Raw genomic sequence first — 54,731 nt, 5'->3', positions numbered from 1 at the left:
CATCAGTAAACCATATTTTTTCATTTTAATTTGGTAGTTACGCCGCATTCCCCACTACGCTTATAACGTTAATCAAAGGAGGATGCCATGGGATGCAAACCATCTATTTTTAGCCGATCACTTATACTTACCACACTTGTGAGCTGTTTGGCTTTTTCAGCCTATAGCCATGCTTTCAGCCTGTCAGATCTGTTTGGCGGCGGTGATGACGAACAGGCAGAGGCCAGCGCAACCAATCCCCTAACAGACATACTGGCCAACCAGCTTGGTGTGACATCAGAGCAAGCGGCCGGTGGTGCCGGCGCATTGCTGTCACTGGCATCCAGCCAACTTAGTGCCGATCAGGCTAGTGAACTTAGCAAGATGATCCCCGGCAGCGATGCCCTTACTGCTGCCATTCCTGCGGGTCTTGGCGGTATGCTGACCAACATAGATACAATCAACCAGGTGTTCTCAGCCCTCGGCATGGATGCCAGCATGGTCAGCCAGTTTATCCCCGTTGTCATGCAATTCCTCGGCAGCCAGGGAGCCAGTGCAGGCTTGCTGGATGCCCTCGGCAAAGTGTGGACACCGGCAGGCTAACCGCATCCACACTCCGGCGCGGCAACGATGATACAGAAATTGGTGTGCCCCCTGTCAAATGCAAGTAAAAAGAGTTAATTAAAACAGCAGGCTAATAATAACCTCACATAAAAAAACCTTATCTGCCTGCAGGTCGCAGTGCCAGATAAGGTTTTTATTTTGCTCCTGATCATCAGAGCGTTAATGCATCAAATACCCGAACCATCATATTCAGTACCATCTTCATGCAAGCCACACTCTCGCTTGAGACCAAAGAAACGTGTTTCCTCCTCCTTCATACCCGGCTCCCACTTACGGGTGGTATGGGTATCACCGACAGATAGGTAGCCCTGCTCCCAAAGCGGGTGATAAGGTAAGTCATGTGAAGTCAGATACTGGTGAATATCTTTGTTCGTCCAGTCAATCAGTGGCAAAAACTTAAACACACCATTCTGGATAGCCAGTACCGGCAAGGTTGCTCGGGAATCAGCCTGCTCCCGACGCAGCCCCGAGAACCAGCAGCCGACATTGAGCTCATCCAGAGCACGGCGCATAGGCTCGACCTTGTTTAACTGGTTATACCGCTTGATCCCCTCAACACCTTGTTCCCACAGCTGACCAAAGCGTGCCTCCTGCCAGGCCGAACTCATTTCCGACTTATAGACATACAGGTTCAGTGACAAACGTGCCGTCAGCTCGTCGATAAACTGGTAGGTCTCCGGAAACAGATAACCGGTATCGGTCAAAATCACCGGCACATCCGGCTTTTCCTGAGTCAACAAATGCAGCATAACAGCCGACTGAATGCCAAAACTTGATGCCAGCGCAAATTCGCCGTCCAGATTTTCCAACGCCCAGCGTACTCTGTCTTGGGCAGTCAGGGTTTCCAGCTCAGCATTAATTTCCGCTAGCTGCAGGATCTGCTCAACCTTATTTTTCCGGAGCAGCTCTGCTAACGCTAACTTAGGCATAAAAATCCCTCTTAGAGACTAACACCGGTTCAATGATCCCGGCACGGATAGTGAAATCACCAAAGCCTTCACCATCTTCGCGTTCTTGCGACCAGCGTGCCACCAGCGAGTCAATCTCTTCCATGATCTGAGCCACTGTAATATTTTCCCGGTACATTTTCGGTACCCGGGTACCGCTACGGTTACCACCAAGGTGGAGGTTATAGCGTCCCGGCGCTTTTCCAACCAAGCCAATCTCTGCCAGCATTGCCCGGCCACAGCCATTCGGACAACCGGTCACCCGCAGAATAATATTCTCACCTTCAGCCAGGCCGTGCTTGGCCAGAATACCTTCGACATCGGTGACAAAGTCAGGCAGAAAACGTTCGGCCTCGGCCATTGCCAGCGGACAGGTAGGCAAGGATACACATGCCATAGAGTTCTTGCGCTGCTCACTGACACCGTCATCGATCAGGCCGTGATCACGGGCGATCTTTTCGATCTTGTCTTTGTCCTTGGCCGCCACCCCAGCCACAATCAGGTTCTGGTTGGCAGTCATGCGGAAATCACCTTTATGGACCTTGGCAATTTCAGCCATCCCGGTTTTCAATGGTTTGCCCGGATAGTCCAGCAAGCGGCCATTTTCGATAAACAGCGCCAGGTGATGTTTACCATCGATACCCTCGACCCAGCCAATCCGATCACCACGGTCGGTAAATTCATACGGACGGCTTTCGGCAAATGCTATACCGGCACGTTTTTCCACCTCGGCCTTGAACACATCCGTACCGACACGATCTAAGGTGTACTTGGTCTTGGCATTTTTACGGTTGGAGCGATTACCCCAGTCACGCTGGGTTGTTACCACGGCCGCAGCCACATCCAGCGTCTTTGCCAAAGGAATAAAGCCTAAATCATCGGCGCGACGCGGGTAGGTCGACTTGTCGCCATGGGTCATCGCCAACCCGCCACCAACCAGGACATTAAAGCCAACCAGCTTGCCCCCTTCGGCAATCGCCACAAAGTTCAGGTCATTAGCATGAACATCAACGTCATTCTGCGGTGGGATCACCACGGTGGTCTTGAACTTACGCGGCAGATAGGTGCTGCCCAGAATCGGCTCGTCATCCGTAGCCTCGACCTTCTCACCATCCAGCCAGATCTCGGCATAGGCTCGTGTTTTCGGCAACAGGTGCTCACTGATTTTCTTTGCCCACTCATAAGCTTCCTGATGGAGCTCCGACTCAACCGGGTTGGTCGTACACAGTACGTTACGGTTCACATCCCCCGCCGTGGCAATCGAGTCTATCCCGATTTTATTGAGCGTCTGGTGCATCAGCTTGATGTTTGGTTTCAGTACACCGTGGAACTGAAAGGTCTGGCGCGTTGTCAGGCGAATACTGCCGTACAGGCTGTGTTCCTCAGCAAACTTGTCGATGGCCAGCCATTGCTTCGGTGTGATCACCCCACCCGGCATCCGGGCACGCAGCATCACATTCTGCAACGGCTCAAGCTTCTGCTTGGCACGCTCTGCGCGGATATCGCGGTCATCCTGCTGGTACATACCGTGAAAACGGATCAGCTGGAAGTTATCACCGTTAAAACCACCGGTGATGCGATCCTGCAAATCGTTCTCGATGGTGCCGCGCAAGAAGTTACTTTCCCGCTTCAGGCGTTCGTTATCTGATAGTTTTTGCTCGCTCATTAGTACACATCCCTTTGATAACGCTTGTTCTTACGCAGCTCGTTAAGATACTGCTCCGCCTGTTCGCGGTTTTGCTGACCTTGTTGCTCGGCAATAGTAACCAGAGCTTCGTGAACATCTTTGGCCATATGGTTGGCATCGCCACAGACATACACGTGTGCCCCGTCCTGCAGCCACTGCCAAACCTGGGCGGCATGCTCAAGAAGGCGGTGCTGAACATACACTTTTTCCACCTGATCGCGGCTAAAAGCGACGTCAATCTGGCTCACTACGCCGGATTTCAAATACTTCTGCCACTCCACCTGATACAGGAAGTCTTCAGTAAAGGTGCGGTCACCAAAGAACAACCAGTTTTTACCTTTCGCTTCCCGGTTATCTCGCTCCTGAACAAACGCACGGAATGGTGCGATACCAGTTCCGGGGCCAATCATGATCACCGGAGTATTGTCGTCAGCCGGCAGCTTAAAGTTGTTGTTAGTCTCGACAAAGACCTTGACGTTATCACCGTCTTCCAGGCGATATGACAGATGGCTCGATGCTCCACCCTGTCGGGTTTCGTCACCGTTTTCATATTCAACAACGCCCACCGTCAGATGCACTTCCTCACCCACCTCTTCCTGGCTGGAAGCGATGGAGTACAGGCGTGGTGTCAAACGGCGCAGCAGCCCGATAAGTTGTTCGGCAGTCAGCTTTGATTTCTTTTCAGCTAAAACATCAATCACCTGCGTCTGGCCGGCATACTGACGCAACTTGTCTTTGTCAGCTACCAGCTTTTCCAGCTTTTTGCTGCCTGAGAGCTCAGCGTACTTGGTCACCAACTGCGGGTTCGCTGCGGTAATTTCATACTTGCTGATCAGCGCCTGTTTCAGCGACAGCGCTTCTCCGTCGACCTCGACATTTTCGGTTCCGTCCAGACCAACCCGCGCCGCCAAGGCTTCAGCCAAAACCGAGTCGTTCTCGTACCAAACCCCCAGCGCATCACCCGGTTGATAGGTCAGCCCGGAATCTTCAAGATCAATTTCAATATGGCGGACATCTTTGCCCGAGCGCCGCCCGGTGATCTTCTGGCTGGTCAGCAGTGTTGCCTCATAAGGGTTCTGCTTAGAATATTGTGAAACCGCCTGCTGACTGTTGGCTACCGGTAGCTGAACCACTTCAGCCTCACCAATCGATAAGGTTTCTTTCACCTTTTCAAGAGCTTTTGCCCGCCATTCTGCGGCTGGCGCATCATAGTCAACATCACAGTCAAGACGCTCAAGTATCGATTCGCCGCCCAGGCGGCTCAGATAGCTGTCAAAGTCTTTTGCCGTCTGACAGAAGAACTCATAACTCGAGTCTCCCAGACCAATCACGGCATACTTTAGATTCGGTAGTTTCGGCGCTTTCTTCGACTGTAAGAACTCATGCAGTTCAATCGCATCATCCGGTGCCTCACCTTCACCATGTGTAGAGGCGACAATGATCACATGGGTTTCTTTGGCTAAATTTTTGCCTTTATAGTCACCGGCAGCAAATAGCTCGACAGCGATACCGGCAGCCGAAGCTTCTTCTTTGAGCGCTTCAGCCACCCCTTTTGCATTTCCCGTCTGGGAAGCATGAATAATCGTTAGCTTGCCGGTTGGCTGGGCAACAGCCGCAGCGGAAAGCTGTTGGGCAGGTTGAGGCTGGTCCGCAGACTGAGTTTGGCTCAGCCCCCAAAAATACCCACTTATCCACGCCATTTGCTGTGGCGACAATTCTGCAGCGGCCTGTTGCAGTTGACCTATTTGTTGATCATTGAGTGGGCTGGCTATGGCCGAGAGTTCCTTAAGTAACATGACACGACGATCCCTATACATTGCGTAGTGTTAGATTAGCTACTCAAAGAAATAACAAGAAAGAATAGATAAGAATGTTTTATAACTTTTAGTAAGGTTAGAAGACAGGAAAAAGCGGCTTAACCTGATATTAAGCCGGGTTGCTACACACTAAATCAAAAGGTATCGGCGATACGGACCTGGTGGAACCCGACCTCGAAAGCCCGCTCCGTGGCCGTATCAATATCCCGGTAACACTTTTCACTGCCGGCACCATCGGTCAGCGGTACAAAACCACCCCGGCGATGACGAAATTCTACAATCCATCCGTTGGCCTGAATAGATGGCTCGATAACCGCTTCCACGATATCGCTGTTGGCATACAGTTGCTGTAGTTCAGTTAATGTCATTTGCCCACTTCCTGACTGTTGTATCACTTTTAAAAATGGTACAGAAAAGCGCAAACAGGCAACAAAAAAGCCACGATAAATCGTGGCTTCGATATTCTGTGTTCTGCCAATAACGCTTAGAAGTCCAGTTCTACACCTGCAAACCAACCGTCTAGCTTCACCTTACCTTCAGTTTGCTTGATGAAGTCAAAGTCATAGTCCATCACGCGGTAGCCGGCACGTAGGTTAAGATCGGCAGCAATCAACGGTAGTGACCACTTCACGCCAGCCTGGCCATCAACCGTGCTTGTACCGTCATAGTTACCGAAGTTCAGATCGCCAAAGACTGACACCGGCGTCATTGGAATACCAGCCTCAACGTTACCATACAGGTTCGGCTGCCACTCGCTGAAGTCTTCGCCCAGGAATTTACCCGCATTAAACTTGGACAGGGTGACACCCACATCGAACGCAATCGCGTCGTTATCTAAGATCTCATAGTAAGCCGTGTAGTCAGTCTGACCAAATGATACTGCGCCTGCATCAATGTCAGCGTAACGTAGACGGAAATTAGGCACCAATGGAATAAAGTGCTCAAAGGCCAGGTGATACGATAGGTGGGTATCATCACCGCTTGTGCTGGCATCGTTCACTTTTGCATCTGCAAACCATGCATCTGCACCTGCTTTTACTCCAAGAAGCATTGCCGCCTGAGCTGGCACTGCCGCTGCTAATGCGACTGCAGCCGCCACTGCAGAAATAGCTAATCTATTCATTCGAGTCTCCGCTCTTTATTAGAATTTAAAAACGGCCAAACTATACCAGATGCCGTACAAGAAAACCGCACTTCCTTCGCAGAACCATCACTTTCAGTTCAATTGCTAGGCAAGCTTTTGTAAGCAAAAGCAATTTATCTAGTATCGTCATCAACGACGGTGATAGCGACCTCTATGCTGGCAGTCACCCTTCTTTCCGCGGTACAGCCAAACAGCAACACCGATTAAGATTAGCCAAGGCAGAAGCTTGAGCATCACGCCAATCATTCCCGCCAGCGCCATCACCACAAAGCCTGCCAGCACAGCAAAAACCATACCAACCAAACTCACGCCAGTGAAAATCAATACCATCGCAAATACCAGTAAAAACAGAAACTCAATCATCTTTTGACCCCTTTAGTTTTTATCCTATCTTGTTTTGTTGATAGCACAATTCAGGCCAACAGTTTGACTTTTAAAATAACCATTTACTTTCAACCACATACAAAAAGAGCGTTGACCATATATGATCAACGCCCTATCTAACTTGGCTTTTTTCACCATGATATATGGCGAAAACAGCCACATTAATGATTGGTTACCGCTTAGACATCCAGGTGTGCCGGTATTTTTTCCAGTGCCTGCTGGAGCACTTCAATACCCGCTCCCGGTTTATGGGCATTTTCACTGATGTGGCGGCGCCACTGGCGCGCTCCCGGCATGTTCTGAAACAGCCCCAGCATATGGCGAGAAATATGATTGAGGTAAGAGCCGTTGGCGATCTGACGCTCGATATACGGATACATAGCCTCAACAACCTCACGACGCTTCTTCACTGGCTTATTGCTGCCAAACAGGCGCTGATCCAGTTCAGCCATCATATACGGGTTCTGGTAAGCTTCACGGCCAACCATTACCCCGTCAAGATGCTCGAGGTGAGCTTCAATTTCGGCCAGTGTTTTTACTCCACCGTTAACCGCCATGGTCAGGTGGGGAAAATCACGCTTCAGCTGGTATACACGCGGATAATCCAGCGGTGGTATCTCACGATTTTCTTTCGGGCTCAGGCCACTGAGCCAGGCCTTGCGGGCATGGATTGTAAAATCGTCACATCCGCTTTTTTCACTGACTGTACCGATGAAGTCAGTCAGGAACTGGTAAGAGTCCTGATCATCGATGCCGATTCGGGTTTTTACCGTTACAGGGATATCAACCACTTCGCGCATAGCCGACACGCACTGCGCCACCAGCTCGGCTTCGCCCATCAGGCAGGCACCGAAGCGACCGTTCTGTACCCGATCTGACGGACAACCGACATTCAGGTTTACTTCATCGTAACCGCGCTCTTGAGCCAATTTGGCGCAATGAGCCAAATCGACCGGGTTAGAGCCACCTAGCTGCAGCGACAGCGGATGCTCTTCTTCGTTATAGGCCAGATAGTCTGCCTTACCATGAATAATGGCGCCGGTAGTCACCATTTCGGTATACAGCAGCGCATGCTCGCTCAACTGACGATGGAAATAGCGGCAGTGACGATCTGTCCAATCGAGCATCGGTGCCACGGAGAAACGAGAAGAGGGGTAATCACCAGCAATACCGCTAGTTTCCTGATGTTTATCAACATTTAATGTCATTTCGAATTACCTGTAATATCGTTGAAATTGCTTGAATTTCGTTCTACAGTACCCCTCATAGTACCCCCGACAGAGTAGGACAAATGGCATCTTTCACGGTAGAAAAACGACAACTCAAAAGCGGCGAACTGCGGTACAAAGCAACTGTTTTCGTAAAAAAGAACTCGCGGATTATACATCGTGAATCGAAAACTTTCAGGAAAAAGGATCTAGCTCGCACTTTTGGTCGCAACCGAGTACTGGAGTTAGAATCTCAGGGGGGACCGATTACCAATTCAGTATCCCTAGGGGTACTGCTTGACAGATATATGAATGATGCTGATTTATGGGACAAAACTGGTCGCACCAAACGCTATGTCATCCAAATGCTAAGGGATTGCGATATAGCTAATATTGACAGCAACCAATTAAAAACAAGCGACCTCATTGAACACTGTCGAAACAGAAGATCAGCCGGAGCCAAACCCGCCACGGTTTATCATGACATAGCCTATCTACGATCTGTCATGAAAAAGGCTAATCCTGTTTTTAATATCAATGCCAACTACGCAATTTTTGAAGAAGCCGTTCCCGTACTGATCGATATGGGACTCGTAGGTAAAAGCCAAAAGCGTACCCGACGCCCGACTGAAACAGAGCTAGACAAACTCAGAGAAGGCCTGAAAGCGCGTCAGGACTTTCGTCCCAACGGTAAAACACGAATACCCTTCTTAGATATTCTGGATTTCAGCATTTTGACCTGTATGCGAATTGGTGAGTTGTGCAAACTACGTTGGGATGATCTCAACGAAGAACACAAAACCATTGTTGTCCGTGACCGTAAAGATCCACGCAAGAAAGAGGGAAATCACATGATTGTCCCTTTACTGGCAGAGTCATTCGATATCGCTAAGAACCAACCAAAAACCAGTGAGCTAATTTTCCCATATAACCCACGCAGTGTTACGGCTGGCTTTCAGAGAGTTAGAAACAGCCTTGATATTGAAGATTTACGTTATCACGATTTGAGGCGAGAAGGTGCGAGCCGCCTGTTTGAAAAAGGGTATTCAATAGAAGAAGTTGCTCAAGTCACCGGACATAGAAACTTAAACATCCTCTGGCAGGTTTATACCCAACTCTTTCCACACAAGCTACATGAGAAATCATAATACTTGCGCCCACTCTCAAATCTCATTTAACGGTATAGTTATCATGCGACAACATACGCAGCATAATTCATAGTGATGATTTTATATGAGCATAAAAATACAAGTAGAAGATGCGATTTTCTTAAAAGAACATGAACGTTACTTAGGCGCACTAACAAATCTAATGCTAGCTGTTGCAGCTTCATCAAGAAAGACGTTCCCAAGAGGGACCAAATCTCTCAAAGAACCAAAAAGAAACATGAGGGACAATGAAGCTTTCAAATTATTTCTTGGTGGTCGTATACGCAACATACTGGGTGGCCACTTCAGTGGCCCAGAAACTGGTAGTAGCGGGAAGTATATAGAGTTCAAAGGAGAATATTACGAAATAGAGCATATTTTATACGAGTTTTATCGATGTAATTTAGTCCATGAAGGTGAGCTACCTGAAGGTATTGAGTTTGTCCCTCCTGAAGAAATTGAGTTTGTTCCACCTAGAGTTGCACAAGAATTTGAAAACTATGTATCAATAAAAGGTGGCCACACATTAACTCTTGATTTCAACTGGATTGACTTGCTAGTACAGTCAGTGGTTTACGCAAAATGCAATGGCGAAACATTTAATATAAAACACTATGAAATGCGCCCCAAAAATAATGATACCCCTTCCACTGAAAAGCGATTGGCTCTAAAACACAACACTTCAGAGGGAAGAATTGAAATACTAAAACATGCTGTGATGAATATTGAACCTGAGGTCGTAACAAGCTCAAGTAACAGTGTACTGACAATAGACTTTCAACAACTGCTTCACGCCAAGATAATTGACGGTGGAATGCTTGCCGCACTAAGCAGTCATGGCTTATCTGACAATTATGGGAAACTGTCCTCTAAAGGAATAGATGTATGTCGAGAGATAGCTGAATCATACTATCGTGTGGAAGTTTAATGCACCACTTTCGTTAAACTGAAGCCTACGAAATGAGTAGGCTTCGAGACTTATAATACCTTGGCTTCCAATCGAATAAGGCGATTATTGTGCTGCCAGAACATAGCGACGATAACCAGCATTGAGGGAGGCAAACCCATTGAGGTGAAGTATTGTAGTAATTCAACCATATCACTTGAACTCATTCCGTAGGGTTTCCCATAGGCCTAAAGCTACTGGTACCACAGTGCCAATTAGACCACCATATTGCACACCTGCATCAGTGACGGTTGCCGTTAATAGCTCAGGATGCCCCGAAGCCAAAGCTACGCCCGCACCAACCAAGGCAATGCCTTTTTTCGTTGATGGTTGCTCAAGGTCGATTTTCAGTTTCTCTTTCAGAAATTTCTTCATAGTAACTTACTCTTTTTCAGGTATTTGACGGTGTAGGCGGCCAGTACAGCCCCCACCACAGTAATTGCAATCTTCTTGGCATCTTGTTTTGTCATGCCATCATCACCCCATCACGCGCCATGTTCAGACCAAAGTACGAGCCGACTTCCTTACGGCTCATCGCGTGAAGTAGCTTCGCCATCTGTTCGGTGTTGGTAACATCAATCATCTGGTTACGCCTGATGCCTGACCATTTGCTGACCTGCTGGATATACAGCTCGGTATCGTTGTTATCTTCCGGCGGTGCAAAACGGTAAATAACATCCCGTAAAGTGCGGAAGCCTTGTCGGTGATAGCTGCGAAGAATCCGAGCACCAGCACGGAAGCCGTAAACGGGATGCTTGAATTCTTCGAAAGCCTTGTCGATATTAAGGACCGATTCACCTTTCCACTGTGTACGATCGCCCTCTGATTCACGGATGTTCAGCGGGTTGTTGTTGCGAACACCACGCGGCATTGATTTCCAATAAGCCATGTATGCCAGCCCTCCGATTATGCAGACGGCTGCGGCAATGGTGGTTCTTTCCATTCCACGGCCTCCGGATTGTCTTTGTAGGTTTCAGGGACATCCCGCAACCAGTCGCGATACTGACGTTGCGGTGTTGAATCTAGCCCTTTGTCTTCAGCCTTATTGACGAGGCGGTCAGCTTCAACCAGCAGGCGGTTGCGAATCTCTCGCACTTCACCCATGCGCATTTCTTTTAAGATTTCACTTGGAATATTTGTCATTGTTACCCCCGAACATAGCCAACAGCAGGAACTGATACGTGCGCACCTTGCGAGATATTCATGACATCAAGGCTTGGATAAATCCCTTGTGCGGCATCTCCCGCCTCATAAACCGTTGCGGCCACCTGACCGTTATCACACCCAAGGTGATAACTAGTCGCCCCCCGTAACCAAACAACCAACGCATTTGAACGAGCATTAGACTCAATACGGCCAACAAACGGGTTTTTCGCCCCTGCAGCTTCGCTCTGCCGTCCGGCTGTTCGATAGCGCTCGACAATGACATTGGCAATCGACTTGCCGTAGCCAGAAGAACAGGCAATAACATCCAGTGACAGCGAGCCGTTAAACTTTCCGTAGACCGCCTCGTCATCATGCACATAACGGTAAATGCTTAGGCCTGTCAGTACGCCAGCAGGCATTTCTATGGCGACGGGATACCATTTATCAGACGTACCACCAACCACGAGCGCTTGCGGCTGAGTATGTAAAACCTGATAACGCTTGTCAGGCTCAGCAAAAATGCTGTTCACATTGGCTTTCTGCTGGCTAACAAATGCGTTTAATTGCGGCGTTATCGCGTCCAGCTTGTCGGTGAACTGCTGCTTCAGCGCCTCGAATTCAGTCTGCATGGTATGGATAGCACCGCCTTTGATGCTATCTAGCAGTTTGCGGGCTTCCGTTGCATATTCACCAATCGTTGCGTAATTCATAGTTCCTGTTTCTCCAAGTCCTCTGCCACGGCCTGCAAGTTTGGCAATGCATTGCTTGCGACACTGCTTGCCAAGCCATAGACATCATCATCTGTTTCCAAAATATGGCGATGCAGGGCCAACATTGCCGCGCCAAGTGAAGCCTGATTGCTGTAAACACCGCGCATCATTTCCAGTGCGTCTACCTGCTCAGGCTGTAAGTTTTTAAGGTGTTCGGTAAGCGGGTCGATTGCCTTCGCCCGCCTTGTCATAAACCCGCTAATTGTGCACCTCCGATAACGCCAGTTTTAAAACAGTTGAACCGTTGTTAAACGCCCACAGTTCCGCGCCGCATGTTATTGTCATTCCGGCAGGGGTCTGCCTGTCACCAGTGACGGACAGCCCAGACACCGCGCTTACACTCTGGTCTCCGATTAGCGCTTCACACTCATCACTGCTGATGTTCTGCACAAAGATTTCCCGACGGCTTGCCGAAGCCATGCACAGGCGCTTTTTCTTATTCGGCTCAATCGTGATATGCGCTGGACTGGTAAAGCTTTGCGGGCTGACCTCCCGTGTGTTTACCGTCGAACGCACCTCACTGACAGCCATCGAATCGGCCATTTTCAGCGTTACGGGCGGGGTGGTTTCGATATCCCGCATCGTAAGCTGAAACACGACGTTGATTGCTACCGAGTGCGGGTTGTTGATATCAATTTCCCGAAGGTTCTCGATATCAAGCTTGTCGCCGCCATCGACGCGAATTTGCTCGCCGTTGTCGCTTTGGACATAGAAATATTCCTGTGCCTCTCGGACAATGAGCCAACGATGCTTTGCAACCCCGATACGCTTTGTTGAATTTGGCTGTAAAATCATTTACCCCCCTTAACCGCCAAGACAATTGCGACAAGCACTAATACAACTCCGGCTACATACACCGCCTTGTTGCTCTCGGTTTCAGTACCCGTCTGCTCGTAGGTCTTGGCTCGCTCAGCCATCGCCAGTGCAGCTCGGGCATTTTCATTGCTCTGGCTTGCCATGGCCTTGACCGAACTCATCGCGCTTTCCGTGGTGCTTTGCATCTTATTCAATGAGATTTCACTCAGGCCGAACGCCTTATTCATTGACTCCTCACCGAAATCAAGTGCCTTAGCAGTCGTGTTCCCATTGGCATCGAGCGCTTTCGCGAACGTGTCACTACCAACTTTCAGCGCCTTATCAACCGCATTCTCATTGGATTTCAGCGCATCACGGCCAAAGTCCAGCGAGTCATTCAGCATGTTTTCACCAGACGCAATCGACGCCTTGGCAATATCGGCATTGCTCTGAATGGCCTTTGTCGATACCTCCGCCGCTGCCTTGGTTGCGCCATGGTCGGTAGCCGTCACATTGACGGTTGAGTCGTTGACACCACTAATCAGCACACCAAGGTTGTCGCCCTGTACGGCATTCGTACCGCTGACGTTGGTGTTGTTGGTGGTATTGCTGCTGTTAGAACTTCCGCCTTTACCCATGGCTTACCTCCAACCCCAGCAGATAACGGCGCTCGGTCTGGCTGATTTGCTCGTCTAGCTCAAAGCCAAAACCGCGTAGAATGCGCCCCATGCCATTGCGATAGGTGTGATAGGAAATCGCCTGATAACCCATCGCCTGACAGCGTTCAATGATTAGCGGGGCGGCATGTTTCAGGCCGCGCCCCGTCATGGCATTGATGTGATAGACACCATCGGTCACATGCCCCACGAACCGGATTAGCACCCCCTTGGCTTTCACCAGATACAGAGCTGCTGCGCCGGAGTTGAGGCGCTCGGCCATTTCTTCGAATTCCGCCCTGGCACTGTCCGAACCATTGAAGGCGGGTTTAAGCTGATTAAGGTGGTAGCCCCAGTCGGCACGGGCAGCTGTCAGGTAGATGATGGTCATTTTTTCATTAGCCATATTGCCGCCCCCAGTGCCAGTACTACCCATGGCAACCACGAAGAAGGGCCACCGCCGAAATTAATTGAACCGTTTCTGATGCCGCCAAAGCTGTTGTTTGCCTTGGCAGTACTCGGCCCAGCCTGCCCGCCACTGGCACTGATAGGCATTGAACCGCTGTTTGTCAGGCCACCGCCGAAACTTGGTATCATTTGCCCCCCTTAACAACCTTGTAAGCCACATAACAACCGCCACCGACGGCAGCAAGTTTGATGAGCTTCGAGGTAGTGGAGCCAGTCCAGAAACCCGCTCCAAACCCAACGGCACCAGCCAGAAGAGGTATTGCTAATACTGGCATCTCACCCCTCCTTATTTCTTGACCGCAAGAATCAGCAGCCCCAGCACCAACAGCACAGCCACACCGCCGCCGATATAAAGCAGGGTTTTATCCTGCTTTGGCTCATCGGTATGTGGTGTCACTTTGTTGCCGTGGTTATCGGCCTGCTGCGTTTCCTGCTGCTGAGTGTTCGGGTTAACAGACTGGGTAGGGGTGGTAGCCGTCGTCACAAGACTGTCGAAACCTTCCCCCACAGAGTCGAGCATGCCGCTCCCGAACTTACTCAAATCATCCCAAAGTGACATAGCGCCCCCTTACTGTTGAATCAGATCAGGGCGAACCACTTTCACGGACTCGACAATGATTGGAATAGAGCCGCACGGCTCGGTTGTCTTCACCGTGAACTTGAGTTCATGGTTATGTGCTGTCGGCATCAGCTCGTCCAGATAGTAACCGCGCATAATCGGGTCAAAGTGGAAATAGCCGGATTGCCAGAAACGGCGGTTACGCTTGGCGCGCATGACTTCCACCGCACGCGTCGAATCGTATTCCTTGATGTAGTCACGCCAGAACTCGACACCTGTTACACGCTCGTCAGAGAAATGCATGCGGCGAACATGGAGCAGCGGACTGGACACCAAATCCAAAAACTCATTCTCAGTTGATGTGGCCTGCATGGTTTGCTTCTTGATTTGCGGCACCACAATACGAGCAGGCTGCTTTTCAGATACAGAAGCGTGTGCTTTCAACTGAATACCGACAGAGCCAAGCGGAGCATCTGCGATTTCTACTTCAAGCAGAATGTTGTCACCTTTCTCGGTAACCAGCGCGGTATAACGCATGCCGTTTTGGGTTTTGGCCGTGATATCGGCAAGCGGGATGTGATAGAAACCATCGGTGCTAGCCAGACCTTTATACGCTTCCAGCATGCGCATCAGCTCCCCGTCCAGTACCACAATTTCATCAGCATTTAAGGTGATAGTGACGCGCTTAATCTGCTCCGGCTTCAGGTTGGTCTCAAGGAAGATTTCCTCGTACACTGGCCCCGTCGGGATAGTCAGCGACGCTTTTTCACCATAACCAGTACCCGTAAAGGAGTTCATTTTCATTACTGAAATCATGTCGCTCTCCTTTAGCCGATTACGTCTTCAACGCTATCTACGTTGTTTGAGGCCCAAACAACACCAACAGCAATCACGACTGCAACAATGGCAATAGCTGCCAACTTTTTCGGTGTAAAACCTAACATTAAATATTCCCCTGTCTCACGACGTTGGTAAGTGGACGATTGCCCGTGTTAAACGAGCTACTATGAAAGGACGAAACGAGGAGAAAGGGAAGGAGATGCAACCTATAGGTTAACGCTTTAACCTATAGGTTGAACTGTGATTGAAGTCACGCCGTTTTTAACGGTAATTTAGCGTTAATTTTGTGCCCGAGGCACAGTTGAAAGCCCTGTGTTCAACGTTGCCGATACCGTCACGAACCAGCAAATATTCGGCTATGGGTTTGCCGATACGCTTTTTGTTCACCTTTGCCGATTTCAATCCGGCAATAACGTTGACATCCAACCCGCGTTTATCGGCTAGCCAGCTGGCATCACTCAAAGAGTTTACGGCCCCCACCCACCACACCGATGATTGCTCGGTAACAGTTTTCGGGACTTCCTGACCGCGCTGGAAAACCGTATGGACAACCAGCCCGTACTGACGGCCACCGCGCAGCAGTTCTCCTGCTCGCCCCTTAAGCTTGCCGGAGGTTTCCACACAGGAAGCCAATTCTTCTATTACCACATGTAACTTGGAAGCGCGCCCGTTGCCAACCGACCACACAACCGAGCTGTAGAACTCCAGTTCATCGGCTGTCGCTCCCTCTTTGGGAACATAAGCCAGTTTGAACGACTCTCCGCGTTTACGGGCCAGTATCAGCGCCTTGACGAACGCCAACCTTGACTCTGTGCCATGGCACATCTGCCCCTGAAACTTACTCCCCGCATAGTTGCGATAGGGGTCAAAAAACACCACCTGAGAGGCTTTGGGCACCAAGCCGATATGTTTAACGGCGGAGGTTTTCCCGCCCCCCGTTCCGGCCACATAGATAGTATGCTCGGCATCGTGGGACGGGTTGGAGTTGACCGGATTAGGCAGCGGTAGCGGCTTCGGTTTCTTCTTTGCCATTATCAGCCTCTCCCTTTAGTTGTTCCTGCTTCGCCATCATGTAAGCGCAGCGCGACGTGTAGGCCAAGCTGAGGACGGCAATAAACAGCGTTGCCTCTTCCATGTAATCGCCAAATACCCCCATTAAACCCGAGCCATGTTTGTTCAGTACAGGTTGAGCGGCCTCAATCACCTTCTCCTTACCCTTGGCGTCAAACTCAAATTCAACGCCCGTAATCAGCGAGGTAACCTGCTCAACCACGGTAAAGGTGATATCCAGAAATCCGGCTATCGCCTCGCTGTTGTCTTCGGCAGACTCGGTTCCTACTGCATCGGTTAAAGCCTCGTTAGAGTCGGTTTCCTGCTGTTCTAGCTGACCGATAACCGCGCTAAAGTCGCCCCAGTCATCCATTGCTTCTTGAGGCTCAAGTACTCCGTTTTCAGGCTGTTGCATGCTGTACCTCCGTACCCTCGATAGCTTCTTTCGGCTGCGGTTTTGGCATCAGTTGGCGCACCATCCACACGACGAACAGCAACAAGCCAAGCAGCATCGCAACACGCTTGATACTGAAAAGCGGCGTTTTTTCACCTTCGTTTTCAACGGTTTCGTTAACGCTTGAAACCGCGTCATTACTGGCTTCGGCCGTTTCGGTGTTAACCGTTTCCTTGGTTGACGGCAACGGTTCATGAGCTGTTAGCAACTCACCCTCTAACGGTGCCTGTTCGGTTTCCAACGCTGGCAACTCGGCTTCTCCGTTCACCATATTGGCGGTGATAAATTCACTCACCTTTTTGCTAATAGAACTGTTGCCGCAGTCGGGGCAGCGGTAATACAACAGCCCTAGATTCCGGCTGTTTTTGGGCGGCTCACCTGTTGCAATGAGCTGACCTTCTCCCACCTGGTGAACGGTGGATGCAGACAAACAGACAGGACAACGCACAGCCCCGCGCACTGGGTTTGGGTGTTTTGCCATCGTTTAAGCCTCCACAATCTGTGCTGGTTCGATATCTTCAAGAACGGCCTTGTCGGCCAATACGCGGGCACGGTACTTGGTACGGGCAACGCTGTTGAGCTTTTCCAGTTGCTCTATCTGCTCAAACAGGTTGGCCGGAAGTCCCAGCCCCTCAAGCGACAGGTTGCCGCTCATCAGCATGCCCATGGCCTTTTTAATCAGCCCCTGCGAATCCATGGTTTTAAAGCGCTCGATTTCCCCCTTCATCGCGGTGGTTAACTGGTCGGCTGCATCCAGCGCGGCCAAGTCACGCTGACACTCTTGTAATGATAAAATTTTCATGGTGTTTCTCCTGATCTCTCGAATTGATATTTGGTAAAAAGTAAGCGCCGAACGTCGTTAGTCCGTAAACTCATCTCTGTATTGTTCAGGTACCCAGTGAAGCGGGGCAGGGCCTGTCTTGATATCAAGCAAGTCATCCCAGTCACTGACCGAATAACCGCCGTCCAACTCCAAACAGAGCATCGCGTTATCGATGATTTTCGCCGCTCTCTGCTCCTTCGGCGTTTGCGTACAGTTATTGACACTAGTCCAAGGACGGGGATGCCCATCCCCTGAAAGAGCAAGAGCGCCCGCGTCTGGCTGCGGCGCATCCTGCTTGACCATCTTCCATTCATGCTCATGAGTGAAAACGGTAATACCCGAACCCGTTACCCCCGTGACCTTTTCGGAAGGTTCGCCGTAACGGTTTTCGGTGGGCTCTTTGTGTAACTCGATAGGGCGCTCACGCTGGCTAACGCGGTGACCGCCCATGTAGTCGAAATAGGCCGAGAAAAACCCAAAGTCAGCCGCACGACGGGCCTTTTCAAACAGGGAATATTCCTGCTCGTCTTCAATGCGGCGCAGCTCCCGCCACACCGTGACACTCGGGGTTTTCTGAAACTGGAACTGACGGAAGTTGAAGCTACGCGCCCATGCGGTCACGTTGTTCACTACCTCAAGTAATTTGGTCTTCTTTGAGTCCAAATCGGACAGACCATCAAGACCATAGCCGTCGATGTTCTTTGAAATGTACTTGGCGATATAGGCCACCGCATCGCCCTTATCGCGGTCGATAACCTCAACCTTGACACGCGCCTGCATTGCCTTGGTTTTCGGCTTGCCGTCATCAGAAAACAGCTCGTCACGGTCACGCTGGAACTGGTAGAACTGAATCATTGCGGTGAACTGTGTCACCTGCTCAAACGGCATGAAAAAGACCGCGTGCCAGTGCGGAGTCCCGTCGATATGTGGCTCAACAACACGCATTCCGTAGTAGGTCAGACGTGCTCGCTTCTTGGTTTCTCGGTCTGCCGCCCCACGGAACCGCTGCCAAGAAAGGGAAAGCCAGTGATGCGCCGACTGCGCACCTCTGCCGTTCCAGTTGGGATTTTCCACCCAGTACTTGCCGCGCTTTTTCAGGCGGTGGTACTTGCCTGCTGCCGTCATGGTCACAAATACTGCAACATGGCCTTGCTCGTCGGCGTACTCCTGACAACCAGCAATGCGGGTCATCAGTTCATTTCGACGGTTTACCGGATTTGCCACAGAGGCTTGATGGATATCTTCCATGTTGAACTGCTCGCCTAGCTCGTTTTCAATCGCCATCATTTCCAGCCACTCACGCTGTTTTATCTGACGGCCTTTAAGCCACTGGCAGGCCGAGTAGGAGGCATAAGGGCTGGTATTATCCGACACCATCCCAGCCGCACGACGGGCATTTTCAAAGGCTGCAATCACTTGCTTTTGGATGCTTCGCTTCCACACCGAATCATCAATGGCACGGGCGATAATGCTGAAATACACCTCATCATCTTCACCTTCGCTTGGCTCAAACTGCGGCATCCACAGAGCAAGCCCCGTGAACTCGTTGATTTCCTCTAGCGCCTGAAGCGGCGATAAACCTTTTTTGGTAGCAAGGTCCAAGTGCATACGTGCGCGCCCTGCCAGCTCATCGGCAAGACGTGCACATTTGTACTCGGTATTGACGCACCAGAACGGCTCGGGCAGCACAGCCAATGCGGCGTGTGCGGCCTGAGCACGGGATTCGATAAACTCGATAGCCCGCTTAAATCCATACTTGCGAAAACGGACAGCAGCGGCTTTGTCTAGATACGTTTTGATATCAGCGGGCAATTTGAATTGCGCCCGAACTCGGTTGGCAAATTCGAACACACGTTCACGTGGGGTTTGCTGAGCATAGTCAGCACGCTGATCTGTCACCATGCACAATTCAGGGCTAGTACGCTGGCTTTTAACTACATACTGCGCCAGCTCAACACGCAGAGCCGGCGGCATGGCCTTGAGAGAGTTATTTGTATTTTGGTTGTAAGCTTTCACAGCTAAAGAGCCCTTGCTTGTAGTTGGTTAGCTTTAATGCGGATTTTTTCTCGCGTGTTGATTTGATGTCTGTCCCGCTTAGCCTTGATTCGCTTCAATTCGCCGCGAATCTTATTGATATGTCTCAAACCACCTAGACGCTGTTTTTCGGTTGGAAACTCGTAATCATTGGCTGACATAGCTCCCCCTCACGCATTCACAGATTGCCATTCGGTTTTAGCTTGCTCGTATCGCTCATCGATATACGCAGCTAAATCTTCGATTTTGATAAGGGACGGGCTACGCTCAGAATCACGCAACTTGAAGGTAGGAACAGGGAAGTCACAAGCCTTAGCTTTTTGCTCTGCTGTCTTCGGAGTGATACCGAAAAACTCTTTGCAGACCTCTTTTAATTCAATAGTGGGACTTCCAAACCTTGCAAGCAGTGCAAATTGTGTATTCATTCATCCTCCGTGTAGTACACTTAGGGAAGTTCAAAGCAACTCAAATAACCTCTAAACTTCCCGAATTTCATTGAAGGGAATTATTGAGGAATAAAAGATTACTTTCAACCCCAAAAGTACACGGAGATATCATGAAGGGAAGTTTTGAGGAACAACTAAAGGAATTAAAGAAGCTAACAAATACATCTAAGAACGTAGATTTAGCAAGGGTTCTAGGTAAATCCCCTAAAACCATTTCCAACTGGAAACACCGTAATCACATACCAGATGATATTTTTATAAAAGCGAGAGATATATCACAAAAAGGCAGTATGACCGCCCCCCACGGTTACGTTGAATTGCCCTTTTTCGAGGTTGAAGTAAGTGCTGGACATGGCGCCCTTGTAGAGAGAGAAGAACTATCTTCATCGATGGTGTTTAGTGAAAGCTACCTACGCAACGAAGTCGGCGTTAACCCTAATAATATTTTGTTAATGCCGATTAAAGGGGACAGCATGCACCCAACCTTGAAGCATGGTGGCGTAATGATGGTTCATAGGGTGAATGAATTTGCCGATGATGGCGTTTATGTATTTCGCTTCGACAGCCGATTGATGGTAAAGCGCCTTCAGTATTCAAAAGCAGGCTTGAAGGTAGTCAGTGACAACGAAACCTATGAACCATGGGAGTTAAGCAAAGAAGAAGTTCAAGCAGAGGACTTTGAGGTAATAGGAAAGGTGGTTTGGACTGGGCAGAGAATGTAATAAATAAAGCACTAACATTTAAAAACAGGCTAGGAAATTTCTCCCTAGCCTGTTCCTTTTTAAATTCTACGATTTTGCAAAATCAATCAAAGCCGTTCCAATTGTAGTTAGAGATGAAATATTTCCAAGCCATTTAAAAAGCTTTGTCGTATTCAGCAGATAACTTTTAACTTCATGGGGAGCTTCTTCGTGCTCTTTCAGAAGACTGACGGCTTCTTTTACTAGTTCAGGGTCTGTATTATCAGGAAGACCTAAAGCAATAATGTCCTCTTTAGTGATGTAAATATCTACTGCTGTTGTGTTCTCTGTAAATCGTGTTTTTTGAAATGAGACATCAGCTGAACTTGGAGCTTTAACCCCAGTTTCATTCTTCGAAAAATCACAGTCATCAAACTTAATAGCCATTATATTCTCCCCCTTAAAGGTCTATACTATATACTGATTTCTTTGATAGTTTTTTACAAGGGGAAAAGATGAACATTTATCGTAACTTTGTAATTTCCAATTGCGGCACAGGTTTATCTGTCGGAGAAGGGGCTCAAGGGCACTTTGAAAACATAAAAGTTACGGACTGTAACAAAGGATATGTACTACACCAAAATTCCAACCTTAATTTTGTAAAAAGCTCAGCCGTAAATAATAAAGTAGGAGTGGAACTTATTGGTGAATTAACTTCTGATCAAATGAGCCCAGAAATACCAATGCTTCCATCAAATGTCTCACGAGAAATGCAGTATGCTTTAGAATATTTAAAGCACATAGTTCGTTATAACCCTTACGAATGAACTCAAAAGCTAGGCTAAGAGTCCCCCTATAGTCCCTCTATAGTCCCCCTATAGTCCCCCTAAGTATCGCTCAGGCCACGAATAGCGGCAAAGTCAGTCCAATCGAGCATCGGGGCAACGGAAAAACGGCCTGATGGATAATCAGCACTCCGGGTGGATTCAGTTTGTAAATCGTCGCAGTTGGCAACAGCATTATCTAGCATCGAAAAGCCTCATTTTGACCCGTGTACCCGTCTTTGAACGGCAGTTTACTTTAAAGAGAGCGGATTCTACCCCATATCGGTCGTTTGCCCAACAGGGCCGGCTATGAGAGAAAGTAATAATTCCTCCTTAGCTCTGCTGTATAGAAAGTCTAGCCGTCTCGAAAATACATAGTAAAAAGAACATGGCAGGCAAAACAAAACCAAGATTAAGCAATTGATAATAAATAGATAAATCAAACCACCAACCACGATGTACAGCAATTATAGCTTTTGGATACCAATAAACCTAAAAAAGCTGTACAAGTTGATTATACGCCTAGCTATCAGCAGGTTACAGATCATTATTAGCCAACCAGAAAAATTCGATTCCCTTTTTGCTGCTTTTCATACAAGAAGCTGTACAGCCCTAATTCCACCTAGTCGCTGGCTAACCGGCGACTAATAGCCCAGTAACTGACGGTAAGATCGAGACTCAATGTCAGAACTTTCCAACCCCAGCTTATCTCCCAGCTCGAGACAGCCCGCTTTTAACTCGTCAAGCCGGTGTTTGTCATCCGTCATGACGGCAATCTCAGCAAAGTCTCCTAACTCACTCACCCTATCCAGGGTAATGTGAAATTGCCCGAGGAAATAAATACTCCGGGTCTTTGCAATGCAAAATGCAGCCTGATAGCCCAAGGTTTTCAACATGCTATGTGTTTTATCAACCGACTCTACCTTGACCGCCTCACAACGATCATTTCCCGGCCCTTTCACGATCCACAATTTAATGCCGGAAGGCTCCATGCTACGTACACTCATACTGATATCCCGGTCCATCAGAGGACTATCCGCTCTATCGAAGTAGGTATCTGTCTCTTGATTATGCACGACAAATTCGGTGGCACCGAGGGAGCGCAAGCGCTGTAGGATCGTCTCATGCCCTTGGATTCGGAATTTGTATTCCACTTCATACTTGCCAATAAAGTGCTCTGCCATTTAGCTCTCTTCCATTTGCCAGTCGTTCCCCGTAAAGGGTTTCACACCAAATATGCTTAAAGTAATAACCATTCTACCAACACTTGAGCCCTCGCTTACAGGCCGGAAGCCATCACTCCACATTCTAGTATTCTGCCTACTATAGGCCAAAAACATCAACTAAAAATAACATGATGTTCTTTTTTGTAAGTCAGATAAATTATTGAGTTAAAAAGCATATCTTTGTTTTCATTCTTCTTCCGTACAGCTTTATGAGCTCTTGAGTTATAATGCCAAAAAAGCTGCACAAGCTGTACACAGGATACAAATCAATAACTTAAATGAATTCGTTTTTTTGAGAATATTGAGCGTACAGCTTTTCGGTGTACTTCCAAGGTAAAGCAGGACGCAACAGGTGAAGAGTCGAAGGGTTCCTGAGATGAAGACTGTTGCTTCCTCCCCCAGGCATTATTTATTCTTCACCACAATTGCTGGATAAGCTGACGTGATCAGGCACACGAATTTTCTGACCTATTTCGCCGGAATTAAGCGAAGTAAGGTACGTTTTCCAAATGCTATGATAAACTACTGGACTTATCGCTGTTTTTTGAGGTTATATGGCAAATCAAACGCAACTGCTGACAAAGGCACAACAGATTTGCGAGCAACGAGGAGTAAGGCTAACACCTCAAAGGCTGAAAGTTCTCGAGATTATCGTGGAGCATCATAGTTCAATTAGTGCCTATGAGCTGCTGGATCTTCTCAGGGAAACCGAACCACAAGCAAAGCCGCCGACGGTATACCGGGCTCTTGATTTTTTATTGGCTCAGGGCTTTGTACATAAGGTCGAATCCACCAATAGCTATATAGCCTGTTGTGTGCTCGGACATGCTGACCACTGCTCTCAGCTGCTAATATGTGATGAGTGTGGTACTGTCGAAGAATGCCATGATGATGAACTGGCTAAACTACTGCGCCAGAAAGCAGAAAAGCACGGCTTCCAGATATCGAATCATGTAGTGGAAAGCCACGGCATTTGTCATGAATGTCAGAACAGCAAGCAGTAACTCTTACTTTTACTAATACAGTCATTATCAGATTATGCGCGCAGAATTTGTAAACCCTTTTCTAGCTTCACTTCTGAATGTTTTGAAGACCATGGCGTCGATGGAGCTAGCACCGCAAAAGCCTCGAGTAAAGAAAGACGAAGTTGCTCGCGGTGATGTATCAGGCCTGATCGGCATGATTGGGCCTAAAACCAAAGGCTCGATGTCAATCACCTTTGACGAGCCTCTGGCTCTTGAAATCATGCAACGTATGTTGGGCGAGCGCCCGAACGGTATCAATGAAGAAGTCACTGATATGGTTGGTGAAATAACCAACATGGTGACCGGGGGCGCGAAGCGTATTCTGGCAGACAGAGGCTATGATTTTGAAATGGCCACACCTGCCGTAGTATCTGGCCGCGGCCATACCATCACTCACAAGTGTGACGGCGCTATCATCATTATGCCGTTTGACTCTGAGTACGGTAAGGCATTTATTGAAATCTGCTTTGACGGCTAGTCAGCACTGCCATACCTGTTAATCGCCCCAGTCAGAGCTCTCTGGCTGGCGATTCTTCCTGCCTGAAATAATGATAACTATCACTTTGAAATTTCTGTGAAGTTGCCACAAATCCCAGATAAAAAACTACCACCTTCCACGTATTCGGTCTAGACTGGATATGCTGAATAAGCATCTACACACTTATAGTGTCAGCCTTCAGCTCGTAATTTTGCTGGCTACTATCGGTCAAGCAAGGAACTACCCTCATTCAAAGGAAAGATCGTAACATGAACAAACTGACTGGAACCGTAAAATGGTTTAACGATGAAAAAGGCTTTGGCTTCATTTCTGGTGCTGATGGCAAAGATGTATTCGTTCACTTTAGTGCTATCCAGGCTCAGGGCCGCCGCACACTTCAAGAAGGCCAAAGTGTTGAATTTATCGTAACAGATGGTCAGAAAGGTCCACAAGCAAGCGAAGTTGTCGCGCTTTCTTAATGCTGCTGAGTGTTTTTAACCTCAGAATGAAAAAAACGCCGCTAAGCGGCGTTTTTTATCGATATTAAAGCGACAGCTTAGCTACGCCACTGCTTAAACGCATTGATCAAGCCATTGGTAGAGCTATCGTGACTAGCAATCTCTTCGGCATTGTTCAGCTCTGGCAGGATGTTGTTTGCTAGCTGTTTGCCCAACTCTACACCCCACTGATCGAAACTAAAGATGTTCCAAATAACACCCTGAGTGAAGATCTTCTGCTCGTACAGCGCAATCAGCGAGCCCAGCACCGAAGGCGTTACCTGCTTAACCAGGATAGAGTTAGTCGGACGGTTACCTTCAAACACCTTGAACGGCACCAGCTCTTCTACCTCTTCCAGAGATTTACCGGCAGCCACAAACTCAGCTTCAACCTGCTCTTTGGTCTTACCAAACGCCAGTGCTTCTGTCTGAGCGAAGAAGTTTGCCATCAGTTTAGGATGGTGATCGCTCAATGGGTTGTGGCTAAGTGCAGGCGCAATAAAGTCGCATGGGATAAGCTTGGTACCCTGGTGGATCAGCTGGTAGAACGCATGCTGGCCATTGGTGCCTGGTTCACCCCAGATAATTGGACCCGTCTGGTAGTCAATCGGGTTACCACCACGATCAACGCACTTACCGTTAGATTCCATGTTGCCCTGCTGGAAGTAAGCCGCAAAGCGGTGCAGGTACTGATCGTACGGCAGAATAGCTTCAGACTCGGCACCGTGGAAGTTGTTGTACCAAATTCCGATCAACGCCAGAATTACCGGCAGGTTCTCTTCCAGTGGCGCTTCTGCGAAGTGCTTGTCCATTGCATGGGCACCGTCCAGCAGCTCAACAAAGTTATCGAAGCCGATAGCCAGGCTAATTGACAGACCAATCGCAGAACACAGTGAGTAACGACCGCCAACCCAGTCCCAGAACTCGAACATATTGTCAGTATCAATACCGAACTCAGACACCGCACCCGCGTTGGTAGACAGCGCAGCAAAGTGCTTGGCAACGTGAGCCTGATCCTGAGCGGTTGCCAGGAACCAGTCACGCGCAGAGTGTGCATTGGTCATGGTTTCCTGAGTAGTAAACGTCTTAGATGCAATCAGGAACAGGGTAGTTTCCGGGTTAAGCGCTTTCAGTGTCTCGGCAATGTGCGTACCGTCAACGTTCGACACAAAGTGCATGTTCAGGCGCGTTTTGTATGGTGCCAATGCTTCCGTGACCATGTATGGACCCAGATCGGAGCCACCGATACCGATATTGACAACATCCGTAATCTCTTTGCCGGTGTAGCCTTTCCAGTCACCGTCAACAATGCGCGCAGTGAAGCCTTTCATCTTCTCCAGCACGGCATTCACTTTCGGCATCACATCTTCACCGTCAACCATCACTGGCGTATTGCTGCGGTTACGCAGTGCAGAGTGCAGTACCGCACGGCCTTCAGTCTGGTTGATTTTCTCGCCGCTGAACAGATCAGCAATGGCTGCTTTCAGTTCAGTCTGTTCAGCCAGAGCAAACAGCTTGCTCATGGTGTCTTCAGTGATAAGGTTCTTGGAGTAATCAAGCAGAATATCTGAGCCAAAGTTTGCCGAAAACTTGGCAAAACGCTCGCTGTCCTGTGCAAACAATTCGCTCAGCTGAAGATCCTGTGCATCTTCGAAATGGGCTGTCAGCGCTTTCCACGCCTGAGTGTGCGTTGGATTGATGTTTTTCAACATGGTGAAGTTCCTGATATTGTAATTCTTAATCCATTGATCCAGTCAGTATCATCCAGACCATGGATCCCCGATATTTCTGAATGTTGTCAATTTTAGCGCAACCAGCAGAGTAGGCTATTTTTTTGTAATTTTACGACTTATGTCAGATTATGACTCGAAGCCACCTCTACCTTCATTGAGTCAGGTCACGAAAACAGAGAGTAAATAATAGACGGAAAATTCCCTGATGAGTACAGTAATCATCTAATATGACAGCAATACGGAAATAAAAAGGTATACGCTATGTGGTTCCAGAAAACAATTCAGCTCAAGCCGAGGTGCCGAGGCTTTCATCTCATAACCGATGAAATTGAACAACAAATCCCGGAACTCCATCAGTACAGTATCGGCCTGATACACTGCTTTATCCAACATACCTCCGCCAGCCTGACCATCAATGAGAATGCCGACCCGACCGTGCGTAGCGATATGGAATCCCACTTCAATCAATCGGCTCCAGAACGCGCCCCCTACTACCAGCATACCTATGAGGGGGACGACGATATGCCGGCCCATATCAAGGCATCCACCCTGGGCAGTAGTATCATCCTACCCATATCACAGGGACGCCTGGCGCTCGGGACCTGGCAGGGCATATACCTGGGCGAACATCGCGACCACGGAGGAAGTCGACGGATCGTGGTAACAATACAGGGAGAATAACGCAGGTAGGCGGATATCCCTGACAGAAAATCATCTGCAGGGCGAAAGACGAGTATCGGGTAGGAAATACCGAAACCCGATACCCAACATCGTTTAGAACGGCTGGTTAATCATCACGCGGAACAGACTGTCCTCGCTACCCCAGGCCATTTCGGTGCGGACAACAATCCCCTCGACCTGAAAACGGATTGCCCCACCGGCGCTCCATTTCATGTCCTGGTGCAGCGTTTTCAAATCATATTCACCGGCCACCCGACCGATATCGACAAAGGCCACCCACTGCCACCAAGGTACGTCATACCAGTTAAACACCGGCCAGTCGCTGAGCGGCTGCCAGTCGGGCAATACCCGATATTCCATGCTATAGCTCAGGGCCGCACGATCGACAAACCGGCCGCTCTGAAAACTCCTAAGCCGATACAGGCCACCAAGGCGGGTACCGGCATAGGCCGGTGGACGGCGCAGCGTGTCGGCACCGTTGACACTTTCCGTGCTGTTCCAGCTCGGGGTATCCCCGGTATAGACATTCAGGGCCATCACCTGCTGATCGAAAATCTCTCCCAGCGCACCGATATCCCAGAACCAACTCTGGCTCAATTCCCATTTCCACCAGCTGGCATGGTCAGAGCTTCCGAGATCATAAGTCACCCCGAACTGGCTGCGGCTACCTGTGGTGGGATTACGACTGTTATTGCGGTTATCCCAATCCAGCCGGGTCTCCAGCCCCCAGACACTTTCCGCCTCGCTAAACGCCGGATCATCAGTAGCAAGGTCGAAAAACTCACGGCTCTGATAAAACGGCCTGAACTCTAACGAGGTCACACCGCTCGTCCACGGCGTATGACCAGACAACGGACGTTCCGGTCTCAGTGCCGCTTTTATTCCCTGAGTATCCGCCGCACCGAGCGGCAATATATAGCGGGCAGAAATACGATACTGGCTTTCTGCCGCATCGGCGACTGTGGCATCATCCGCTACCGAGTCATTGCGGGTCGCCTCGCCAAGATAGTAGTCAAACTGCTTGAATTCGGCCGAATACAGCTCGGCACCAAATAACCAACGGCTGTCGGTATCAATGATATAGTTACTGGCGCCAAGGTAGGCAAGCCAGGTTTCTTTGTCCGTTACCAGCCCGGCCCCCAGCAGTGCTGCCTGCGGCTGCCCGGCACCTTTCAGCACCCCGGCCATACCAACTGCCAGGCCCATCGAGTCACTGGTGAAGACAAACGGCACCGCCGCGGTTTCTGGCTCCCAACTCGGCCAGCCATCAGCATGCGTCACGAATGAATATGATAAAGCCGCAGCAACTGCTGCGGCTTTTAAACAATAAGACTTTATCAAAACTGTCCGAATTTTTGCTTAGTTATAAATAGGCCATGGCCACCCGGGAAGTCAGCTTGGTCACCAGTTCGTAGGCGATCGTGCCAATATGCTCGGCAACCACCTCGGCGGGCAGACCTTCTCCCCACAATATCGCTTCGTCACCCACTTTGTCAGCAGCATCCGGGCCAAGATCTACCGTCAGCATATCCATTGAGACCCTGCCGGCCATCGGCACGATGCGGCCATTGACCAGCACCGGCGTGCCGTTCGGGGCCGCACGCGGGTAGCCATCGCCATAACCGATCGCAATAACCCCTACTTTGGTGTCCCGCTCGCTGGTCCAAATCCCGCCGTAGCCCACCGCCTCGCCTTTTTTTACATCCCTGACGGCAATCAGGCTGGACGTCAGCGTCATCACAGGCTTCATACCGAAAGACGACGACGAACGCTCGGGCTCCATAAACGGTGACACGCCGTACATAATGATCCCCGGACGGATCCATTCCAGTTGGCTGTCAGGCCAAGCCAGGATACCTGCCGAGGCGGCCAGAGAACGCTCGCCACGGCAACCGTCAGTCAGGCTAAGAAAGGTATCAATTTGTTGATGGGTAACCGAGCTGTTCAGCTCATCGGCACATCCGAAGTGGCTCATATAACGCAGCGGCTTGGCCACATTCGGGCATGCATGCAGGCGATCAATAAATTCAGTGAGCTGCTCGGGGCGAACACCGAGGCGGTGCATACCGGTATCAATTTTCAGCCACACCACAACCGGACTATCGAGCCGGGCCTGTTCCAGGGCCTCTAGCTGCTCGAAAGAATGCACCACAGTGTGGATATTGTTGGTTACCAATACCGGCAGATCAGTGGCGGCATAGAAGCCTTCCAGCAAAAGGACTGGTTTTACTATTCCACCCGCCCGCAGCGTCAGGGCTTCTTCAATACGTGCGACACCAAAACCATCCACGTCCGGCAAGCTTTGCGCCACGTGAGCCAAACCGTGGCCATACGCATTGGCCTTTACCACTGCCAGAATTTTGCTGTTCGGTGCCTGCAACCGGAGTTGGCTGATATTATGGGTCAGTGCTGCTGTGTTGATATAAGCTGTCGCCGCTTTCATTAAAAATCCTACATCAATGAATCCGGCCTGGGCCGGCAAGCCGGCACCAAGTCATCAAGAAAATCCGTCCGCTTACTCTTCGTCGAAAGCCGGGCCGGCATAGTTATCAAATCGGGAGAATTGCCCCTGGAAGGTCAGACGCACCGAACCGATAGGACCGTTACGCTGCTTACCGATAATGATCTCGGCAATTCCTTTCAGGGCACTGTCTTCGTGGTAAACCTCATCACGGTAGATAAACATGATCAAGTCGGCATCCTGCTCGATGGCTCCCGATTCACGCAAGTCCGAGTTTACCGGGCGTTTGTCGGCTCGTTGCTCCAACGAGCGGTTCAGCTGCGACAGTGCCACGACAGGAACATTCAGCTCTTTCGCCAATGCCTTGAGGGAGCGTGAAATCTCGGCGATCTCCAGGGTACGGTTATCCTGCAGGGCAGGCACTCGCATCAACTGAAGGTAGTCAATCATGATCATGCTCAAACCACCGCTGTCACGAGCAATACGACGGGCGCGGGAACGTACCTCCGTCGGGGTCAGACCCGAGCTATCATCAATGAACATATTCTTCTTTTCCATCAGAATACCCATCGTCGATGAAATTCGCGCCCAGTCCTCGTCATCCAGCTGCCCAGTACGGATCTTGGTCTGATCGACTCGGGATAGAGAAGCCAGCATACGCATCATGATTTGTTCGGCGGGCATCTCCAGCGAGAAAATCAGTACCGGCTTTTCCTGCTCCATGGCTGCATTTTCACACAGGTTCATCGCAAAGGTGGTTTTACCCATCGATGGACGCGCCGCCACGATAATCAAATCAGAGCCCTGCAGACCGGCTGTTTTCTTGTTCAGATCGCTAAAGCCAGTCGAGACACCAGTCACACCGTCCTGAGGAGTCTGGTACAGCAGCTCGATACGCTCCAGGGTTTTCTCCAGAATCGTATCGACATTCTGCGGGCCTTCATTTTCATTGGTTCGCTGCTCGGCAATCGCAAATACTTTGCTCTCTGCCATATCGAGCAGGTCTTCACTGGTTCGTCCCTGCGGATCATAACCGGCATCGGCAATCTCATTGGCCACCCCGATCATATCGCGAACCAGCGCCCGCTCGCGCACAATCTCCGCGTAGGCCGAGATGTTTGCAGCTGACGGGGTATTTTTGGCCAGCTCCGCCAAGTAGGCAAAGCCGCCGACATCCTCCAACTGATCGGATCGCTCGAGCTGCTCAGAGAGAGTGATCAGATCCAGAGGCTGACCACTTTCAAGTAAAACCGAGACGCCTTCAAAAATAATTCGGTGAGGGCGGCTGTAGAAATCTTTGGGGACCACTTTCTCAGCCACGGTATCCCACTTCTCGTTGTCCAGCATCAAGCCACCCAGGACGGATTGCTCGGCTTCCAGAGAGTGAGGAGGCATTTTGATAGCATCCATCTGGGAATCTTTGGGTTTATTCGGTTTACTTTTCTCTGCCATAGGAACTGCGTGCTTACCGGAAACTAGGCCGGGGATTATACCTTATTCATGCGAGGTCTATGTATCAATATAGCGGGGAAAAGTGCAATAACTGAAAAGCTTGCAGCTCCCCTGGAAGATTATGCTGCTTATTTCCGCGAAATATCGAGAATTGTCATGATTTTTGACCAAAAAATGACATAGTTCAGGTAAACTTGGATGTTCGGTTCCATTTTCACGTATTCATGTCCCTAAGGAGGGCACACTTGGCAAGATATTTACTGGCCTTATTACTGCTTGCCAATACTCCCGCTCATGCCGACGACGACAAGCCCACCCAGATCCCGCCTCCCTGGTCCAGCGAACTGGAGCTAGGCTACCAATCCCTGGGCGGCAACTCAGATTCAGAGTCGCTCAACACCCGTATCGAACTGACCTATGTGAAAAACCAGTATCGCCAAACGGCCGAAGCCAAGTACCTGCTGGCGGAAAAAGACGGCGAGGAAGACAAGCGCAAGGGCCAGATTGAGCTACAGAGTGACGTGAAGATTAACGAGCGTACCTATGTGCTGGGAAACGCCAACTATGTTGACGACAGGTACGGTCCGTACTTTACCGACTTTACCCTTGCCACTGGTCTCGGTTATCAATTGCTGCGGCTGGAAACTCTTCAGATGGAAGTCGAAGCCGGTCCGGGCTATCGCCACCAGGAGCCGAATATTGATGAAATTGACGATGATGACATCATCTTGCCGGAAACAGTCGATGAGCTGATCCTCCGGGGAAGTGCCAAGTTTACCTGGAAGCCTTCGAAGACCGTCGAACTCAATGCCCGTTTTACCGGTGTTGCCGGTAACAGTAACAGTACTCTAGAAACCGAGATTGACCTGACCAGCTCAATCACCGACCACATCGCAATCAAGTTCAGCAATACCCAGAAGATCAACAGCTGGGTACCGGACGGGCTGGAGAAACGTGACTCGACGATGACAATCAACCTGCTGTTCAAGATCTAGCAATACCATCCTGCCAGCAACACTGTATTTTGTCAGACCCCAGATACAAAAAAACCAGCCCGGAGGCTGGTTTTTTCTAACAACACTAAAAGCTATTACTCTGCAGCAACAACGTTTAGGTTGATAGTTGCGAATACATCAGAGTGCAGCTGGATGCTGATCTCGAATTCGCCAGTAGTACGTAGTGCGCCTTCAGGTAGACGAACTTCGCTCTTCACTACTTCAACGCCAGCTGCAGTTACAGCATCAGCGATGTCACGAGTACCGATAGAACCGAATAGTTTACCTTCGTCACCCGCTTTAGAAGCGATTTCTACAGCTTCTAGAGCGTTTAGTTTTTCAGCACGCGCTTCAGCAGCAGATAGTTGCTCAGCAACTTTTGCTTCTAGCTCAGCACGACGAGCTTCAAACATTTCAACGTTAGCTTTAGTTGCCATAACAGCTTTACCCTGTGGGATAAGGAAGTTACGAGCAAAACCCGCTTTAACGTTAACCTGATCGCCAAGGCCACCTAGGTTACCGATTTTATCAAGTAGAATAACTTGCATTATCTTGTCCTCTTAAACTTAATTAAACCGCTACCGATTACTGATGCTTATCAGTGTATGGTAGAAGTGCTAGGTAACGAGAACGCTTGATAGCGCGAGCTAGCTGACGCTGGTATTTAGCGCGAGTACCAGTAATACGGCTTGGTACGATTTTACCAGCTTCAGTGATGTAGTTTTTTAGAGTTGCTACGTCTTTGTAGTCAATCTCTTGTACGCCTTCTGCAGTGAAACGGCAGAATTTACGACGACGGAAGAAACGTGCCATGGGCTTATCTCCTGAACTAAATTTTTTCAATGTGATCGGCATGTAACACTAATTTACCAATGCCATTCCGGCCGGTTTGATAAGAGACAAAGCCCCCTACCTTAATGTGACTGCCGACAGCTAAATCTTGAGTGAGTATTTGCTGACCTTGCCCGCTGACGACCACGTTAATGTAACAGTACACTTGACGGGGTAAATCAGCTTCCCGCTGGTAGGAACGATGCTCAAGCACAAAGTGACAATGAGGAATTCCCGCCAGGGACTTGCTTCGTTTGGGGTCTTTGGCGATAACGCCAGATAACTCCAGACGATTGGTCATCTACAAATTACTCAGCTGCTGCTTCGCCTTCAGACTGTGCTGGAGCTGGCTGCTCTGCACGCTCTTCACGACGTGGGGCACGCTCTTCTTTAGCCTTCATCATTGGAGATGGCTCAGTGATAGCGCCTTTAGTACGCATGATCATGTTACGGATCACTGCATCGTTGAAACGGAAAGTAGATTCCAGCTCGTCAATAACAGACTGCTCAGCTTCAACGTTCATTAGAACGTAGTGTGCTTTGTGCAGTTTGTTGATTGGGTAAGCCATCTGACGACGACCCCAATCTTCTAGACGGTGGATCTGACCGCCAGAATCTTTGATAGCAGCAGTGTAACGCTCGATCATGCCAGCAACCTGCTCGCTCTGATCAGGGTGCACCATGAATACGATTTCGTAATGACGCATTGGTTGCTCCTTACGGATTAATCAGCTTCTCTATTTGGCTCGGTCATCCAGGAGAAGCAAGGAACTAAAAAAAGAACCGAGAATTTGGAGGCAGAATAGTACAGAGAATGGACAATCTAAGCAAGCTAATTTTATGGTTTGGCGGGAATAAAAAAGCAGAAGCGTTATCAATAATCCGCTTCTGCTCTATCTTGTCCGAGGCGTTGCTACGCGTTAGCTGCTATGACTAGCCGTCCTGGCGCTGGCGAACCGCTTCAAACAGGCAGATACCAGTAGCCACCGAGACATTCAGGCTCGACACCGAGCCCGCCATCGGAATTTTGATCAGGTCGTCACAAGTCTCGCGGGTCAAACGGCGCATACCCTCACCCTCGGCCCCCATGACAATCGCCAGCGGGCCGGTCAGCTTGCTATGATAGATATCGTGCGTCGCCTCTCCTGCCGTACCGACCACCCAAACTCCTTTCTCCTGCAATGCGCGCAGCGAGCGAGCCAGGTTGGTTACACGAACCAATGGCATTACTTCAGCAGCCCCACAGGCCACCTTGCTGGCCGTTGCGTTCAGTTGGGCCGAGCGGTCTTTAGGGACAACCACAGCCACGGCACCGGCCGCATCAGCATTGCGTAAACAGGCCCCCAGGTTGTGCGGATCCGTCACACCGTCCAATACCAACAACAATGGATTCTCTTTGCCTGCCAACAGGTCGTCGAGATCATTTTCGTTGTACTGCTTGCCCGGCTTGACGCGCGCAATGATACCCTGGTGGGAGGCCCCTTTAACTTTATCGTCCATCGCCTTGCGGCCAGCCTGCTGCATGGTAATGCCCAGCATCTGCAGCTCATTCAATACTGGCATCAGACGATCGTCCTGACGCCCTTTCAGCACAAACACTTCGATAAAGCGTGACGGATCGGAAGCCAATACGGCTTTCACGGCATGAATGCCGAAAATTACTTGATTACTCATTACTTAGTTCTTCTTCGCTGCGCGTTCTTTTTTTCCAGCTCGTTGCTTTCGTTTCTTGGACGACTTTTTCTTGGCTTTCTTCTTATCATCAGCCTTGCCTTTAGGGGCTTTATCGTCCTCAAGACGCGGGATCGCCCCCGCCTTCAGTTTCTGGCGAACCGAGCTACGCTCTTTTTTCGACTTGCTGCGGTGCTCCTGCTGCGCCTCGCCGTCTTCAACCCGGTAGACTTTCATGCTCTGGCGCTGCAGACCTTCAGCCTTGCGCATCCGCTGTTGTTTCTCGCGGTTCTTGGCCGTTTTACCAGCGCCGCGCTGTTTACGGGTACTGCCGACAATGTCGAAGTCAATCTGGCGATCATTGAGGTTAATCGAGGCAACCTTCACTTTCACCGTATCGCCCAGGCGGTAGACCTGGCCGGAGCTGTCACCAATCAGGCGCTGGCCAACCGCATCATACTGGTAATAATCATTGGCCAGGTTGGAGATGTGCACCAAGCCATCAATGTTCAGCTCATTGAGGCGAACAAAGAAACCGAAGCCCGTCACGTTCGCTATCACACCGTCAAACTCGTCACCGACATGATCCTGCATGTACTCACACTTCAGCCAGTCAGCGACATCGCGGGTTGCGTCATCGGCCCGGCGCTCGGTCATCGAGCACTGCTCGCCCAACACGTCCATATCGTCAAACGAATAATGGTACCCGCCAGTTGGTGTCCAGCGATCGGTATTCTTGCCTTCTTTCTTCGCAATCAGGTACTTGAGTGCACGGTGCAAGGTAAGGTCAGGATAACGGCGGATTGGCGAGGTAAAGTGCGCGTACTGCTTCAGGGCCAGGCCAAAGTGGCCGATGTTATCGGCCTGATATACCGCCTGCTTCATCGAGCGCAGCAGCATGGTCTGGATAAGCTCCTTGTCCGGACGATTGTGGATCAGCGCAGCCAGCTCAGCATAGTCACGAGGCGATGGTTCCAGCCCACCAGACAAGTTCAGGCTCAGCTCGCCGAGGAAATCACGGAACCCCATCAGACGCTCCTCGCCCGGCGCATCATGCACCCGGTACAAGGCCGGCTCTTTGGCTTTCTCGACAAAACGGGCCGAGGCGATATTGGCCAGGATCATACATTCTTCGATGATCTTGTGCGCATCATTACGCTCTGCCGGTACAATACGATCAATCTTGCGATCCGCATTGAAGATGAACTTGGTTTCCACCGTTTCAAATTCAATCGCACCGCGCGATTCACGCTCAGTCTTCAGCACTTTATACATGCTGTACAACTCTTCAAGGTGCGGAACCAACGGTGCATAGCGCTCACGCAGCTCCTCGTCCCCCTCCAGCATGTGACTCACCTTGGTATAGGTCAGACGGGCGTGGGAGTTCATCACCGCTTCGTAATGCTTGTACCCTGACAGCTTGCCGCTTTCCGATATGGTCATCTCACAAACCATACACAGACGGTCAACCTGCGGATTCAGCGAACACAGGCCGTTCGACAGCACTTCCGGCAACATCGGGATCACCTGGGACGGGAAATACACCGAGTTGCCGCGCTTAACCGCCTCGTTGTCCAATGCCGAGCCCTGGCGAACATAGTGGCTGACATCGGCAATTGCTACCCACAGACGCCAACCGCCAGACTTCTTGCGCTCACAGTAAACGGCATCATCAAAGTCACGGGCATCTTCGCCATCAATCGTCACCAACGGCAGATCACGCAGATCAACCCGGCCTTTTTTGGCCTCTTCAGGTACTTCTTCCGATAGCCCCTGGATCTGTTTTTCAACTTCACCCGGCCACTCATTAGGAATATCGTGGGTACGCAGGGCGATCTCAATCTCCATCCCCGGCGCCATGTTCTCGCCCAGCACTTCCACGACCTTACCGACAGCGTTGTACTGACGGGTTGCTCGCTGATTGATCTCGACCACCACGACATTACCCATGCGGGCACCCATCCGGTGCTCATTCGGGATCACAATATCCTGGGAGATCCGGGAGTCATCCGGCACCACATAACCCATGCCGTCTTCGATAAAGAAACGACCGACGATCTGACCAGAGTACTCCTGAAGTACACGAACCACACGGCCTTCACGGCGGCCACGCTTATCCGTGCCAGCCACCTGGGCAAGAATATAATCACCGTGGATCACCCCGCGCATCTGGTGGTGCGGCAGCAGCAGATCTTCTTCTTTGGCATTGGTGCCTTCAGGGCGCAAAAAGCCGAAGCCATCGCGATGGCCAATGACGTGGCCTTTGATCAGATCAAGGCGCTCTGGCAGGGCATAACACTGACGGCGGGTAAAAATAAGCTGGCCGTCACGCTCCATCGCCCGCAAACGGCGACGCAGGCCTTCATACTGGTCATCCCCCTCCAGCTTTAACTCAGCAAACAGCTGGTCACGGCTAACAGGAGCAGTAAAGCCGCGGATCACTTCAAGGAGCATCTCACGGCTTGGGATTGGGTTTTCATAATTTGATGCTTCGCGATCGCGAAAAGGGTCGACCGGTAAATCGGTAGTACCTTTGGACATAAGCAGATCCATATTGGCGAAGATATAACCATAGTATATCCGGGCCATAGGTGAACAGACGGGAGCAAAGTTCAATTTCTTTGCTCCACTGAAAAAATTTAGAAGTTATTGATTGGCTGTACGATTATGCGACAGGGCGATCCAACAATACACGCAGTGGCGGGTTATCCGAAATCAGGCTTGCCAGGGTATGTCTGTCAAGCTCGGCCAAAAATGCCAGCCTCGCGGAATCGAGGATCCCTTTTAGGCGACATGCCGGTGTAATGTGGCAAAAGTCTTCACTACAATTGACGATCTGCAACGGTTCAATCGCACGCACCACATCGCCGAGGACTATCTGGTCCGCAGGCATACCCAGGCGAATACCGCCATTTTTGCCCCGCACGGTTTCGACATAGCCCAGCTGGCCCAATCTATTAATGATTTTGACCATATGGTTGCGTGACACACTATATATTTCGGTCACTTTAGAGATACTGGCCAGCTCACCTTCCGGTAACGTTGCCAAGTATATCAGGGCCCGCAGGCCATAATCGGTAAAACTTGTTAACTGCACAATAACTCCTCCTGCCGCCATTTTAGTCTGGTTATTGACTAAAAGATACAGATCAGATACAACTTATAAGATGCATTATAAATATAACTTTAATGTGAGAAAGTAAAATAAGTCATGATAAGTCAAAAAACCATCGATACAGTTAAAGCAACTGCTCCGTTGCTTGCCCAAACCGGTCCGTCGCTCACGGCCCACTTCTACCAGCGAATGTTCAGCCATAACCCTGAGCTGAAAGATATTTTCAACATGAGTAACCAGCGAAACGGCGATCAGCGCGAAGCCCTGTTCAACGCTATCTGCGGTTACGCCAACAACATCGACAATCTGGCGGCTTTGTTACCGGCAGTCGAGAAAATTGCCCACAAGCACACCAGCTTTATGATCACTGCCGAGCAATATGCCATTGTCGGCGGCCACTTGCTGGCGACCATTGACGAGCTATTTTCCCCGGGCCAGGAGGTAATCGATGCCTGGGCTGAAGCCTACGGCGTTTTAGCAGATGTCTTCATCAAGCGCGAAGAAGAAATCTACCAAGAAAACGAAAGCAAAAATGGGGGCTGGCGCGGTACCCGTCAGTTTGAGGTGGTCGACAAGCGCAAAGAAAGCGATGTGATCACCAGCTTCACCTTTAAACCGGTCGATGGCGGCCCTGTTGCCCCCTTCAAACCGGGACAATATCTGGGGATTTACCTCAAACCTGACGACTTCGAGCACCAGGAGATCCGCCAGTACAGCCTGTCGAGTGCACCACGCCAAGACAGCTACCGTATCTCCGTCAAGCGCGAAGACGGCGGCAAGGTCTCTGGCTACCTGCACGATACCCTTTCAGTCGGCGACAAAGTTGCACTTGCCGCCCCCGCCGGAGACTTTTTCCTGGAAGTTGAACCGACAACGCCTGTCGTCCTGATTTCAGCCGGTGTCGGCCTGACGCCGACGCTGTCAATGTTAGAAACCCTCACCGGCCATCAGGCCGAGGTGCACTGGCTGCACGCGGCCGAAAACGGTGCTCAGCATGCCTTCAAAGAGCAGGTGCGTACGATTGCCGATCAGCACGAGCATATTTCTGTCAACACCTGGTATCGCAAACCACTTACGTCTGACCGTCCAACAGAAGACTACCAGCATCAGGGCCTGATGGATCTGGGTAGCCTTAAAGACAGCCTGACGGCACCGGGGATGCATTACTATTTCTGCGGACCGGTCGGCTTTATGCAGCATATCGGCAAGCAGTTGATCAACATGGGGATCAGCGAAGATCATATTCACTACGAATGCTTCGGTCCTCATAAAGTGCTGTAAGGTAAGCCAGAACAAGAGCAGATGCGAAAAGAGAGGCCCAAGGGCCTCTCTTTCATATGTTCATCATAATAACGTGCTCTACCAGAAGGTATCGCGACGCTTCGCCCGCGCAATCACATTGCCCGGCATGCGGTTTTCCAGGCTACGACGTAAACTTGTGATTTTACTGTGGGTCTTGCGGCTAGCCGTCACCGTGTTATACAGCCAGCGATAGGCATCCTCAAAATCCAGCGGGCTGCCGTAGTTGCTGAGGAGCAATTCGGCCAGCTGGATACGGGCATCGACATTGCCCATGGATGCCGCTTCACGCAAGTAAGGAATCGCTCGCTCCCTATCTTGCTGAACCAGCGTTCCCGTCGCGTAGTAACGTCCCAACTGCTCCAGTGCTGCCGGGGATCCCTGGTGAGCTGCAGACTGCATGTAATAGATGCCCGTCTCGACATCACGATCAACACAAACCCCCCATGCCAGCATGTCACCATATAAGAACTGGTAAGCCGGAGATTCAACCCGGACCGCACGTGCTTCAATATCCTGAAGCAACTGACAATCATCGGCTTTTACCTGCTGAAGGTGGCTGTTGGCGTCAAACATACGGATCAGGTCTGACTCGGTATACACAGGAACTGCCTCACCTACATCTTCTAATGCATAGGCGGGTGTCGCTGTCAGCAATGTGGAAAGAAGCAGGGCTTGCAGTTTCATTTACTAGTCTCTGTTGAACCGTAGATACCTTATCGGCAAGAGTCAGTCAGACTTTAACCTCTTTATCAGAAAAACGGCAATTTTTTGCCGCTTGAATTCTTTACACAGTAGGAAAATTGACGCAACAGGTAGCGGCGAATATTGGGAGCAAGATCCATAGTAAGCGAATATCGCCGTTCCCCCAACTCGCAGGCATAAAAAAACCAACCCCTCAGGGTTGGTTTTTATCCATCCGATCATCAGAAGCGATGATTATTCACCGTATGGGTGAACCTTGATGATAGTCTCGTTACGGTCCGGACCAGTCGAGATAATGTCGATTGGCACACCCGTTAGCTCTTCGATACGCGCGATGTAATCAAGAGCCGCCTGTGGAAGCGCATCCAGTGACTTAGCACCAAATGTGTTTTCAGACCAACCAGGCATAGTTTCGTAGATTAGCTCTAGATCTTCGTAAGCGTCAGCCGCCATTGGGGACACTTCCAGAAGCTCGCCATCTTTAGTCTTGTAGCCAGTACAGATTTTGATTTCTTTCAGGCCATCCAATACGTCTAGCTTAGTTAGGCAGAAACCTGAGATTGAGTTGATCTGAATTGCACGACGCATAGCCACCGCATCAAACCAACCAGTACGACGTAGACGACCTGTCGTTGCGCCAAACTCGTTACCGACTTCACCTAGGTGCTTACCAACAGGATCTTGCTTGTCTTGACCGTCGTATAGCTCAGTCGGGAATGGACCAGCACCAACACGTGTGCAGTATGCTTTCGCGATACCCAGGATGTAACCCAGGTGACGAGGACCAAAACCAGAACCTGCAGCAACACCACCAGCCGTTGTGTTAGAAGAGGTTACATACGGGTAAGTACCGTGGTCGATGTCCAGCAGCGTACCTTGTGCACCTTCGAACATGATCTTGTCGCCACGCAGACGCGCGTCATCAAGCTCTTTGGTCACATCGATAACCATCGCAGTCAGTACGTCAGCCTGACCCATGATAGTTTCCAACACTTCTTCGTAGCTTACTGGCTCGGCATTGTAGTAATGCTCAAGCTGGAAGTTGTGGTAAGCCATAACTTCTTTAAGCTTCTCGGCAAACGCTTCTTTGTCGAACAGATCGCCAACACGTAGGCCGCGACGAGCAACTTTATCTTCGTAAGCAGGACCGATACCACGACCTGTTGTACCAATCGCTTTTTTACCGCGAGCGATTTCACGAGCCTGGTCTAGTGCGATGTGGTATGGAAGGATTAGCGGACAAGCTTCTGACAGGAACAGACGTTCACGAACAGGAATACCACGCTCTTCTAGCGGGCCCATTTCTTTCATCAGAGCATCTGGAGAAAGTACAACACCGTTACCGATGATGCATTTAACGTTGTCACGCAGGATACCTGATGGGATCAGGTGAAGGACAGTTTTTTCACCGTCAATGACAAGAGTGTGACCTGCATTGTGGCCACCTTGGTAGCGGACTACATACTTTGCATCTTCGGTCAAAAGATCAACGATCTTACCCTTACCTTCGTCACCCCATTGGGTGCCAAGAACGACTACATTATTTGCCATCTTTCTTCGTCTATCAGTAGTTAAAAAGGGATTCTAGCACCTTAAAGAGCGCCTTGCAGTCATTTTTTAACCGTAGCGGCTATTTCTGCAAGAACACTGTCACGGTTGCATGCTAGGGCAATTTACATACTAGTGTACATCATGTAGGCAATCACACTGCCGGCGACGACCAGGCAACCGCCGATCCGACGCAGGGTGTTGTCATTCTGCTGGCTTAGCTGACTAACCATCTCTCGCCACCCCCTTGGTGCCAGTAACGGTCCAAGTCCTTCAAAAACCAACACTAACCCCAAAGCCAACCAAATTGCTTTACTCATGATCACGACCTTAATATTGCATTCTGTTCCAACGGCAAAAAAAAAGACAAGGCCGAGGCCTTGTCTTTCTGCTTATCAGTATCGGCTTAGTTAGTGCCGCTTGATTCTTTCATGTACTTGAAGAAGTCAGTATTTGGATCAACCACCAAGATATCGTTCTTCGAATTGAAGCTGTTCTCATACGCTTTCAAAGAACGCAGGAAGTTATAGAACTCCGGATCCTTGTTAAACGCTGAAGAGTAAATCTCTGCCGTTTTTGCATCAGCCGTACCGCGTACAACACGTGCCTGACGATCAGCTTCAGCCAGGATTTTCGCCACTTCCAGCTCAGACTGGGCGCGGATAACTTCCGCTTTCTCACGACCTTGAGAGCGGTGCTTACGCGCAACAGACTCACGCTCGGCACGCATACGACGGTAGATAGACTCACTGATTTCATCAGGCAGGTTGATTTTCTTCATACGGAAGTCAACTACGTCAACACCCAAGTCTTTCATTGCGCTTATCTTGATGTCAGCCAGTACATTAGCCATGATTTGATCACGCTGGCCTTCCACCTCTTTACGAGGAGCGATCTCGGCAACAATCTCTGTTGCCGGAGCATCGTCTTCATCAGAAGCTACAACAGGCGTTCCACGATCCGGGCCAGAAACGATTTGCTTGATCTCACGCGAACCAATTTCAGAACGCAGGCTATCAACCACTTTACGTTTCAGTAGCGCTTCTGCCGTTGAAGCATCACCGCCACCGGTTGTCAGGTAGTACTGACCGAAATCTTCGATACGCCATTTGACATAGGTATCGATGATCACGTCTTTTTTCTCTGACGTGACGAAACGGTCGGCCTGGTCATCCATAGTCTGGATACGAGCATCAAGCATACGGACACGGTCGAATACCGGCACCTTGAAGTGCAGACCCGGTTCGTAAATACGTGCAATTTCAGTATTGTTGTCTTTCAGGATCCGGCCAAACCGAACCACAATACCGCGCTCGCCTTCCTGTACGATGAACATCGACATCAGCAGCGCAGCAATAAAGATGACAATCACTGGGATCATTAACTTACGCATAATTAATATCTCCCTTGACGGCCAGTATCGCCACGCGGAGCCGTGGATACAGGGGCTGTTGTTTCAACTTTCTCAAGCTCAATACCATAGGAGCCGCTTGATGTGCTGCTCTTAGGCTTACTGCCCTGCTCAGACGGGTTAATCAGTTTGTCCAACGGCAGGTACAACAAGTTGCCGCTGGAGTTGGAATCAACCATGACCTTGCTGGTATTGCCGTATACGCGTTCCATCGTTTCCAGATACAGACGGTTACGGGTTACTTCCTGGGCAGCCTGGTACTCTGGAAGTAGCTTCTCAAACTGTGCCACTTCACCGAGCGCACCGTTGATGGCCTTCTCAGAATAACCTTCAGCTTCCTTCTTCAGACGCTCCGCACGACCGGTTGCTTTCGGCAAGATATCATTGCTGTAAGCTTCGGCTTCACGAACGAAACGTTCTTCATCTTCTCGCGCGGCGATAGCGTCATCAAACGCATCTTTTACCGCTTCCGGCGGACGCGCTGACTGGAAGTTCACATCGACAACGAAGATACCCATATCATAGGTCTGGATAATCTTGTCGATCGCTTCCTGGGTGTTGGCACGAATAGTCTGACGGCCCGTCGTCAATGCCTCATCCATCGCCGAGTCACCAATTACCGCACGCAGTGCTGAATCGGTAGCCTGACGCAGACTGTCATCGGCGTTGGTCACGCTAAACAGATACTTGTTGGCATCTGACACACGGTACTGAACATCCATTTCAACTTTCAGTACGTTTTCGTCTTTGGTCAGCATAAGGCCGGAGCTACGCAGAGAACGGATAGCCTGAACGTTGACCGGTGTCACTTCGTCAATAAACGTCGGCTTCCAGTTCAGACCCGGATCAACCATCTCGTAAAACTTACCAAAGCGCAGTACTACGCCTCGTTCCGCTTCACCAATGGTATAGAAACCCGAGAATCCCCATACTGCAGTCGCGAGTACCGCAATCGCCCCTAGACCGGCAGCACTGCCACCAGCCGAAGGCCCTTTCTTATTCCCAAAAATGCCACCGAACTTACGACTTAGTTTTGAAAAAACTTCATCGAGATCCGGTGGACCTTGATCACGACCGCCGCGATTATTATTCCCCCAAGGGTCTTTATCACGGCCGCCGTTGTTACCAGGCTCATTCCACGCCATTATAGAACTCCATCAATATGATATGACGACAGTTTTTCTTATTACTCTAGCAGTCCATTAAGCAACGATAAAGTCATCTAACGAAGTACTTTCTCTTTTTTGTAACCGAGACCACTCAGCCAACGGTAATCGAATATCAATCGTCAGGCTGCCATCAGACTCATATTCTTCATGCAAAATACACCCAAGCTGGTAAAACTTACTGCGGTACCGGCCAATCAGATATGGCGGCAGACACAGCGTATGTTTCACCATAGTGCCAGACAAACGTTCAGTCAGCGCCTCGAACAACAGGTCAATGCCCTGTCCTTCAATCGCCGAAACCCAAACCCGACGGGGGCTCCCGTCTTCATCTCGCTCAATACGCGGTTCGGCACCTTCCAGATTGTCGATCTTATTCATGACAATCAGGACAGGGACTTCACCGGCATCGATTTCATCGAGCACATTGTTCACCGCATCAATGTTTTCGCGAAAACGCTCGTCACTGGCATCCACCACATGCAACAGCAAACTTGCATCCTGGGTTTCTTTCAATGTTGCCTTAAACGCAGCCACCAGGTCATGGGGCAAGTGGCGAATAAACCCAACCGTGTCGGCCAGAATCGATGTGCCGACATCGGCAACGTCAATCTTGCGCAGGGTTGGGTCCAAGGTCGCAAACAGCTGGTCAGCGGCATAAACCCCGGCATCTGTAACTCGGTTAAATAACGTCGATTTTCCCGCATTGGTATAACCCACCAGCGAGATGGTCGGTATTTCAGCCCGATTTCTGGCTCTGCGCCCCTGATCGCGCTGCTTCGATACCTTTTCCAATCTACGTAAAATAGTTTTGATACGGTCTCGTAGTAAACGGCGATCCGTTTCCAGCTGAGTTTCACCCGGACCACGCAAACCGATACCACCCTTCTGTCGTTCAAGGTGGGTCCAACCGCGGATCAATCGAGTGGAGATATGACGTAACTGAGCAAGCTCAACCTGCAATTTACCCTCATGGGTACGTGCACGCTGGGCAAAAATATCCAGGATCAGGCCAGTACGGTCTAATACTCTGCATTTACAAATCTGCTCCAGATTACGCTCTTGCGCTGGAGAGAGGGAGTGGTTGAATATCACGATCTCGGCTTCTTCAGCCCGAACCGCTTCGGCAATTTCCTGTGCTTTACCTTCTCCCACGTAATACTTAGGGTGGGGAGTTTTACGACTACCTGTGACTACACGTAGCGTATTAACTCCCGCAGAGGAGACCAGCATTTCGCATTCGCTTAAGTCTTCCCATTCCCCTTCTTGCGTGAAGTTGATATGAACAAGAATAGCCTGCTCACCGGCTTCATAACGGTCAAACAAGCAATCAACTCCTTATCGAAGAATACTCTTATTCTTCAGTTTTTTCTTGAGAACGCTCAGCAGGAGCCGGACGGTCGCCTGCATGATGGTGGTTCACTGGACGAGCCGGAACCACTGTAGAGATCGCATGCTTGTACACCATCTGGTTAACAGTGTTTTTAAGAAGGATCACGAACTGATCGAATGATTCAATCTGGCCCTGAAGTTTGATGCCGTTCACCAGGTAGATAGAGACCGGTATTCTTTCACGACGCAGCGCATTCAAAAACGGGTCTTGCAAAGATTGCCCCTTAGCCATTATTTCTTTTCCTTATTTGTTTGTAGTTGTATTTAGCAACGAACAAAATTAAAAATACGCAAAACAGTGAGAGTATACACGCTAATCAAACATCACATCTAACTGAGTTTGTGACTGTTTGTAACGCTTTATCCACATCACTGCTATCCAACCACGTCAAATCTTTCCAGCTACGAAGCCAGGTAATTTGACGCTTCGCCAATTGACGGGTTGCGCAGATTCCGCGGAAGACCGCTTCGTCCAAATCACACTTCCCGTCCAAGTATTCCCACATCTGTCGGTAACCCACGCAACGTATCGATGGAAGATCTGGATGCAGATCACCTCGCTCATACAAAGCACGAACTTCCTGTTCAAAACCTGCTTCAATCATTTTGTCAAAACGTTGCTCAATCCTCTGATGTAGGACAGCCCTATCCTTGGGTGTTATTGCAAATTGGTGAACCTTGTATGGTAAAGATTCACCTTGGGTTTTCGTCAGCTCTGTTAAAGTTTTACCCGAAATACGGAAAACTTCCAATGCCCGAGAGAGCCGCTGCGGGTCATTAGGGTGGATTCTGGCTCCCGATACCGGATCTATCCGCACCAGCTCCTCGTGCAATGCCTGCCAGCCTTTCTCTTCGGCTTCTCGCTCAATTTCAGCTCGGACCTCCGGATCCGCCGCCGGCAATGGCGACAAGCCTTCCAATAATGCCTTGTAGTACAACATAGTACCACCAACCAGCAGAGGAATTCTCCCTGCTGCAACTATATCAGCCATTTCTTTCAGTGCATCAGCGCGAAAGTCTGCAGCTGAATAACTTTGCGCTGGATCACGAATATCGATAAGACGGTGAGGCGCAAGAGAAAGTTCCCTCGCATCTGGCTTGGCTGTGCCGATATCCATTTCTTTATAGATAAGGGCTGAATCAACACTTATCAACTCCACCGGCAACTGCTGGCGCAATCGAATGGCCAAATCTGTTTTTCCCGATGCGGTCGGCCCCATTAAAAAAATGGCCTGAGGTAGTGGCTTGCTCATAAATCAAATGCTTCTATTGCCGCGCCGACGTCAACCGGACGCAGCAAGTTTGGATAATAGTGTTCAAGTGAATCTCCCCATAGCTGCTCCAGATCCGTCACCAGCTGTATTGCCTGCGACAAGCTGAAGCCTTCGGTCGGAATCACGAGCTGCGATGCTAACCAGTCCAGCAGCTTATCCCAACCCTGCGCTTCAGGGTCATCGGCTACCGAAGCCAGATACCCCAACAGGGCCGGGATCAACTGCTGCAGGTTTTGCTGCCTAAGCGGCATACAGACTGACATGATGATCAGTCCGTTTTTGCCCTTGGCTTTAAGATGAATGCCCAGTTGCTTGAGCAACTGAGCATGCTGTTCTGCACATTCTATCATGCCTGGCTCGACCGGTACGGAATGTGGGATCAACAATGGCTGCGGTTTTAGCCCTTCCGTTTGGGCCAGCTGCAGCTGGCCTTTGCAACGCAGGCGCTGTGCGTTGTCCAGCGAAAGAACAAATACCCCGTTATCTCGACTCAGCAGCAAGTACCGCTGCTGCGTCAAACACAGAGCTTTACCCAGACCAATCCCATTTTGCGCATCTATGGCCGTTTGGCGAACTGGCGATGGCGAAGAGCGAGTCTCCAACGCACGAGGCGTTGGTTCAGGCCTAGGCGCGCTTGGTTCCCGCAAAGAAGACGCTGTCGGTACCGGTATAGGTGCCGGAGAGAGAGGCTCAAAATCCGCCTGCTTCGGTGTTTGCATCAATTGTTGGTAAGCACTAACCTCGCGTTTTGACGGTGCATCGTGGCCAAACTGGCGCTGCTGCCCCTGGCCTCTCGGCATCCCCGAAGCACCAGTTGTCCCCGATGCCCTTGAGGCACCCGCCTCACGGTAGCTGCCACCATGCTCATGATGATTTGAGGTTGGCAACCACTCACTAGCATGAGCCTTATTGGGATAATCAGGCGTACGCGCCACCGCTGACATGACTGCCGACGGTTCGGCAATCCCATCATCTGGCGGGGCGACAGCCTGGCTGGCTTCGGCACTGCCCCGCCGAGGCGGCTGATACAGAGCTTCGCTGCTCTCTTCCAGGCTGTGTTCCAGACCCTGTTGCAGGGCGCTCTGCAGCCCCTGGCAGATAAAGTCATGAACCAGCCTCGCCTGATGGAAACGCACTTCGTGCTTCGCCGGATGGACATTGACATCCACCTGGTGCGGATCAACCTCGATAAACAGCACATAGGCCGCATACTGATCAGCTGCAAGGCTGGTTTCATACGCTTGGCGTATGGCATGATTGATGAGCTTGTCCTTCATCATCCGGCCATTGACGTAGCAATACTGAATATCGTTCTGGGCTCTGGCTCCCTGTGGGCTGCAGATCCAGCCCGACAGTTTCAAGTCACCATGTTCCAGCTCGACAGCCAGTGCATGGTTAAGAAAATTAGAGCCGCACACCGCTGCCAGACGGCGCTCTTTTTGTACCTGGGTTTGAGAGGCTCGATATTGGCGGATCATTTTGCCGTTATGGCGCAAATTGATCGTGACATCCAGCCGGCTGAGTGCAATGCGCTTGAGCAATTCGTCAATGTGACTAAATTCGGTTTTCTCGGTCCGCAGGAACTTGCGTCGGGCCGGAGTGTTGAAGAACAAGTCCAGCACCTCCAGCGTGGTACCCACCGGGTGGGCCGCCGGTTTCAGCTGTACCTCCATGTCCCGCCCTTCGGCATAGGCTGACCATGCCTCTTCCTGATCCGCCGTCTTGGAGGTCAGGGTCAGACGGGAAACCGAGCTGATACTGGCCAGCGCCTCGCCACGAAAGCCCAGGCTCATAATGGCCTCGAGATCGTCTAACGAGGTAATTTTCGACGTCGCGTGGCGGCTTAAAGCCAGGCTGAGTTCCTCTTTCGGGATCCCCTTGCCGTTATCGCGGATACGGATAGTCCGGCTGCCGCCCTTGTCAATATCGATATCAATACGGGTAGCACCGGCATCCAAACTGTTTTCTACCAGCTCTTTGACCACCGAGGCAGGACGTTCAACAACTTCGCCTGCAGCAATTTGGTTTGCCAGCCGGGCGGGCAAGATCTGAATAGGCATAATTCACTTCTAGGTATGGTTAACTACTCGGGATGGTTAGCTGTTGGCCTACCGCTAATGTATCTGAGCTTAGCTTATTTGCCTGGCGGAGACTATTCACACTGATCCCATAACGGGAGGCAATCTTGCCCAGAAACTCGCCGCGCTTCACCGTATGCTTCATCGACTTGCGGTTACTGGTATCAATTTTTAGCTTCTGGCCAATCGCCAGCTCATCGGAGCGTAACTTATTCAGGCTGCGGATACTGGTAACCGTTACGCCATAATTGGCCGCAATTTTGCTAAGAAACTCGCCACGCTTCACCGTATGGGTCGTGACTGTGACCGCTCGCTGTACAGGCTTCGTTGAGGCCGGTGACGCCGTTCGGCTCGCCGCAGCAACGGAGCTCCCCGGGATCACCAGTACCTGACCGACTTTCAGGGTATTACTGCTGAGCTTATTGACCTTCTTCAGTGCCGCTACCGACGTGCCGTACTTGCTGGCAATCACGCTCAGGGACTGGCCAGAGGTAACCTTGTGTTTCACCCCGCCTTTTCTCGCCGCAAACAAAGTACCTTCCGGCGGTTTGGCATTAAAGTAAGCCAGCACCCCTTTGTAGACGGCATTCGCCAGCTTAGTCTGATGCGAGCGTGAATTGAGCAGCCGCTCTTCCTTCGGGTTGGTAATGAATCCGGTTTCGACCAGCAGCGACGGAATATCCGGCGATTTCAGCACCGCCAGACTGGCGTGCTCCGGCTTGCTTTTATGCAGGGTAGTCACCCGGCTCAGTTCTTTCAGTACCCGTGTCGCCACATCATACCCCTCTTTCTGGGAGTGGCTGAACTGCAAGTCCAGCACGGCCATGCTCAGATACTGATCATCGTTCCCCCCGGACAACACGTCACCGCCGCCAAGCAATTCTGACTGCTTCTCGTGCTGCTCGAGCCAACGACCAATTTCACTGTTGGCGCGGCGAGTATTGAGTACCCATACCGACGCCCCGCGAGGCTGTGGTTTGTGGAATCCATCGGCATGGATTGATACCAGCAGGTGAGCCTTGTTGCGACGAGCAATGTCCGAGCGCTTGTTGAGGTTAACAAAATAGTCGGCCTGACGGGTCAGTACCGCTTTCATGCCCGGGGTGGCATTGATTTTGGCCGCCACTTTTTTCGAGATGTCCAAGGTGACATTTTTCTCGTACTTACGTGTCGGACCGATAGAACCGGGGTCTTCCCCGCCGTGACCGGCATCAATTGCGACGATGATGTCATCATTGCCATAGGGCAACAGGGCTTTCTGGTTTTCCTTAACCGTTTTTTTCGGTGCCGCAGGTTTGGCCTTCACCGCCTTTTTCTTGTGCGGCAAGTCCAGCACCAGACGGTGGCTATAATGGCCATCCGGCGTTGGTGCCAACTTGAAAATAGTTGGGTTAACGCCGGTCTTGGTTTCAAACACCAAACGGTAGGTGCCCTTCTCCGGTGCGCTGCTATTGCGAATTTTCTTCAGCACCGCACTGTTTTTGACCGTCACCGGCAACTTGGTTTTTAAGGTGGTTTTTTTAAGATCGACCACCAAGCGCTCTGGCTTGGTCAGGGTGAAGTAGGAAAACGTCACCTCATCTTGCAGATCCAGCACCACGCGGGTTTCATCTGGCGCGGGCCAGACACGAATGCTCTTCAGCTCGTTGGCCATCGCCATCGAGCCGAACATCCCTACCCCAAAAAAGAATAAATACAAAAAAGCCCGTAAAGACATCCTGATCAACACAACTCCAAACGCTTGATCAACTCTAGACCATATTCATTTCTAGCAGTAACAGCCACTTTTCGCTGCTCACCGGCATAGCGCATTTCGATTTCCAGATCCGGCTCAGGCAACAAACCCTCGCCCTTATCCGGCCACTCCACCAAACAAATGGCGTCATTGCTGAAATAATCGCGGATCCCCATAAACTCCAGCTCTTCCGGATCCGCCAGGCGATATAAGTCGAAATGGTACACCTGCCAGGGTGGCAATTCGTACGGTTCCACCAAGGTATAAGTCGGGCTCTTCACGTTGCCCTGATGGCCAAGAGCTCGAATAAAGCCCCGGCTAAATGTGGTCTTGCCTGCACCCAAGTCGCCATGCAGATAAATGGTTGTCTGGCGCTTACATGCCTTTGCCAATTTAAGGCCTAAATCTACGGTTGCCTGTTCATCGGCAAGCAGTGTTTCAAATGTTTGCATTGTTATCTTTATCTTGGGTTTACTAATTGTCGAATATAAGGAAACAGATCACTGGCCAATACACCACGTTCCCCCTCCCGGGCACAAAGATCAGCAGCGGTACTGTGGATCCAGACGCCAGTCCGGGCGGCTTCCGATAACGAAAGCCCCTGCCCTGCCAACGCCCCGATAATGCCAGAAAGCACATCACCCATGCCACCTGTTGCCATTCCAGGGTTACCGGCAGTACATACCCAGCACTGCCGACCGTCATTGATCAGAGTGCCGGCTCCTTTCAGAACAACGACACCGCCAAACTTTTGCTGCAGCGACTTCGCGGCAGCAAACCGGTCAGCCTCTACTGCGGCAACCGTGGTATTTAGCAACCGGGCAGCTTCTCCCGGATGCGGCGTCATTATACGATTATTTTTATAGTCTGGTGAGAGGGCCAATAAGTTCAATCCATCGGCATCAACGACCATTGTTTTCTCGGTGGCGTCAAAGTGGAACAACAGTGCCTTACTCCAGTCACTCTGCCCCAAGCCAGGCCCTATCACAATAACATCGGCCCACTCCAGCCTCTGGCTGATTTCATGGGCTTTATCTTGCCACCCCTGTACCATTATCTCAGGTCTGGCGGTAACAATTGACAGCACATTGTCAGGCTGGGTGATCACCGCAGTCAGCCCGGCCCCGCTTCTTGCACAAGCTTCGGCAGCCAGCCGAATGGCACCGGCCATCCCTACATCACCACCGGCACATAATACCCGACCATGATCACCCTTGTGTGCTGTACGGCCACGGGGGGGCAAACACTGCCTCACCGCATCCTGACAGATCCGGTAAGCCGACGGCTGCACCTGCTGACGAAAAGCATCGTCGACACCCAAGCCGGCAAAAAGTACCTCTCCGCAGTACTGAGCCGCCTGACCGGTACACAGCCCTTGCTTCAAACCGATAAAGGTCACTGTCGATTGTGCCTGAATAACCGTGCCAAGGATATTGCCCGTATCAGCGCACAGCCCAGATGGCACGTCGACTGCGACAACCGGCCGTCCAGCCTGATTAATTAGGCTAATCAGCCCGGCACTGTCTTCCCGGACGCTTCCTTTCAGGCCGGTTCCCAACAAGGCATCAACGATCACCTCGGCAGAGTCCGGAATCTTAGACTCCGGCAGCGTAATTTTCCCACCGCAGGCAAGCCAGGCATCCCTGGCTCGGGCAGCATCCCCCGACAAACGTTCGGGCTGTCCCAACTGCCACAGCGTTACCGCCAGCCCCGATTCCCGGGCCAGCCGGGCCACAATATAGCCGTCCCCGCCGTTATTACCACCACCACAGCATACCAGCAGTGAAGCAGCCTCCGGGTACTGTAGGCGAAAATGTGAAAATACCGCCTGCCCGGCTCTTTCCATTAACTGGTACATCTCAAGCTGCATTGCTCTGGCCGCCAACTGCTCGCCGTGGCGAACTTGTTCAGCGCGGTATAAGTGTGTCGGTAGTTGCGAAGTCACCATGGTATTGCCTTACCTCTAAGCCGCTAACGTTCTTCATGGCTGCCAAGATCAGCGCAGGCAGGGCAACCAAACCACATAATGAATAAATAGTGCCCAAAACTACCGCCCGGTACAATGTCAAAAAAGTATTTCTGCTCCCATTCTTGCTGAGTTTTCTATTATCAGTGAAAGCAATGATGATTGTGTTACACTTCGGCCCCCAAGAATTCAGCCACACTGTGAATCAGAGCATGAACATCGACTACAGCGAACTGACCCAGAAAATCAAACAATGGGGCAAGGAACTCGGCTTCCAGCAAGTGGGGATCAGCGATATAGATCTTCACCAGCACGAGGCTCAGCTTCAGCGCTGGATTGATGCCGGCTATCACGGTGACATGGACTGGATGGCCCGCCACGGTATGATGCGAGCCCGTCCCGCCGAACTGCATCCCGGTACGGTTCGGGTGATCAGTGTGCGGATGAACTACTTACCTCCTGAGGCCGGTTTTGCCCAGAGCCTCAAACAGCCCGATACTGCCTACATCAGCCGCTATTCGCTGGGACGTGATTATCACAAACTAATTCGCAATCGTCTTAAGCGTCTTGGCCAGTTGATAGAAAAAGAAGTTGGCGAGTTCGGCTACCGCCCTTTTGTCGACTCGGCTCCCATTCTTGAACGGCCACTGGCAGAAAAAGCCGGCCTGGGCTGGACAGGAAAACACTCGCTAATCCTTAGCTCGGAAGCTGGCTCTTGGTTTTTTCTTGGCGAGCTGCTCATTGATCTCCCTCTCCCTGTCGATACTCCTATCGACAACCAGTGCGGCAAGTGTGTCGCCTGTATGACCAGTTGCCCCACCGGTGCCATCGTTGAGGAAGGTGTCGTTGATGCCAGACGTTGCATCTCCTACCTCACCATTGAGTTTGACGGCATTATTCCTGAAGAGCTGCGAGAGCCCATTGGCAACCGGATTTACGGCTGTGACGATTGTCAGCTGGTCTGCCCGTTTAACCGTTTTTCGGATCTTACCGAAGAAGTTGACTATCATTGTCGTGATAGCCTGTATCAGCAGCCACTGCATGTGCTGTACCAATGGACAGAAAAACAGTTTTTGAAAAATACGGAAGGTTCAGCAATCCGACGTATCGGTCATATCCAATGGTTGCGTAACTTAACGATTGCTATGGGTAACGCACCATATAGCGCAGATATCTTTGAGGCTTTGGAACAACGCCTTGGGGAAAACGAATTGCTTGATATTCATATTCACTGGGCGATGGAAATACAAACGAAGAGGCATCAGGAACATGCCATTGAGATATTACCGGGCAAAACCAAAAGGCTGATCAGGATTGTCGAAAAAGGCCTGCCGCGAGATGCGTAGCCCTGAGGGCCTTTAAGCGTCTGCACATTTTTGGACACACAAACTGGGAGCGAAATCAGGCTTCTGCATGAATGTGGAAAACAATTTCATCCCCACGATTTTATCCCTGATCGTAAAATATTAAACACAGGCCTGAATGCAGGGAATCAAAACAGTTATCCCAAGACAAAACATATTGATCAGGCTGTATATAAATATTGAATAAAGATATTAAATGCCATCAATATCAATACTTTAGCTTGTTGATAATTTTTTTTGGATAACGTTTTTCCGAGGCCAATTTATTAGGAGAAAGGAGTTATTCACACGGAGTCGGCACACGTAATCAACTGACTTACCCACAGTTTGACTCATGTGGATAAGTCTGTGCACTAACTAATGGTTTGTTCCAAAGATCAAGACAGCAGCCCAGAATATATCAGCATTCAGGCAATTATTGATTCTGGATAAAGAGAGCAGATACGATTCACAAGTCCTTATCAGCAGCGTACAGACCAACCACTGGTATCAGCTAAATCAAAGAGCATGTGTCGTCATTTGGCACCAATACCTCACGGCATTAGCTTACAGAGCATCGCATTTACCTAAGATACAAAACCAGTCACTAAAGACTGTCTAGGCAAAATTCTGATGATGTCGTCGAAGCTGATTGCTTCTTGTGGTTCCTTATAGCCGAAGCTACGGAACTTGGGGCAACACACAAGGCTATCGGTGATCGAGTAACCCAGGAATGCTGCATTTGGACTAGTACTTCACAGTAGTAGTTTTGCCGTTTCACGATCAGATATAGTGATAGTGACAGCAGAAATTGGAGCGTCGCAGCCGGCTAGGTACACGAGGTTCCTCGCACATTTGCCATGACTCTCATTGAAATTGGAGCGACACACGAGGTTCGAACTCGTGACCTCAACCTTGGCAAGGTTGCGCTCTACCAGCTGAGCTAGTGTCGCATATTCTCATAAGAGAATTGGTTGCGGGGGCCGGATTTGAACCGACGACCTTCGGGTTATGAGCCCGACGAGCTACCAAGCTGCTCCACCNAATTGGAGCGACACACGAGGTTCGAACTCGTGACCTCAACCTTGGCAAGGTTGCGCTCTACCAGCTGAGCTAGTGTCGCATATTCTCATAAGAGAATTGGTTGCGGGGGCCGGATTTGAACCGACGACCTTCGGGTTATGAGCCCGACGAGCTACCAAGCTGCTCCACCCCGCGTC

At 50.3% G+C, this 54,731-nt stretch carries 64 protein-coding genes and 3 tRNA genes; 12 read left to right on the top strand and 55 right to left on the bottom strand.

Annotated elements, in window-relative coordinates; all coding sequences use genetic code 11:
• The first annotated feature begins 87 nt into the window (after positions 1–87).
• Entirely contained in the window at positions 88–582 is a 495-nt protein-coding gene (locus tag BIT28_RS26185) for a DUF2780 domain-containing protein (protein WP_075767906.1), read from the top strand.
• Positions 583–770: 188 nt separating this feature from the next.
• Here BIT28_RS26185 and BIT28_RS26180 read toward each other — a convergent pair whose 3' ends face one another.
• From BIT28_RS26180 to dusA, 7 genes are all read right to left on the bottom strand, one after another.
• Positions 771–1,532 carry a phosphoadenylyl-sulfate reductase gene (locus BIT28_RS26180; protein WP_075767905.1) on the bottom strand — a complete coding sequence of 254 codons (762 nt, stop codon included), beginning with the start codon at positions 1,530–1,532 and terminating at the stop codon, positions 771–773.
• Positions 1,525–3,216, bottom strand: a complete 1,692-nt coding sequence (gene cysI / locus BIT28_RS26175; protein ID WP_075767904.1) for an assimilatory sulfite reductase (NADPH) hemoprotein subunit — start codon at positions 3,214–3,216, stop codon at positions 1,525–1,527. The genes BIT28_RS26180 and cysI overlap by 8 nt, the downstream gene beginning before the upstream one ends.
• On the bottom strand, positions 3,216–5,033 hold the full coding sequence (locus BIT28_RS26170) for an assimilatory sulfite reductase (NADPH) flavoprotein subunit (protein WP_075767903.1): 1,818 nt from the start codon (positions 5,031–5,033) through the stop codon (positions 3,216–3,218). Before BIT28_RS26170 ends, cysI begins: the two co-directional genes overlap by 1 nt.
• 155 nt (positions 5,034–5,188) lie before the next feature.
• Positions 5,189–5,422, bottom strand: a complete 234-nt coding sequence (locus tag BIT28_RS26165) for a thymidylate kinase (RefSeq protein ID WP_075767902.1) — start codon at positions 5,420–5,422, stop codon at positions 5,189–5,191.
• 116 nt (positions 5,423–5,538) lie between these two features.
• Positions 5,539–6,177 (bottom strand): TIGR04219 family outer membrane beta-barrel protein, encoded by a 639-nt coding sequence (locus tag BIT28_RS26160; RefSeq protein ID WP_075767901.1) that lies wholly within the window; start codon positions 6,175–6,177, stop codon positions 5,539–5,541.
• A 150-nt stretch (positions 6,178–6,327) separates the two neighbouring features.
• Positions 6,328–6,561, bottom strand: a complete 234-nt coding sequence (gene pspG / locus BIT28_RS26155; RefSeq protein WP_075767900.1) for an envelope stress response protein PspG — start codon at positions 6,559–6,561, stop codon at positions 6,328–6,330.
• 200 nt (positions 6,562–6,761) lie between these two features.
• Complete coding sequence (gene dusA / locus BIT28_RS26150; protein WP_075767899.1) at positions 6,762–7,790, bottom strand: tRNA dihydrouridine(20/20a) synthase DusA; 1,029 nt, start codon at positions 7,788–7,790, stop codon at positions 6,762–6,764.
• Positions 7,791–7,873: 83 nt separating this feature from the next.
• On the opposite strand from dusA, the gene BIT28_RS26145 reads away from it, so the two are divergent.
• Positions 7,874–8,938: a site-specific integrase gene (locus BIT28_RS26145; RefSeq protein WP_075767898.1), complete on the top strand. Its 1,065-nt coding sequence runs from the start codon at positions 7,874–7,876 to the stop codon at positions 8,936–8,938.
• A gap of 85 nt (positions 8,939–9,023) precedes the next feature.
• Positions 9,024–9,866 (top strand): hypothetical protein, encoded by an 843-nt coding sequence (locus tag BIT28_RS26140; protein ID WP_075767897.1) that lies wholly within the window; start codon positions 9,024–9,026, stop codon positions 9,864–9,866.
• A gap of 171 nt (positions 9,867–10,037) precedes the next feature.
• Here BIT28_RS26140 and BIT28_RS26135 read toward each other — a convergent pair whose 3' ends face one another.
• From BIT28_RS26135 to BIT28_RS26055, 19 genes are all read right to left on the bottom strand, one after another.
• Positions 10,038–10,259, bottom strand: a complete 222-nt coding sequence (locus BIT28_RS26135) for a hypothetical protein (protein WP_075767896.1) — start codon at positions 10,257–10,259, stop codon at positions 10,038–10,040.
• 91 nt (positions 10,260–10,350) lie between these two features.
• Positions 10,351–10,773: a virion protein gene (locus tag BIT28_RS26130; protein WP_075767895.1), complete on the bottom strand. Its 423-nt coding sequence runs from the start codon at positions 10,771–10,773 to the stop codon at positions 10,351–10,353.
• A 17-nt stretch (positions 10,774–10,790) separates the two neighbouring features.
• The gene (locus BIT28_RS26125) at positions 10,791–10,988 is read right to left on the bottom strand and encodes a phage tail assembly chaperone (protein WP_245823896.1); all 198 of its coding nucleotides are present in this window, start codon (positions 10,986–10,988) and stop codon (positions 10,791–10,793) included.
• 41 nt (positions 10,989–11,029) lie between these two features.
• A complete protein-coding gene (locus BIT28_RS26120; RefSeq protein ID WP_075767893.1) occupies positions 11,030–11,740 on the bottom strand; it encodes a hypothetical protein in 711 nt (236 codons plus the stop codon).
• Positions 11,737–11,991, bottom strand: a complete 255-nt coding sequence (locus tag BIT28_RS26115) for a hypothetical protein (protein ID WP_245823895.1) — start codon at positions 11,989–11,991, stop codon at positions 11,737–11,739. The genes BIT28_RS26120 and BIT28_RS26115 overlap by 4 nt, the downstream gene beginning before the upstream one ends.
• Positions 11,992–11,998: 7 nt before the next feature.
• Positions 11,999–12,595, bottom strand: coding sequence for a hypothetical protein (locus BIT28_RS26110; RefSeq protein WP_075767891.1), 597 nt, complete (start codon positions 12,593–12,595; stop codon positions 11,999–12,001).
• Positions 12,592–13,233: a hypothetical protein gene (locus tag BIT28_RS26105; protein WP_075767890.1), complete on the bottom strand. Its 642-nt coding sequence runs from the start codon at positions 13,231–13,233 to the stop codon at positions 12,592–12,594. The genes BIT28_RS26110 and BIT28_RS26105 overlap by 4 nt, the downstream gene beginning before the upstream one ends.
• Positions 13,226–13,657, bottom strand: a complete 432-nt coding sequence (locus tag BIT28_RS26100) for a hypothetical protein (RefSeq protein WP_075767889.1) — start codon at positions 13,655–13,657, stop codon at positions 13,226–13,228. The genes BIT28_RS26105 and BIT28_RS26100 overlap by 8 nt, the downstream gene beginning before the upstream one ends.
• A complete protein-coding gene (locus BIT28_RS26095) occupies positions 13,639–13,848 on the bottom strand; it encodes a hypothetical protein (RefSeq protein WP_075767888.1) in 210 nt (69 codons plus the stop codon). Before BIT28_RS26095 ends, BIT28_RS26100 begins: the two co-directional genes overlap by 19 nt.
• Entirely contained in the window at positions 13,845–13,994 is a 150-nt protein-coding gene (locus BIT28_RS29750; protein WP_175577621.1) for a hypothetical protein, read from the bottom strand. Before BIT28_RS29750 ends, BIT28_RS26095 begins: the two co-directional genes overlap by 4 nt.
• Before the next feature lie 11 nt (positions 13,995–14,005).
• Positions 14,006–14,278: a hypothetical protein gene (locus BIT28_RS26090; protein WP_075767887.1), complete on the bottom strand. Its 273-nt coding sequence runs from the start codon at positions 14,276–14,278 to the stop codon at positions 14,006–14,008.
• A gap of 9 nt (positions 14,279–14,287) precedes the next feature.
• Positions 14,288–15,094 carry a major capsid protein P2 gene (locus BIT28_RS26085; RefSeq protein WP_075767886.1) on the bottom strand — a complete coding sequence of 269 codons (807 nt, stop codon included), beginning with the start codon at positions 15,092–15,094 and terminating at the stop codon, positions 14,288–14,290.
• A gap of 285 nt (positions 15,095–15,379) precedes the next feature.
• The gene (locus BIT28_RS26080; protein ID WP_075767885.1) at positions 15,380–16,150 is read right to left on the bottom strand and encodes a hypothetical protein; all 771 of its coding nucleotides are present in this window, start codon (positions 16,148–16,150) and stop codon (positions 15,380–15,382) included.
• Positions 16,113–16,583: a hypothetical protein gene (locus BIT28_RS26075; RefSeq protein ID WP_075767884.1), complete on the bottom strand. Its 471-nt coding sequence runs from the start codon at positions 16,581–16,583 to the stop codon at positions 16,113–16,115. Before BIT28_RS26075 ends, BIT28_RS26080 begins: the two co-directional genes overlap by 38 nt.
• Positions 16,570–17,103: a hypothetical protein gene (locus BIT28_RS26070; RefSeq protein ID WP_075767883.1), complete on the bottom strand. Its 534-nt coding sequence runs from the start codon at positions 17,101–17,103 to the stop codon at positions 16,570–16,572. The genes BIT28_RS26075 and BIT28_RS26070 overlap by 14 nt, the downstream gene beginning before the upstream one ends.
• 3 nt (positions 17,104–17,106) lie before the next feature.
• A complete protein-coding gene (locus BIT28_RS26065; protein ID WP_075767882.1) occupies positions 17,107–17,424 on the bottom strand; it encodes a hypothetical protein in 318 nt (105 codons plus the stop codon).
• Between the two features lie 57 nt (positions 17,425–17,481).
• Positions 17,482–19,461: a replication endonuclease gene (locus BIT28_RS26060; protein WP_175577620.1), complete on the bottom strand. Its 1,980-nt coding sequence runs from the start codon at positions 19,459–19,461 to the stop codon at positions 17,482–17,484.
• Positions 19,462–19,463: 2 nt separating this feature from the next.
• A complete protein-coding gene (locus BIT28_RS29745) occupies positions 19,464–19,640 on the bottom strand; it encodes a hypothetical protein (protein ID WP_175577619.1) in 177 nt (58 codons plus the stop codon).
• Positions 19,641–19,649: 9 nt separating this feature from the next.
• Positions 19,650–19,904, bottom strand: coding sequence for a pyocin activator PrtN family protein (locus tag BIT28_RS26055; protein WP_075767881.1), 255 nt, complete (start codon positions 19,902–19,904; stop codon positions 19,650–19,652).
• Between the two features lie 131 nt (positions 19,905–20,035).
• Between BIT28_RS26055 and BIT28_RS26050 the strand changes: the two genes are divergently transcribed.
• On the top strand, positions 20,036–20,647 hold the full coding sequence (locus BIT28_RS26050; protein WP_075767880.1) for a S24 family peptidase: 612 nt from the start codon (positions 20,036–20,038) through the stop codon (positions 20,645–20,647).
• A gap of 66 nt (positions 20,648–20,713) precedes the next feature.
• Here the strand turns inward: BIT28_RS26050 and BIT28_RS26045 are convergent, their stop codons facing one another.
• Positions 20,714–21,052 (bottom strand): hypothetical protein, encoded by a 339-nt coding sequence (locus BIT28_RS26045; protein WP_075767879.1) that lies wholly within the window; start codon positions 21,050–21,052, stop codon positions 20,714–20,716.
• A 68-nt stretch (positions 21,053–21,120) separates the two neighbouring features.
• Between BIT28_RS26045 and BIT28_RS26040 the strand changes: the two genes are divergently transcribed.
• Entirely contained in the window at positions 21,121–21,432 is a 312-nt protein-coding gene (locus BIT28_RS26040; RefSeq protein ID WP_075767878.1) for a hypothetical protein, read from the top strand.
• A 59-nt stretch (positions 21,433–21,491) separates the two neighbouring features.
• Here the strand turns inward: BIT28_RS26040 and BIT28_RS29410 are convergent, their stop codons facing one another.
• A complete protein-coding gene (locus BIT28_RS29410) occupies positions 21,492–21,635 on the bottom strand; it encodes a hypothetical protein (RefSeq protein ID WP_175577618.1) in 144 nt (47 codons plus the stop codon).
• Between the two features lie 438 nt (positions 21,636–22,073).
• Positions 22,074–22,613: a class IV adenylate cyclase gene (gene cyaB, locus BIT28_RS26035; RefSeq protein ID WP_075767877.1), complete on the bottom strand. Its 540-nt coding sequence runs from the start codon at positions 22,611–22,613 to the stop codon at positions 22,074–22,076.
• A gap of 596 nt (positions 22,614–23,209) precedes the next feature.
• On the opposite strand from cyaB, the gene zur reads away from it, so the two are divergent.
• The 3 genes from zur (at position 23,210) to BIT28_RS26020 (ending at position 24,637) form a co-directional block, all read left to right on the top strand.
• Positions 23,210–23,659, top strand: a complete 450-nt coding sequence (zur, locus tag BIT28_RS26030) for a zinc uptake transcriptional repressor Zur (protein ID WP_075767876.1) — start codon at positions 23,210–23,212, stop codon at positions 23,657–23,659.
• A 34-nt stretch (positions 23,660–23,693) separates the two neighbouring features.
• Positions 23,694–24,158: a chemotaxis protein CheX gene (locus tag BIT28_RS26025; protein ID WP_075767875.1), complete on the top strand. Its 465-nt coding sequence runs from the start codon at positions 23,694–23,696 to the stop codon at positions 24,156–24,158.
• 269 nt (positions 24,159–24,427) lie between these two features.
• Positions 24,428–24,637 (top strand): cold-shock protein, encoded by a 210-nt coding sequence (locus BIT28_RS26020; RefSeq protein ID WP_047875438.1) that lies wholly within the window; start codon positions 24,428–24,430, stop codon positions 24,635–24,637.
• A 77-nt stretch (positions 24,638–24,714) separates the two neighbouring features.
• On the opposite strand, the gene pgi is transcribed toward BIT28_RS26020, so the two are convergent.
• Positions 24,715–26,367: a glucose-6-phosphate isomerase gene (gene pgi / locus BIT28_RS26015; protein WP_075767874.1), complete on the bottom strand. Its 1,653-nt coding sequence runs from the start codon at positions 26,365–26,367 to the stop codon at positions 24,715–24,717.
• A gap of 282 nt (positions 26,368–26,649) precedes the next feature.
• Here pgi and BIT28_RS26010 point away from each other — a divergent pair, with 282 nt between their 5' ends.
• Complete coding sequence (locus BIT28_RS26010) at positions 26,650–27,069, top strand: secondary thiamine-phosphate synthase enzyme YjbQ (protein WP_075767873.1); 420 nt, start codon at positions 26,650–26,652, stop codon at positions 27,067–27,069.
• Positions 27,070–27,162: 93 nt separating this feature from the next.
• Here BIT28_RS26010 and BIT28_RS26005 read toward each other — a convergent pair whose 3' ends face one another.
• From BIT28_RS26005 to BIT28_RS25995, 3 genes are all read right to left on the bottom strand, one after another.
• Positions 27,163–28,407, bottom strand: coding sequence for a BamA/TamA family outer membrane protein (locus BIT28_RS26005; protein ID WP_075767921.1), 1,245 nt, complete (start codon positions 28,405–28,407; stop codon positions 27,163–27,165).
• 25 nt (positions 28,408–28,432) lie between these two features.
• Positions 28,433–29,512, bottom strand: a complete 1,080-nt coding sequence (gene alr, locus BIT28_RS26000; protein ID WP_075767872.1) for an alanine racemase — start codon at positions 29,510–29,512, stop codon at positions 28,433–28,435.
• A 72-nt stretch (positions 29,513–29,584) separates the two neighbouring features.
• A complete protein-coding gene (locus BIT28_RS25995) occupies positions 29,585–30,982 on the bottom strand; it encodes a replicative DNA helicase (RefSeq protein ID WP_075767871.1) in 1,398 nt (465 codons plus the stop codon).
• A 245-nt stretch (positions 30,983–31,227) separates the two neighbouring features.
• Here BIT28_RS25995 and BIT28_RS25990 point away from each other — a divergent pair, with 245 nt between their 5' ends.
• Positions 31,228–31,977, top strand: coding sequence for a DUF481 domain-containing protein (locus BIT28_RS25990; protein WP_075767870.1), 750 nt, complete (start codon positions 31,228–31,230; stop codon positions 31,975–31,977).
• Between the two features lie 95 nt (positions 31,978–32,072).
• Here the strand turns inward: BIT28_RS25990 and rplI are convergent, their stop codons facing one another.
• From rplI to nsrR, 7 genes are all read right to left on the bottom strand, one after another.
• Complete coding sequence (gene rplI / locus BIT28_RS25985; protein ID WP_075767869.1) at positions 32,073–32,525, bottom strand: 50S ribosomal protein L9; 453 nt, start codon at positions 32,523–32,525, stop codon at positions 32,073–32,075.
• Positions 32,526–32,562: 37 nt separating this feature from the next.
• Positions 32,563–32,790 carry a 30S ribosomal protein S18 gene (gene rpsR, locus BIT28_RS25980; protein WP_002539422.1) on the bottom strand — a complete coding sequence of 76 codons (228 nt, stop codon included), beginning with the start codon at positions 32,788–32,790 and terminating at the stop codon, positions 32,563–32,565.
• Positions 32,791–32,806: 16 nt separating this feature from the next.
• Positions 32,807–33,109, bottom strand: coding sequence for a primosomal replication protein N (priB, locus tag BIT28_RS25975; protein ID WP_075767868.1), 303 nt, complete (start codon positions 33,107–33,109; stop codon positions 32,807–32,809).
• A 7-nt stretch (positions 33,110–33,116) separates the two neighbouring features.
• Positions 33,117–33,515, bottom strand: coding sequence for a 30S ribosomal protein S6 (rpsF, locus tag BIT28_RS25970; RefSeq protein WP_075767867.1), 399 nt, complete (start codon positions 33,513–33,515; stop codon positions 33,117–33,119).
• Positions 33,516–33,741: 226 nt separating this feature from the next.
• The gene (rlmB, locus tag BIT28_RS25965; RefSeq protein ID WP_075767866.1) at positions 33,742–34,482 is read right to left on the bottom strand and encodes a 23S rRNA (guanosine(2251)-2'-O)-methyltransferase RlmB; all 741 of its coding nucleotides are present in this window, start codon (positions 34,480–34,482) and stop codon (positions 33,742–33,744) included.
• 3 nt (positions 34,483–34,485) lie between these two features.
• Positions 34,486–37,020, bottom strand: coding sequence for a ribonuclease R (gene rnr, locus BIT28_RS25960; protein ID WP_075767920.1), 2,535 nt, complete (start codon positions 37,018–37,020; stop codon positions 34,486–34,488).
• Between the two features lie 124 nt (positions 37,021–37,144).
• Positions 37,145–37,576, bottom strand: a complete 432-nt coding sequence (nsrR, locus tag BIT28_RS25955) for a nitric oxide-sensing transcriptional repressor NsrR (RefSeq protein WP_075767865.1) — start codon at positions 37,574–37,576, stop codon at positions 37,145–37,147.
• Positions 37,577–37,690: 114 nt separating this feature from the next.
• Between nsrR and hmpA the strand changes: the two genes are divergently transcribed.
• Complete coding sequence (gene hmpA / locus BIT28_RS25950; RefSeq protein WP_075767864.1) at positions 37,691–38,875, top strand: NO-inducible flavohemoprotein; 1,185 nt, start codon at positions 37,691–37,693, stop codon at positions 38,873–38,875.
• A gap of 78 nt (positions 38,876–38,953) precedes the next feature.
• Here the strand turns inward: hmpA and motX are convergent, their stop codons facing one another.
• From motX to BIT28_RS25890, 12 genes are all read right to left on the bottom strand, one after another.
• Positions 38,954–39,580, bottom strand: coding sequence for a flagellar protein MotX (gene motX, locus BIT28_RS25945; RefSeq protein ID WP_075767863.1), 627 nt, complete (start codon positions 39,578–39,580; stop codon positions 38,954–38,956).
• 252 nt (positions 39,581–39,832) lie between these two features.
• The gene (locus BIT28_RS25940; RefSeq protein WP_075767862.1) at positions 39,833–41,149 is read right to left on the bottom strand and encodes an adenylosuccinate synthase; all 1,317 of its coding nucleotides are present in this window, start codon (positions 41,147–41,149) and stop codon (positions 39,833–39,835) included.
• Between the two features lie 122 nt (positions 41,150–41,271).
• Complete coding sequence (locus tag BIT28_RS25935) at positions 41,272–41,466, bottom strand: DUF2065 domain-containing protein (protein WP_075767861.1); 195 nt, start codon at positions 41,464–41,466, stop codon at positions 41,272–41,274.
• Positions 41,467–41,552: 86 nt separating this feature from the next.
• Positions 41,553–42,539, bottom strand: coding sequence for a protease modulator HflC (gene hflC, locus BIT28_RS25930; RefSeq protein ID WP_075767860.1), 987 nt, complete (start codon positions 42,537–42,539; stop codon positions 41,553–41,555).
• Positions 42,540–42,541: 2 nt separating this feature from the next.
• A complete protein-coding gene (hflK, locus tag BIT28_RS25925) occupies positions 42,542–43,702 on the bottom strand; it encodes an FtsH protease activity modulator HflK (protein WP_075767859.1) in 1,161 nt (386 codons plus the stop codon).
• 57 nt (positions 43,703–43,759) lie between these two features.
• Positions 43,760–45,049 (bottom strand): ribosome rescue GTPase HflX, encoded by a 1,290-nt coding sequence (gene hflX, locus BIT28_RS25920; RefSeq protein ID WP_075767858.1) that lies wholly within the window; start codon positions 45,047–45,049, stop codon positions 43,760–43,762.
• Between the two features lie 28 nt (positions 45,050–45,077).
• Complete coding sequence (gene hfq, locus BIT28_RS25915; RefSeq protein ID WP_075767857.1) at positions 45,078–45,347, bottom strand: RNA chaperone Hfq; 270 nt, start codon at positions 45,345–45,347, stop codon at positions 45,078–45,080.
• A gap of 85 nt (positions 45,348–45,432) precedes the next feature.
• Positions 45,433–46,368 carry a tRNA (adenosine(37)-N6)-dimethylallyltransferase MiaA gene (gene miaA / locus BIT28_RS25910; protein WP_075767856.1) on the bottom strand — a complete coding sequence of 312 codons (936 nt, stop codon included), beginning with the start codon at positions 46,366–46,368 and terminating at the stop codon, positions 45,433–45,435.
• Positions 46,365–48,449: a DNA mismatch repair endonuclease MutL gene (gene mutL, locus BIT28_RS25905; RefSeq protein WP_075767855.1), complete on the bottom strand. Its 2,085-nt coding sequence runs from the start codon at positions 48,447–48,449 to the stop codon at positions 46,365–46,367. The genes miaA and mutL overlap by 4 nt, the downstream gene beginning before the upstream one ends.
• Before the next feature lie 19 nt (positions 48,450–48,468).
• The gene (locus tag BIT28_RS25900) at positions 48,469–50,139 is read right to left on the bottom strand and encodes a LysM peptidoglycan-binding domain-containing protein (protein ID WP_075767854.1); all 1,671 of its coding nucleotides are present in this window, start codon (positions 50,137–50,139) and stop codon (positions 48,469–48,471) included.
• 50 nt (positions 50,140–50,189) lie between these two features.
• Complete coding sequence (gene tsaE / locus BIT28_RS25895) at positions 50,190–50,654, bottom strand: tRNA (adenosine(37)-N6)-threonylcarbamoyltransferase complex ATPase subunit type 1 TsaE (RefSeq protein ID WP_075767853.1); 465 nt, start codon at positions 50,652–50,654, stop codon at positions 50,190–50,192.
• A gap of 8 nt (positions 50,655–50,662) precedes the next feature.
• Positions 50,663–52,150 carry a bifunctional ADP-dependent NAD(P)H-hydrate dehydratase/NAD(P)H-hydrate epimerase gene (locus BIT28_RS25890; protein ID WP_075767852.1) on the bottom strand — a complete coding sequence of 496 codons (1,488 nt, stop codon included), beginning with the start codon at positions 52,148–52,150 and terminating at the stop codon, positions 50,663–50,665.
• 230 nt (positions 52,151–52,380) lie between these two features.
• Here BIT28_RS25890 and queG point away from each other — a divergent pair, with 230 nt between their 5' ends.
• Positions 52,381–53,514, top strand: coding sequence for a tRNA epoxyqueuosine(34) reductase QueG (gene queG / locus BIT28_RS25885; RefSeq protein ID WP_075767919.1), 1,134 nt, complete (start codon positions 52,381–52,383; stop codon positions 53,512–53,514).
• A gap of 874 nt (positions 53,515–54,388) precedes the next feature.
• Here queG and BIT28_RS25880 read toward each other — a convergent pair.
• From BIT28_RS25880 to BIT28_RS25865, 3 genes are all read right to left on the bottom strand, one after another.
• Positions 54,389–54,464 (bottom strand) — tRNA-Gly (locus tag BIT28_RS25880).
• Between the two features lie 94 nt (positions 54,465–54,558).
• Positions 54,559–54,634 (bottom strand) — tRNA-Gly (locus tag BIT28_RS25870).
• An 18-nt stretch (positions 54,635–54,652) separates the two neighbouring features.
• Positions 54,653–54,729 (bottom strand) — tRNA-Met (locus BIT28_RS25865).
• Positions 54,730–54,731 lie beyond the last annotated feature (2 nt).

Origin of the sequence: Photobacterium proteolyticum (assembly GCF_001939735.1) — a bacterium.
Classification (GTDB): domain Bacteria; phylum Pseudomonadota; class Gammaproteobacteria; order Enterobacterales; family Vibrionaceae; genus Photobacterium; species Photobacterium proteolyticum.
This window is presented reverse-complemented; position numbering and strand designations above follow the sequence as displayed.

Excerpts from the sequence above, each read along its gene's own strand:
- BIT28_RS26105 (WP_075767890.1), bottom strand. The coding sequence starts at position 13,233 with ATGGGTAAAGGCGGAAGTTCTAACAGCAGCAATACCACCAACAACACC.
- BIT28_RS26160 (WP_075767901.1), bottom strand. The coding sequence starts at position 6,177 with ATGAATAGATTAGCTATTTCTGCAGTGGCGGCTGCAGTCGCATTAGCA.
- BIT28_RS26080 (WP_075767885.1), bottom strand. The coding sequence starts at position 16,150 with ATGGCAAAGAAGAAACCGAAGCCGCTACCGCTGCCTAATCCGGTCAAC.
- BIT28_RS26145 (WP_075767898.1), top strand. The coding sequence starts at position 7,874 with ATGGCATCTTTCACGGTAGAAAAACGACAACTCAAAAGCGGCGAACTG.
- tsaE (WP_075767853.1), bottom strand. The coding sequence starts at position 50,654 with ATGCAAACATTTGAAACACTGCTTGCCGATGAACAGGCAACCGTAGAT.
- BIT28_RS26130 (WP_075767895.1), bottom strand. The coding sequence starts at position 10,773 with ATGGCTTATTGGAAATCAATGCCGCGTGGTGTTCGCAACAACAACCCG.
- BIT28_RS26185 (WP_075767906.1), top strand. The coding sequence starts at position 88 with ATGGGATGCAAACCATCTATTTTTAGCCGATCACTTATACTTACCACA.
- BIT28_RS26170 (WP_075767903.1), bottom strand. The coding sequence starts at position 5,033 with ATGTTACTTAAGGAACTCTCGGCCATAGCCAGCCCACTCAATGATCAA.
- BIT28_RS26070 (WP_075767883.1), bottom strand. The coding sequence starts at position 17,103 with ATGGCAAAACACCCAAACCCAGTGCGCGGGGCTGTGCGTTGTCCTGTC.
- hflK (WP_075767859.1), bottom strand. The coding sequence starts at position 43,702 with ATGGCGTGGAATGAGCCTGGTAACAACGGCGGCCGTGATAAAGACCCT.
- BIT28_RS29750 (WP_175577621.1), bottom strand. The coding sequence starts at position 13,994 with ATGCCAGTATTAGCAATACCTCTTCTGGCTGGTGCCGTTGGGTTTGGA.
- pgi (WP_075767874.1), bottom strand. The coding sequence starts at position 26,367 with ATGTTGAAAAACATCAATCCAACGCACACTCAGGCGTGGAAAGCGCTG.
- rpsR (WP_002539422.1), bottom strand. The coding sequence starts at position 32,790 with ATGGCACGTTTCTTCCGTCGTCGTAAATTCTGCCGTTTCACTGCAGAA.
- BIT28_RS26135 (WP_075767896.1), bottom strand. The coding sequence starts at position 10,259 with ATGAAGAAATTTCTGAAAGAGAAACTGAAAATCGACCTTGAGCAACCA.
- BIT28_RS26050 (WP_075767880.1), top strand. The coding sequence starts at position 20,036 with ATGAAGGGAAGTTTTGAGGAACAACTAAAGGAATTAAAGAAGCTAACA.
- queG (WP_075767919.1), top strand. The coding sequence starts at position 52,381 with ATGAACATCGACTACAGCGAACTGACCCAGAAAATCAAACAATGGGGC.
- hflC (WP_075767860.1), bottom strand. The coding sequence starts at position 42,539 with ATGCGTAAGTTAATGATCCCAGTGATTGTCATCTTTATTGCTGCGCTG.
- rlmB (WP_075767866.1), bottom strand. The coding sequence starts at position 34,482 with ATGAGTAATCAAGTAATTTTCGGCATTCATGCCGTGAAAGCCGTATTG.
- BIT28_RS26100 (WP_075767889.1), bottom strand. The coding sequence starts at position 13,657 with ATGGCTAATGAAAAAATGACCATCATCTACCTGACAGCTGCCCGTGCC.
- hfq (WP_075767857.1), bottom strand. The coding sequence starts at position 45,347 with ATGGCTAAGGGGCAATCTTTGCAAGACCCGTTTTTGAATGCGCTGCGT.
- cysI (WP_075767904.1), bottom strand. The coding sequence starts at position 3,216 with ATGAGCGAGCAAAAACTATCAGATAACGAACGCCTGAAGCGGGAAAGT.
- BIT28_RS26165 (WP_075767902.1), bottom strand. The coding sequence starts at position 5,422 with ATGACATTAACTGAACTACAGCAACTGTATGCCAACAGCGATATCGTG.
- hmpA (WP_075767864.1), top strand. The coding sequence starts at position 37,691 with ATGATAAGTCAAAAAACCATCGATACAGTTAAAGCAACTGCTCCGTTG.
- BIT28_RS26065 (WP_075767882.1), bottom strand. The coding sequence starts at position 17,424 with ATGAAAATTTTATCATTACAAGAGTGTCAGCGTGACTTGGCCGCGCTG.
- dusA (WP_075767899.1), bottom strand. The coding sequence starts at position 7,790 with ATGACATTAAATGTTGATAAACATCAGGAAACTAGCGGTATTGCTGGT.
- mutL (WP_075767855.1), bottom strand. The coding sequence starts at position 48,449 with ATGCCTATTCAGATCTTGCCCGCCCGGCTGGCAAACCAAATTGCTGCA.
- alr (WP_075767872.1), bottom strand. The coding sequence starts at position 29,512 with ATGAAAGCGGCGACAGCTTATATCAACACAGCAGCACTGACCCATAAT.
- BIT28_RS26040 (WP_075767878.1), top strand. The coding sequence starts at position 21,121 with ATGAACATTTATCGTAACTTTGTAATTTCCAATTGCGGCACAGGTTTA.
- BIT28_RS26090 (WP_075767887.1), bottom strand. The coding sequence starts at position 14,278 with ATGTCACTTTGGGATGATTTGAGTAAGTTCGGGAGCGGCATGCTCGAC.
- cyaB (WP_075767877.1), bottom strand. The coding sequence starts at position 22,613 with ATGGCAGAGCACTTTATTGGCAAGTATGAAGTGGAATACAAATTCCGA.
- BIT28_RS26110 (WP_075767891.1), bottom strand. The coding sequence starts at position 12,595 with ATGATTTTACAGCCAAATTCAACAAAGCGTATCGGGGTTGCAAAGCAT.
- BIT28_RS26045 (WP_075767879.1), bottom strand. The coding sequence starts at position 21,052 with ATGGCTATTAAGTTTGATGACTGTGATTTTTCGAAGAATGAAACTGGG.
- rpsF (WP_075767867.1), bottom strand. The coding sequence starts at position 33,515 with ATGCGTCATTACGAAATCGTATTCATGGTGCACCCTGATCAGAGCGAG.
- BIT28_RS25935 (WP_075767861.1), bottom strand. The coding sequence starts at position 41,466 with ATGAGTAAAGCAATTTGGTTGGCTTTGGGGTTAGTGTTGGTTTTTGAA.
- BIT28_RS26020 (WP_047875438.1), top strand. The coding sequence starts at position 24,428 with ATGAACAAACTGACTGGAACCGTAAAATGGTTTAACGATGAAAAAGGC.
- BIT28_RS26075 (WP_075767884.1), bottom strand. The coding sequence starts at position 16,583 with ATGCAACAGCCTGAAAACGGAGTACTTGAGCCTCAAGAAGCAATGGAT.
- priB (WP_075767868.1), bottom strand. The coding sequence starts at position 33,109 with ATGACCAATCGTCTGGAGTTATCTGGCGTTATCGCCAAAGACCCCAAA.
- motX (WP_075767863.1), bottom strand. The coding sequence starts at position 39,580 with ATGAAACTGCAAGCCCTGCTTCTTTCCACATTGCTGACAGCGACACCC.
- rnr (WP_075767920.1), bottom strand. The coding sequence starts at position 37,020 with ATGTCCAAAGGTACTACCGATTTACCGGTCGACCCTTTTCGCGATCGC.
- BIT28_RS26055 (WP_075767881.1), bottom strand. The coding sequence starts at position 19,904 with ATGAATACACAATTTGCACTGCTTGCAAGGTTTGGAAGTCCCACTATT.
- BIT28_RS26180 (WP_075767905.1), bottom strand. The coding sequence starts at position 1,532 with ATGCCTAAGTTAGCGTTAGCAGAGCTGCTCCGGAAAAATAAGGTTGAG.
- BIT28_RS25940 (WP_075767862.1), bottom strand. The coding sequence starts at position 41,149 with ATGGCAAATAATGTAGTCGTTCTTGGCACCCAATGGGGTGACGAAGGT.
- BIT28_RS26085 (WP_075767886.1), bottom strand. The coding sequence starts at position 15,094 with ATGATTTCAGTAATGAAAATGAACTCCTTTACGGGTACTGGTTATGGT.
- BIT28_RS29745 (WP_175577619.1), bottom strand. The coding sequence starts at position 19,640 with ATGTCAGCCAATGATTACGAGTTTCCAACCGAAAAACAGCGTCTAGGT.
- BIT28_RS26115 (WP_245823895.1), bottom strand. The coding sequence starts at position 11,991 with ATGACAAGGCGGGCGAAGGCAATCGACCCGCTTACCGAACACCTTAAA.
- BIT28_RS26010 (WP_075767873.1), top strand. The coding sequence starts at position 26,650 with ATGTGGTTCCAGAAAACAATTCAGCTCAAGCCGAGGTGCCGAGGCTTT.
- pspG (WP_075767900.1), bottom strand. The coding sequence starts at position 6,561 with ATGATTGAGTTTCTGTTTTTACTGGTATTTGCGATGGTATTGATTTTC.
- BIT28_RS26140 (WP_075767897.1), top strand. The coding sequence starts at position 9,024 with ATGAGCATAAAAATACAAGTAGAAGATGCGATTTTCTTAAAAGAACAT.
- miaA (WP_075767856.1), bottom strand. The coding sequence starts at position 46,368 with ATGAGCAAGCCACTACCTCAGGCCATTTTTTTAATGGGGCCGACCGCA.
- BIT28_RS26120 (WP_075767893.1), bottom strand. The coding sequence starts at position 11,740 with ATGAATTACGCAACGATTGGTGAATATGCAACGGAAGCCCGCAAACTG.
- rplI (WP_075767869.1), bottom strand. The coding sequence starts at position 32,525 with ATGCAAGTTATTCTACTTGATAAAATCGGTAACCTAGGTGGCCTTGGC.
- BIT28_RS26125 (WP_245823896.1), bottom strand. The coding sequence starts at position 10,988 with ATGGGTGAAGTGCGAGAGATTCGCAACCGCCTGCTGGTTGAAGCTGAC.
- BIT28_RS29410 (WP_175577618.1), bottom strand. The coding sequence starts at position 21,635 with ATGCTAGATAATGCTGTTGCCAACTGCGACGATTTACAAACTGAATCC.
- zur (WP_075767876.1), top strand. The coding sequence starts at position 23,210 with ATGGCAAATCAAACGCAACTGCTGACAAAGGCACAACAGATTTGCGAG.
- BIT28_RS25995 (WP_075767871.1), bottom strand. The coding sequence starts at position 30,982 with ATGGCAGAGAAAAGTAAACCGAATAAACCCAAAGATTCCCAGATGGAT.
- BIT28_RS25890 (WP_075767852.1), bottom strand. The coding sequence starts at position 52,150 with ATGGTGACTTCGCAACTACCGACACACTTATACCGCGCTGAACAAGTT.
- BIT28_RS26095 (WP_075767888.1), bottom strand. The coding sequence starts at position 13,848 with ATGATACCAAGTTTCGGCGGTGGCCTGACAAACAGCGGTTCAATGCCT.
- BIT28_RS26025 (WP_075767875.1), top strand. The coding sequence starts at position 23,694 with ATGCGCGCAGAATTTGTAAACCCTTTTCTAGCTTCACTTCTGAATGTT.
- BIT28_RS25900 (WP_075767854.1), bottom strand. The coding sequence starts at position 50,139 with ATGTTCGGCTCGATGGCGATGGCCAACGAGCTGAAGAGCATTCGTGTC.